The organism is Sinorhizobium arboris LMG 14919 (assembly GCF_000427465.1).
Taxonomy (GTDB): domain Bacteria; phylum Pseudomonadota; class Alphaproteobacteria; order Rhizobiales; family Rhizobiaceae; genus Sinorhizobium; species Sinorhizobium arboris.
On sequence record NZ_ATYB01000008.1, the window covers coordinates 458,119 to 514,338 of the forward strand.

A 56,220-nucleotide genomic window follows, 5' to 3' on the forward strand; every position below is an offset into this window, starting at 1 on the left:
CTCGAAGGCTCCGGCCTGACTCCAGAGACGATCATGGCTCACGCGACAGGTTTTCAATCATGACACAGAACACAGCAGCCAAAGCCGCCCTGGCTCGGGCTCTCAAGCAGTATGGCGGCATCTTCCTTTCGCTGGTGATGCTCTGCATCGTCTTTTCCTTCTTCAACCCGCGCTTCATGACGGTGGTCAACTTCATGAACATCCTGCAGCAGGTCGCCGTGGTCGCGATCGCGGCCTTCGGGATGACATGGGTGATCCTGCTCGGCGAGATCGATCTTTCCGTCGGCTCGATCATCGCGGTGGCAGGGATGGTCGGGGCGCAATGCTTTGCCTTCGGGATGGGTTTCATGCCGGCGATCGCGCTGACGCTCGCCGCCGGCGCCCTGATGGGAATGCTGAACGGGGTGCTGACGGCCAAGCTGCTCTTGCCGTCCTTCATCGTCACGGTCGCCACCATGGGCATCTATCGCGGCATGGTCAGCCTGCCCACCAATGGAGCGCCGGCCATGATCGACAACGAAACCTGGACGGCAATCGGCACCGAGAGCTTCCTGGGACTGCCGATCATCATCTGGGTCGTCGCCGTTCTCTTCGTCATCAATCAGATCGTGCTCAGCAAGACGAGCTTCGGCCGGCGCGCCTATCTGACCGGCGGCAACCGTGAGGCGGCCGTCTATTCCGGTATCAAGGTCGACAGGCTGAAGATCCTGATCTTCATGATCTCCGGCGTGATGGCGGCCATCAGCGGCGTTCTGCTTTCCTCCCGCCTGTTTTCCGCACAGACCAATGCGGGCATGAGCTACGAGCTTGACGCGATCGCCGCGGCCGTTCTCGGCGGCACCAGCCTTGCCGGCGGCGTCGGAACCATGGTCGGCACGCTGATCGGCGCGCTCATCATCGGCGTGATGAACAACGGCATGAACATGCTCTCCGTCCCCTATTTCTACCAGCTGATCGTCAAGGGCCTGGTGATCCTCGTCGCCGTCTGGCTCGACGTCCGCGCCAAGCAGGCAAAGCGCTGAACTCCGACACGAGTGACATCCACATGCACAAGATACTGACGATCGGCGAGATTCTCGTCGAGATCATCGCGACCGAGAAGGGTGACGGGTTTCGGCAGGCGACGCCGCTCATCGGCCCCTTCCCTTCAGGTGCACCGGCCATCTTCATCGACCAGGCCGGGAAGCTCGGCCAGCCATGCGCGATCATCTCCCGCGTCGGAGGAGACGACTTCGGCACGGTCAACCTCGAACGCCTCAAGGACGACGGCGTCGACATTTCCGGCATCGAGGTCGATCCGCTCGCCACGACCGGCAGCGCCTTCGTCCGCTACCGGCCCGATGGCAGCCGCGCTTTCGTCTTCAACATCCGCGACAGCGCCTGCGGCAAGATCATGCTCGACGAGCGCATGACCCGGTTCGTCGGCGAATGCAGCCACATTCATGTCATGGGCTCGTCGCTCTACGCGCCGAGCGTGGTCGAGAGCATTCTCGCAGCGATCGGAATCGTCAAGGCGGGCGGGGGCACCGTCTCCTTCGATCCGAATCTTCGTCCGGAGATCCTCAAAAGCCCCGGCATGCGCGAGGCGCTGCTTACGGTGCTCGCCGAGACCGATCTTTTCCTGCCGAGCGGAGACGAGCTCTTCCTCTTCACCGAAGCAAAAACGGAGGGTGAGGCGGTCGCCGAACTCCTCGCATCCGGCATCAAAGCCGTCGTCGTCAAACGCGGCGCCGCAGGCGCCAGCTATTTCGATGCGGCGACGTCCCTCTCCCAGCCCGGATTCCCGGTCGAGGAAATCGACCCGACCGGGGCTGGCGATTGCTTCGGCGCGACCTTCGTCGCCTTCTGGCTCAACGGCGCAAGCCCCCGCGAAGCGCTGGAATTCGCCGCCGCCTCCGGCGCACGCGCGGTCATGCGCTTCGGCCCCATGGAAGGCGCTTCGACGCGCGCGGAACTCGAAACCTTCATCAGCGAGCAAAAGGCCTGACCATGCATGAGAACTACCTGATCGACATCGCGCGGTGGAGCGAGCGTCCGGGTCCGCGCGGCATACCGTCGATCTGTTCGGCGCACCCGCTCGTGATCGAGGCCGCCATGCTGCGCGCGCAACGGGAGAAAACGCCGGTGCTGATCGAGGCGACATGCAACCAGGTCAATCAGGACGGCGGCTATACCGGCATGACGCCTGAGGATTTCACCCGCTTCGTGGGCGCGATCGCCGACCGGATCGAGTTCTCCCGGGAGAAAGTTCTGCTCGGCGGAGACCATCTCGGGCCCAATCCCTGGAAGCATCTGCCCGCCGACGAGGCAATGGCCAAGGCAGAGGCGATGATCACGGCCTACGCGAAAGCCGGATTCACCAAGCTGCATCTCGATACCAGCATGGGATGCGCCGGCGAACCGGCCGCCCTCCCCGACGCCACGACGGCAGCCCGGGCGGCGCGGCTGGCGGCTGTCGCCGAGGATGCCATTCGCGCCCGCAAGGGCGTTCTCCCGGTCTACATCATCGGCACCGAAGTCCCGGTTCCGGGCGGTGCGCTTGAAGAGATCGACACCCTCGAGGTGACTGCTCCCGAAGCTGCCCTCGAGACCGTGCGCGTCCATCGCGCTGCTTTCGAGGACGCTGGCGCAGCCGGCGCCTTCAGCCGCGTCGTGGGCGCGGTGGTTCAGCCGGGAGTCGAATTCGGCAACGAGAACGTCATTGCCTATGATCGTGCCAAGGCAGCAAAGCTGAGCGCCAGCTTGCGAGAACTTGGCGGAATGGTCTTCGAGGCCCATTCCACCGACTACCAGACGCGGGACGCGCTTTGCGAGCTCGTCGCCGACGGCTTCGCGATCCTGAAGGTCGGACCCGGTCTCACATTTGCGCTTCGCGAAGCCCTGTATGGCCTCGACCGAATCGCCGCCTTCCTCTTTCCCGATACACGCCGGCGGACGCTGGCGGAGGTCACGGAAGCCGTGATGCGCGAGGAACCGGCGAACTGGGGAAAATACTATCACGGCTCGGCGGACGAGCAGCGCCTCCAGCGGCACTTCTCCTATAGCGACCGCATACGCTACTACTGGCCGCACCCGAAGGTCGCTGCAGCCGTCGACGAACTCATGTCGTTGCTCGATGGTTTGACGATCCCGGAAACATTGATCAGCCAGTTTCTTGCCGGCAGTTACGCGCGCGTTCGCGACGGCGAAGTCGCGCCGCAGGCCAAAGCACTGGCACTTGCCGCGGTGGACGCGATTCTGCAGGATTATTTCGCGGCGTGCCGGCATCAGGTCAGGATGATTTAGGCCGAATCTGCCGGAATTGGCGAAGGTGACCGGTTCCAATCAGTTGAGACGCGGGGCGGGCGGAAAACCACACGCACTTTTCCTCATCCCGCTCTAGCGAAGACGCTGCAATCGGTGGATATTCCGAGAACAAAATCAACGAGCGGGGCACTTTGGCCGTGAACAGGCAGATCAAGACGATGGAAGATTTTTCGGAGTTCGTCGGCCTGTCGCGCCCCACCGTCTCCAAATACTTCAACGACCCGACATCGGTCCGGAAGAAGACGCGCGATGCCATCGAAGCGGCGATAAAGCAGTCGGGCTTTCGGCCGAACATCTTCGCTGTCAATTTGAACCGCCGCCGCACCAATATCCTCGGTGTCATCGTTCCCAACTCGACGGACCCGTTCTACATGGCGCTGACGCGCCGCATCGAGCACATCGCCGATCAGGCGGGGTTCCTTGCCTTCGTCCTTTCCTCGGACGGCAGACCCGAGATGGAGGAAAGGGCGATCGAAACCTTCAAGTCGATGAATGTCGCCGGCGCGATCATCGCGCCGCTCGGCGTACAGTCGCATCATCAGAAGCTGAGCGCGCTCGGACAAAGCATTCCGCTGATCTACGTCGACTCGCCGCTCGACGACAGTTCCTCCTTCGTCGGAACCGACAACCGGCAGAGCTTCAGACTGATGGTCGATTATCTCTGCCGCTCGGGCGGCGCTCCGTGCTATCTCGGCATGCCCCCGGTCAACAACAACGCCATGGCGCGCCAAGAGGCCTATCTCGACGCCATGCGGCAACTGAAAATGAAACCGGCAGTCGTCGAGACGACGGCCAATGCTTCCTGGGACTTCGAGAAGTTCGGCTTCGACGAAACGCGGCGCATCCTGTCCGAGGGCGGCTTTCCGACGCAAACCGTTCTTTGCGCCAACGACCGCGTCGCCTTCGGCGTCATTGCCGCCGCCTTTCAGTCGGGCCTAAAGGTCGGGCGCGATGCCGACAGCGATCTGAGGGTCGCCGGCCACGACGATCATCCCCTGTCCCGCTACACCTGTCCGCCACTGACGACGGTCGCGCAGAACTACAACGAAATCGGCAGGCTGGCGATCGAACTGCTCCTGTACAAGCTCGGCGAGGCTTCGGGTAACGGTGAAGCCTTTCGCGACGACGAACGCATTTTGCTGAGCGCCGAGATCATGTTGCGGGGTTCGGCTTAGAACTCACCTGAACTGTGCGCATGGCGCAAGCGCGAGCGCCGCAGAGCCGGTCCACAGGACACCCGCCAGGGACAGGACTGTCAGAAGGCGTCCCGCGCGGATCAGGAAGGGCTGGTCGTTTCCCCGGTCGGCACAGCGCAGCACTTGCGCGAGCTTTCCCGGAAACGCGTAGGCCAGCAGGAGTGCCCCGGCCGCGGCGAGTGTGGCCACGACGATGGATCCGGGAATGATGGTGGTCGTCCAAGGCCCTCCGGCGGCGCACGCCACGGCGTGGAAGGTGTAGACGGCAAGCAGATGTCCACCCCAAAGGATCGGTCCTGCCAGAAGAAAGAAAATTGCGCCGGCGACGGGTGGTTCGCGGACGGGATCGTTCATGGCGCACCTATCCGATCAGCCGCGGGAAACCGTGAAGCAGTCCGAGGCCCAACAGCGACTGGGCGACGGTGTAGTAATAGAGCAGCGCATAGCTGTCGTAGGTCACGCGCCGCACGGCATCCAGTTTCCCCGTGAGATGCCGCGCCACGGTGAACAGCCCCATGATCAGGAGGGCGAAGACGAGTTGAGCGAAGAGAACGACGCCGAGATAGACCATGGCCGCATAGGCGTTCTCATCGGGGCTCAAGCCGGTCGCCAAGTGTCCCCGAAGCTCGAGTGCGAACGCACCTGTCAGGCAGGCGAGCGAAAGAAGCAGAGCGAGCGACATCGCCACGCGCGACGCCGAGAACATCCGCAGCCTGCGGCTCACAAGCCATAGAATAGCCGAACCGGTGCAAAGCAGCGCCGCGGATCCGAAGGGCCAACGGAGCGGCGGCGGCTCGGGAGAGCCCTCCGGCGCCCAGACCTCCGGCGAGACGATCCAGAGGAACAGGTAGGAAAAGACATAGGCGAGATAGAGGGAGCCCGCCACGAACATCAGGACCACCATCGCCCACCAGGAATGCGATGTCGGGCCGCTCATATAGGTCGGCACGCGGACCCCCTTGGCAATTTCTATCGCGCCTTTCGACGGACCGGGATCGAGCCCCCAGGCCCAGACGAGGACGAAAGCGATGGCGAGGACTCCGCAGATGGTCGCAATCGCCACCATCTTGACCGTCAGCAACAGGAAGAACGCGGCCGTGAAGACGGCCGCAAGGAAAGGCGGCCAGCCGGGACCGGGCATCTGGACGACATATTGCGGACGTGCATGGATCGGCGAGGTCACGATCGTCTCTCTCCAGCCGGTCGGAGCGTTCGGAAGATAGTGATGGCCGTCGCGGACCTCGCGGGGAAGGCTCGGCCTGTCCCACAGAGGTTCGCGGCTGGTGATGTGGGGAATGCTTCGGGTGGAGTAGACGTCGTTCGGCAGCCATTCGAGCGTGCCCGCGCCCCAAGGGTTTTCGTGAGGCCCATTCCCGATGCGGAATTTCGCGGCGAGGTCCACCAGGAAGAGGAGAACGCCGGCGGTAAGCACATAGGTTCCAGCCGTCGAGATGAGGTTCAGCATGTCCCAGCCCATTTCGGCGGGATAGGTCCAGATGCGCCGCGGCATGCCCTTGAGGCCGGTCAGGTGCATTGGAAGAAAAGTGACGTTGAAGCCGATGAAGATCAGCCAGAAAACCCACCGGCCCACTTGCTCCGAGAGCATGCGGCGACTGAAGAGCGGCATCCAGTAATAAATCGCCGCAAACAGCGGAAATACGAATCCGCCGATCAGAACGTAATGGAAATGCGCAACGACGAAATAGGTATCGTGTACCTGATGATCGAAGGGCACCATGGCCACCATGACGCCGGTAAGTCCACCGAGCGTGAAGATGAACAGGAAACCGATAATGAACAGCGAGGCCGTCGTGATCCGGAAGCGCTCCCGCCCGGCGGCAATGGTCGCGATCCAGGAAAAGACCTGGATGCCCGAGGGAACGGCGACCGCCATGCTGGCGGCGGAGAAGAAGGCAAGGCTAAGCGCCGGGATGCCCGTGGTGAACATATGATGCACCCAAAGCCCGAAGCTGAAAAAGCCTGTGCCGATCAGGGCGACGACGATCAGGTGATAGCCGACGAGCGGCGTGCGGGCCATGGTAGGCACGATCATCGAGACGAGGCCCGCGGCCGGAAGGAAGATGATGTAGACTTCCGGATGCCCGAAGAACCAGAAGAGATGCTGCCAGAGCAGCGGATCGCCCCCGAGTGCTGCGGTAAAAAAGGGCCATCCGAACGCCCGTTCGATCTCCAGCATCATCGTCGCCAGGATCACCGCCGGGAAGGCGAACATGATCATGCTTGCGAAGATCAGCATCGTCCAGGCGAAGATCGGCATTTTGGCGAGCGACATGCCCGGCGGTCGTGTCCTCAGCGCGCCGACGACGATCTCGACTGCCCCGGCGATCGCGGAAATCTCGATGAAGCCGATGCCGAGCAGCCAGAAATCGGCGTTGTCGCCGGGCGAATATTCCATGAGCGTCAGCGGCGGATACATGAACCAGCCGCCTTTCGGCGCCAGGTCGTAGAAGATGGTCGAGAAGAAGACCAGGCCGCCAACCACATAGGCCCAGATCGCGAAGGCGCTGAGTCTCGGAAAGGGCAAGTCGCGCGCCGCAAGCATCTGCGGCAGCAGCATGACGCCCAGCGCCTCGACCGCAGGCACCGCGAAGAGGAACATCATCGTCGTGCCGTGGACGGTGAACATCTGATTGTAGAGGTCCTGGTCGATGAGACGGTTGTCGCCGATGGCGAGCTGCGTGCGCATGACGACGGCCAGCAGACCGGCCATGAGAAAAAACAGGAACGCGACGCCGATATAGAGAAGGCCGATCACCGTGTTGTTGACCGCTGTCACCAGCCGCCAACCGCGCGGCGTGGCCCAGATGCGTTCCAGTTCACGGACCTCTCCTTCGGGTCGTGGATCGGGATTCGGGAGTTCCATCATCCGCCTCCACCGCTTGGATCGCGCAGGAAATAGAGGACGACCAGCCCCGCCAGATAAACGCTGAGGACCGCAAAGGAGTCGTAACCCATCTTGAGGATCGTCCGGTCCCGCCGCTCGACCAGACCTATGAAGAAGATCGCCGTCACGGTGATCGCGATCAGCGCGGCAAAGGCCTCGAACCGTCCGACGCTGTTCATCACCGCATCGGCGCCTCCGGTGAGATCGACGACGAAAAGAAGGAAAATGTCGATGAGATTCGTGCCGAAAATATCCGACATCGCCATCGTGTACAGGCCCGCCCGCGTGGCGCTGAACACCGTGCTGACTTCCGGCAGCGATGTCGCGATCGCCACGAGCACCGCTCCGATGAAGCTCTGCCCGAGCCCGGTCGCTTCGGCGATCGCGTCTCCCGAACGCGAAAGCAGATAGCCTGCGACGATGATGACGGCGCCGCAGCCGGCAGTGGCCCAGCCTACCTCTCGCAGCGATTTCCTCTTGCTGTCCTCGGCCTCCTTCCGCGCCCGTTCTTCCTCTTTCTCGGGCGTGACCTCCTCGTCATTCGCAATCCAGGGCCTGTCACGCTGCGTCCGCGACAAGACCCACAGGCCGAAGACGGTCACGGCTGCAAGCAGCCACATCCACACGCCGGAGAACAGCACCGGCGTGTCGCCCACCACGATCGAGGCGGCGACGACCGAAAGGAGGAGGATTTTGAAGCCGCCCTGCAGCATGACGACCGGATCGGGAATGACAGATGTCAGTGCCTGGCGGCCGATCAGCATGTCGGCAAAGGCAAGGATCGCCACCTGCATCGCGATGCCGCCGAGTATACTGTTGACAGCGAGGCTGGCATCTCCGCTGAGCGACGAGGTTACGGCTACCGCCAGTTCCGGAAGAGACGTGATGCCGCCGAGAAGCACGACGCCGATGAAGGCCTGGCCTGCTCCTGTCTTCTCGCTGATTGCATTGGCATATCCCGTGATCCTGACGCCTGCAATCCAGACCGCTACGGCCGCCCCCGCGAAGATTGCGAGATTCAGCCAAAGTCCGAGACCGGCGAAGTCAAGCATGGGTCGTTACCTCAATTGGTCCAGATAGGCGGCAAGCTGCCGCAATTCGTCTTCGGTGAAGATTTCGTATGGCGGCATCAGATTCTCCGGCTTCACGTGCTGGCCGTCGCGGACCCAGCGGACGAAGGCCGCAACGTCGTTCTCGAGCGTCGCGGCGGCAAGCGAGTGCCGACTGCCCACATGCGTCAGATCGGGACCGATCGTGCCCCGGGCATCCGTACCGCGAACGCTATGGCATGCGGCACAGCCGGAGGAGAGGAAAAGCGCCTGCCCCGCAGCCTGATCCGGTTTCGCGGTCGAGGCGTCGCTGGCTTCGACTGCGAGCCAGGAGAAAAACTGGTCTTCGGGCATGGCGATCACGTAAAAGGACATGAAGGCATGCGGCCCGCCGCAATATTCCGCACATTGGCCGCGACTGATGCCGGCCTTGTTTGCCTGAAGTGTCAGCGTGTTCTTATGGCCGGGGATCATGTCGAGCTTGCCGGCAAGCCGCGGCACCCAGAAGCTGTGGATCACGTCCGCCGATGTCAGTTCCAGCTCCACCGGCCGGCCGACGGGCAGCCGGATTTCATTGGCGCTCTCGATGCGGCGTCCGGTTTCGTCCACGTAGGTCACCCGCCACCACCAGCGCTCGCCAACGACCTCGATGCGCAGCCCGCCCTTGGGTCGCACCGAAGTGGTGCCAGGCGCCATCAGGTAAAAGCCGTAGCTCAGCAGAATGCTGAGGGCGAGGATCGGGAAAACGAGGCCACCCCCGATGATCACCCTCTCGCCGGCGATCCGGGCGCGCCAGCGCTCGCCGCCGAACAGCGCAATCGCCGTGATGAGACAGACTCCGACGAGGATGGCGGTAGAGAAGAGGATCAACAGCCAACCGAGCGTTCCGATGCGTTCTGCCTCCGCACCGGAGGGATCGAGCGCGGACTGCAGCCCGGCGCAACCCTGCAGCGCTAGAGCGCTCGTCGGCGCGAAGGACCGGGCGAGCCTCATCGGTTCACCTCCGCTATCGGCGCCGGCGCGCTTCCGCGGGGCAGAGATGCCAGATAGGCGGCGACGTCTTCTATCTGACCTTCCTCCAGAGCTCCCGCGACTGCCGCCATGATCCTCCCATAGGGCGTCCCGATCCGCCCGCCGCGCTGCCAGAGCCGTATCTGCTCCTCGATGTACTCGGCATGCTGGCCGGCGAGCACCGGGAACTGCTGCGATTGACGCCCGGAATGGCAGCTCAGGCAGGCGGGCACGCCCTGTCGCGCTATGCCGCGATTGGCAATGGCTTCGCCGCGCCTGAGGCGCTCCGCGTCAGGTGCCGCGGCGGGCTTTTCCGCGCTCGGCCGAAGCGCGGAATAGCGCGCTGCCAGCTCTCGCATGGATCTTTCGTCCAGAGGGTCTGCCACCGGTTCCATGACACCGCTCGCGCGGTTCCCGTCTGCATATTCCTGCAGGCTGCGAAAGAGATAGGCTTCGGGCAGCCCCGCGAGCCTGGGGACACGGTCGCCGTTGGTGCCGGTGCCTTCGCGTTCATGGCAGCGCCCGCAGGCGGTCAGCGCGCCGCCGTTCACGGGTTCCTCACCCGGATTGGCCTGGCTGCGCGTGAGACCTGAGAGATCCGGATATTCGCCGGCGGTGAAGGGCAGGCTCGCGAGGAACGCAGTGACGGACCAGATCTCATCGTCGCGCCGCATATTCGTCCATGCCGGCATCCCGGTATATTTGAGGCCGTGTTTGACGATCCAGAAAATTTCCCTGGACGGGCGGTGCTTGCCGATTTCCATCAGATCCGGAGGCGGCGGCAGCATACCGCCGACGATCGGGTTTATCTCTTTGCCCGGGCGGTTGTGGCACGGCACGCAGCCAGCTTCGTAATGGGACGCCCCCAGCCGGATCATGCCGTCGTCAACGAGCGGCGGAGCGTCGATCATAAAGCTTCGGGTGGCGATTGATCTCTCGCGGATCAGCGTCAGGATCCAGGTCGTTATCCGCAAATGGTCCTTCGAGGCAGCGACATTATAGACGCCAGACCAGACGAACACGGCGCCAGCAGCCATCAGGAGGCAGGCGCCGAGCCCGACGATTTTCGCCACGGCCGTCCAGTGCAGGTTTTTCATGTCCACGCTTCTGCACCTGCTCTCGATTCGGGCGCTGCCTCGTCTTTCTCCAGTGCCAGGAGCCAGCGCGCGGCGATCACGACCCCGGCGAGAACATAGGTCACCGGACAGGCTGCCAGCATCATCAGCCCCGCGAGCTGCTGATCGGCCAGAGTTGTGTTCAGGGCTCCGGTCGCATGCGCCGTGTGGGATGTAGCGATATCGGGATAGAGCGCTCTGGGTGCAAAGACGAAGAGAACGGCGAGCAGGCAATAGAGCTTGCTGGTCATCAGAAGGGCAACGATCGATTGCCAGGAACGCTTGCCATGAAAGTGCAGGACCGCCCGCCAGAACAGGAATGCCGCCAGGAAAAGACTGGCATTCATCAGCAAATGAACCGAAGGAAATTCCAGTGCCCGGTTGAGGAGGGGCGGCGCATGCCAGGCCCAAAGAGCGGTGATCTGCGCAAAAGTGGCAAGCGCCAGCACCTGCCCGCCGACTGCCCGGCCCGCAGGCCCGATCCACGATATTCCCGATGCTGCCAGGGGCGCGACGATGTTCATCAGCACGATGTGCACTGCCATATGCGTCGCCAACGGCCCCATCACTCCCCCTAGTCCTCCGGGCGGCTGACCAAGGCCGCGACGGTCAGGTTTTCCGAAAGGCCGCCGGCGCACGCGGCCGGGGCACAACCGATCCATGCAAGGTCGAAACACGGCATCGAATTACTGTGTCGGCATGTGAAACTGTTTCGGGTGCTCCATGGTTCCAATCCGCTCCTCCTGGGGTTGCGAAGACCCGATCGAACCACCCGGCCGGGCCGCGGACGGAACAAATGGGCAGGCCCGAGGTTTCAACGGTCGGCCGAACAGGAGGCACCGATGAGCCTGAATTCCGCGTCGACTGCCACGACCGTCACCGCCCCGGTCCATTCGTTGCTCGTCCCGTTTCCAGTCGTCTGCTTTGCGCTCGCGCTTCTGACCGATATCGCCTTTTGGCAGACCGGACATATCATGTGGCAGAACTTCTCCGCCTGGCTGCTCTTTGCCGGTATCGTGGCCGGGGTGGTTGCGGGCCTCGCCGGCGTGGTCGAATTCCTGTTTCGAAGGGGGCGACGTGCGCAAGGAACGGTTTGGCTGCATGTCGCAGGCTACGTGCTCGTCTTCGGCCTCGCCTTCGTCAACAACCTCGTGCATGCCGCCGATGGCTGGACGGCTGTGGTACCCTACGGATTGATCCTTTCTGCGGCGACGGTGCTTCTGACGATCCTCTTCGCTTTGCTTGGCCGCGCCACCCTCTATCGCAGGCAAGTCGGAGTGAGCGATTATGAATAGCTCTGCCTTCTTCCGTGCAAAATACCTCGTCGGATCCGGCCTTCTTCTCCTGGCGCTCGCAGGTTGCGGCGATGACGGCGCGGACTTCGACGTTTCGCAGCAGATCGGGCCCGATCCGGTGTTGCCGGAGCCGACATCGGAGCTCCTGCCGGACCTGAAGGTCGCCGAGGTTGTGGGCTGGGAAAACGGGGCGTCTCCGCGTGTGCCCGACAATCTCGTCATCGCAGCCTACGCGACGGACCTTGCCAATCCGCGGACCGTCCACACGCTGCCGAACGGCGACATTCTCGTCGTGCAGTCGCGCGAGCCTTCGGGCAAGCCGATAGAGCGGCCGAAGGACATGATCCGAGGCTGGATCATGTCCATGGCCCATGGCGGTGGTGGAACCGAAAAGGAGAGCAATCTGATAACGCTGCTCCGCGACACCGATCGCGACGGCGAGGTGGACGAACGCCGCGACCTGCTGACCGGTCTCAATTCCCCCTTCGGGGTCGCGTGGCACGATGGGACGCTTTACGTGGCGGCGGCCGATGCAATCCTCGCCTACCCATACCAGCTCGGGCAGGCCGAGATCGCCGGCGAACCGCGGGTTCTGACACCGCTTCCAGGTGGCCCGATCAACCATCACTGGACCAAGGATCTGGCCCTCAGCCCCGACGGGCGCTATCTCTATGCCTCCGTCGGCTCCAACTCGAACGTGGCCGAGCGCGGGCTCGAGGCCGAGAAAGGCCGCGCTGCGATCTGGCAGGTCGACCGGGAATCGGGTGCCGCCCGCATCTTCGCATCCGGCCTGCGCAACCCGAACGGGCTGGTCTTCCATCCCGAGACCGGCGTGCTCTGGACGGTCGTCAACGAGCGTGACGAACTGGGGCCAAATCTCGTGCCCGACTACATGACTTCAGTGCAGGAAGGCGCCTTCTACGGCTGGCCGTGGAGCTATTACGGCACGCATGTGGATGAACGGGTCCACCCGCCGCGGCCGGACATGGTCGAGAAAGCGATCCCGCCGGACTACGCGCTTTCCAGCCACGTCGCCGCCCTGGGCCTGGTCTTCTCCAACGGCTCCGCCTTGCCGGAGCCCTTCGCCAACGGCGCCTTCATCGGCGAGCACGGCAGTTGGAACCGAAGCACCTTCAACGGTTACAAGGTCGTCTATGTGCCGTTCGAGAACGGCCTCCCGACCGGGAAGGCTCAGGACGTCGTGACCGGCTTCATCGAAGGCGACCAGGCACGCGGCCGGCCGGTTGGTGTGGCCATCGACGGGACCGGGGCGCTGCTTGTTGCCGATGACGCTGGAAATACCGTCTGGCGCATTGCAGGCGCAGACGGCAGGGTGACGCCGAGCCCCGTCGGTACGGACGGACAGAGGGATAGCGCGGTCACCAGCGATGCCGGCCCGCCAGCCGGTGAGACAGGAGGAACATCCGGAGGAGCCGCTCCTCCCGAAGCCGGCGCCACGCCTCCGGAGCCGCCGCAGACCGATGTCGCGCCGGCTACTCTGCCAAGGGCTACGGAACAGGGATCCCCCGAGCAACAGCAATAATCTGCGATCCTAATCCTCGGCGTCGCCGACCGTGTCGGCGACATAGGCATCGCGATTCCCGAGCTCCTTGGGCTGCCCTGTCGTTGAATCCCTCGCCGTCTGATGTTCCAGCTCGGCATTGAGTTCAGCACCGATGATGACGATCATGGTGGATATCCAGATCCAGAGCATGAAGCCGATCAGCGCGCCGAGTGCACCGTAGGTCGCATTGTAGTTCGCGAAATTGTCGATGTAGTACGAGAACGCCAGGGATGCGACGAGCCAGCAGATCGTGCTCAGGGCCGCGCCCCAGGTAAGCCACCTGAGTTTGGCTGGCTCCCGGCTTGGACCGTAGCGATAGATCAGGGTGATGCCCGCCGCTATTAGCAACAGCATCACGGGCCAGCGTACGAAACGGAGGAGACCTTCCAGTTCCAGGTGGAGAAAGGCCAGCACGGCCGGCAATACCGCGATGGCCGCGATGAGGACGGCGGTCAGGATCAAACCGGCCAGCGTGAAGCCGATGCTCAACAGCGTCAACCGGATGAAGCTGCGTTTTTCGGTCTCGTCGTAAGCGATATTCATCGCCTCGAAGAGGGCCCCCACGCCGTTGCGTGCGCTCCAGAGCGCAAAGAGCAGTCCAGCTATGAAGCCGAGGCTCAGGCTTGAGGTCTTCTGGGACGTCAGGGTTTCCAATTGCTCGGTCATCATCTGAAGCGACTGCGCCGGGAGAACGGCCGCGAACAACGTAGCCTGCTCTGCGATCGTGGCTGGATCGGAAACGAGACCGTAGATGGAAACGAGCGAGGCAAGCGCTGGAAACAGGGAGAGGAGCACATAAAAGGTGACACCGGCGGCAATGAGCGAAATCCTGTCCTCGCTAATCTGTGAAACCACGCGCCAGAAGACGTCACGCAAGCCCCTCGCGGGAATTTCGCCCGGGCTGTCGGCCGCGCGTCCCCTGCCTCCTTCTTGAGCCTGCTCATCGGTTCCCCTCTTTGCATCACCGGATTTCATCTGATTGTCCTCGCGCGTTCGAAAGTCCGCCGTGCCGTTGATCGGCCTTACCGGCGGCGGGCGATCGCAGGTGGCATTCGAACACGCTAAGCGATGCCTTGTTCCTTGCGATCTCCGCTATTCATTACGGCGCGAAACCCTTACTTCACGTCACAGCTTATTTTCTCATAAGAAATGCTCCATGCTCTCGTGGTGCGTTTTCCGAATCAAAAGAGCCATGTAATGAAACTTGCGACACTGCGCCTGACCACCATTCTATTGGTTGTGGCCACTTCGTTTCTTCCGGCAATCGCGGCAAATGGGCAGCACGGAAAGGAAGGGCGAGGTCAGGGCCAAAACATGAAGAATTTCGTCGAGGCCAATCCCGACTGCCTCGAGTTTGATGATCAATGCTCGGTTTGTTCGTTGACCGACGGAGTGGCCGAGTGCTCCACGCCGAAGACCGCATGTGTCAAGGGGGAGTACCGTTGCACCATGAGGTCGAAATAAAGTGGTTCCCACATTGCGGCCCACTTCCCGGGATTTCACGCGTTTGACGCCGGCCCGCCTGATCTCGGAATGATGCTTATGCCCCCGTCTGCCTCGAGAACGGCGAATTTGATCTGGTCGAGGCGAGCCAATCCCTGCTGCTCTCGGGCGGCGACAAGTATGTCCTCGAGATTGACCCTCGCTCGGCGGAGGGCCTGCTCGTCAACCTTGCCGTTCGCGATGAGCACGGTTGCCGTACCGTCGAGGAACAGAGCGATCTTCGGCGACCATTGTTTAACGTAGGAGAGAACGATGTCGACGCTGAAGAGCGTCAGGATGAGCAGGGTTGCATTGATGATCGAGAAATCGTCGCCCAGCAGTGCCTGCTGGGTCGTCTCTGCGATGATGAGCAGCAGTACGAAATCGAAAGTGGTCATCTGTGCGACGGTGCGCCGGCCGGAAAGCCGGAGCGCGATGAGGAGTATGAAATAGATCGTGATACCGCGAGCGACCGAGTCCATTCACGTATCTCCTAAGGCCAGACGATCGTTCGCACTGTCTGTGCCGGGTCGTCGTTCGTGCTAATTCGATAGGAGACGACACCCGGACGTTGCGAGCGAAGATGCAGCATAAGGGCCAGAGGGCGTCGCGAAGCGGAGCGGAACCGGTAGACCAAGCCGTCGTCCCCCCCTTCTGCGGCGATCGGCGGCGGATCGATATCCTCAACCTGAAAAGTCCTGAAGAACTCGGGTGACAGGGTCAGGCGGCGTTCTTGACCGCTTCCTGTCAATGAGGCTTTCAGCGTGTCGGAGGCTTCCCAGCGACTGAACCTTGCCACTTCCACGGACCCGCCGGCGAAGGTTACGGTTTGCCTTTCGAAAGGTCCTCCGGAGCCGGTGGCACCCAGGATGGCCGCCAAGAGCGTGAGCCCGAAAAAGATCCAGGCGATCCGCTCCGCCTTCCAGAAACTCTCCTGGAACCTGCGATGCTCTTCGATTTGCAATCCGTCCGGTCGAACTGGTGGTTGATCCAAAGCTCACCTCGCCCTTGAGCTTTGTAGAACCGCCGAGTGGGCCGAAAGGTTCCGTAGAAGCGATCTCACCCAACCCCAGATCGACCATGGACTAGGTATGTCTGGTCGTATGTCCCCTCATGGGTGGCGTTACATCGCTTTCATCAGTCTCGGTGTCGATGCCGATACGATGGTGATAGACGAGCTCTCCGCCCTTCCAACCCGTGTAGAGGAGCAGGAGAACGATCATGAGAGAAAGCAGCAAACCAAAGGGCCAGACGGCATCGGCGGCGCCGTTCTCGTAGCGCAGCCAAAAGCTGGCAATTGCGAGGAGCACGACGATGACGTTGCCGATCATGTGCCTCCAGGCGTCGTTGATGGCCCGGATGCGGGAGTTTCCGAGGAAATCCGTCAGTCCGGCAAGAGCGGCCAGTGCCGCCGTGACGATCGCTGCGCCCACCGACCACATCGATACGTCGGCCCAGAATGAATTCCCATTGGCGAGATATACGAGATCGGAAACGAACGCGGCGACCAGAAGCGCGATCGGAAAGGGAACGAGCATCGGATGAATCGGATGCCCGCCTATTTTCGCGCTGGCCGCCAGACCCAAAAGGTCACGATCCGCCATGACATGGTCCTCCAGCACCGCAAGCCCGATCTTTTGAACGCGCGAGTGGCCGTGATTGTTCCTTGCAGCGCGTGCAGCGGCTGATCAGTCAGCCGCCTTGCCGATCGTATCCGCCACGTAAGCACCGCGCTCTCCGATCGGAAGCGGTTCGCCTGTCGTCGAATCCACCGCCGTCTGGTGTTCGAGCTCGGCGTTGATGAGCGCGCCTATGATGAGGATCATCACCGAAATCCACACCCATGTCATGAGACCGGCGAGCGCGCCGAGAGCGCCGTATGTCGCGTTGTAGTTGGCGAAATGTTCCAGATAGTAGGAAAAGAGCCATGAGGCGGCCAACCAAAACAAGGTGCTGAACACCGCACCCCAGTTCAGCCACCGCAGTTTCGCCCGCTCCCGGCTTGGCCCGAAACGGTAGATGAGGACGGTCCCGAACGTGACGAGCATGAGCATGACCGGCCACCTCGCCGTTCTGGTCGCGAGTTCGACCCGACTATCGACCCATACATAGGCCAGCACCGCCGGCACGATACCGACCGCCACGATCAGCGCGACCGCAAACAGCAGGGCCGCGAAGGTGAACGCGATGCACAGGAGGGTTCTCGACAGAAAGCCTCTTTTTTCCCTTTCCCCATAGGCGACATTCATGGCGTCGAACAGGGCGGCAATGCCGTTGGCTGCCAACCACAGGGAGATCGACAGGCTTACGAAAAAGCCGATGCCCAGGGTGGAGGGCTTTTGCGTCGTCAGGGTCTCCAGCTGGTCCATGATCAATCCGTAGGAGTCCTCCGGCAGAAGCACCTGCAGAATACCGATATGCGTGCCGATTTCGGAAGGGTCCGCGACCAGCCCGTAGATCGAGACGAGGGCACCCATCGCGGGAAAGAGCGACAGGAGAAGGTAGAAGCTCACCCCCGCGGCTATCAGCACGACACGCTCTTCGGCAATTTCGGAGAGGACGCGCCAGAAGACATCCCGCATACCTTTCGCAGGGATTTCTCCCGGCGTGGCGGCACCGCGCCCCCTGCCCGGCTCAACGGCATCCAGTTTTTCGGGAAGTTCGGCTTCGTTCGCACCCATGACTTTACGCTCGCCGGATGACGGGACGGGGCCTGCCCTCGTCGCATGCATAAGCAACGCCGGGGAAAATAGCTTGTTCCGGGGCGTTCGGCGGCGACAGAGGCGAGGCGGCCGGCTCAGATGCGGCGCGGTTGCCCGCTTTCCGCAGCGCCGAGAATCGCATCGATAAGCCGGTGGACCTTCAGCGCCTCGTGCCCATTGACGCGCGGCTCGCCGAAACCTTCGATGGCATCGAGGAAGTCGGCAAGCACGGCGCGGTGATGGTAATGGGGGAAGGCCATCGGATCGGCGCCGGCGCCACCCGCGGCTTCGTCTTCGATTGAAAGTTCCGTCCCGTCGTGGAAGGAAACGGCAAGACGCCGCCCGTCCAGACGCGCCATGCCCCTTGTTCCGATAATGTCTATCTCGTCCGGATAGCCGGGATAGGCACAGGTGGTGGCGCTCACAGTGCCTATCGCGCCGCCGGCGAAGCGAATCGCCGCCATCGCCAAGTCTTCGGTTTCCATGCGATGGATCTCGCTCGTCGTCGCATAGGCGCTTACCTCTTCGGGAAGGCCCGCGAGGGAAACCAGAAGATCGAGCGTGTGTATGGCCTGGGTGAGAAGCACGCCGCCCCCGTCGCGAGCCCGTGTTCCGCGACCCGGCTGGTCGTAATAGCTCTGCGGCCGCCAGTTGTGGAGCCGGGCCGAAGCGCTGACGATCTCACCGAGACGGCCCTCATCGATGAGTTTCGCGAGTTCCTGGCTGACCGTGCGAAAGCGGTGCTGAAGCACGATGCCGAGTTTTATGCCGGCGCGCTCCGCCGCCTTCACCAGTGCTTCCGATCGCTCCTGCGTAATCTCCAGCGGCTTTTCGAGGAGCACATGCTTACCCGATTCAGCCGCCTGCAGGACCAGGTCGAGATGGGTATTGGGCGGCGTTAATATGAGGACGGCCCCGATCGACGGATCGCCGAAGATCGTCTCGGCGGAGTCGCAAGTTGGAAAACCGTAGGACTCGGAAAAGGCATTCCGTCTCGCGGGCGTGGGACTGAATGCGGCAACGACCTCAACTCTCTCCTTGAGGTCCAGCAGACCCTGGGCATGCGGCGCAGCCGCCATGCCGAGCCCGATCACGCCGATGCGCGTCTTTTCCATCCCGTCACTCCCCCGGTCAAAGTTCCTCCAGACCTCTACCTACATCCTGCTTCGATGCACGGCAAGAAAGTCATCATACAACTTCATGAAGTTTGTATGTTGACAATATAATTTACAAGCCGTAGCCATAGAGCACCTGTTGGAGGAGCGGGAGAGCAATGAAGGGACTGATCGATCCAGATCTGTTGTTTCCGGGCGAAGAGCGCGCACGTGCGATGACGCGCAGGCTTTATGCCGAAGTGCGTGATCTGCCGATCGTCAGTCCGCATGGGCACACCGAGCCACGCTGGTACGCGCTGAACGAAGCCTTTCCCGACCCCGCGCAGCTACTCATCGTACCCGATCATTACGTGTTCCGCATGCTGTTCAGCCAGGGCATCAGGCTGGAAGAGCTCGGCGTTCCGACGCTCGACGGCTCGCCGGTCGAGACGGATGGCCGCGCTATCTGGCGGCGTTTCTGCGAGAACTATCATCTCTTCCGCGGCACGCCGACACGGCTTTGGTTCGACTATACGCTTTCCGAGCTTTTCGGCATCGACGAGCTGCCCTGTGCCGCCAATTCGGAACGGCTCTACGACCACGTAGCCGAGCACCTGTCGCGCCCGGATTATCGGCCCCGCGCGCTCTATGAGCGGTTCAATATCGAGGTGATCTCCACGACCGACAGTGCTCTGGACGACTTGAGTTGGCACGCGAAGATTCGCGAAAGCGGCTGGAAGGGACGAGTCGTCCCGGCCTACCGGCCCGACGCGGTGGTCGATCCCGATTTCCAAGGCTTCGCGACCAATCTCGACAAGTTCGGTGCTATCGCAGGCTGCGACACCGCAACCTGGGCCGGTTATCTGGATGCGCATCGCGCCCGCCGCGCCTATTTCAAGAGTTTCGGTGCAACCTCGACGGATCACGGCCATGCGACCGCAGACACGGCCAATCTCCCGCGGGCAGAGGCGGCGGCACTCTTCGACAAGGTGCGCCTGGGCAAGGCGAATGCCGACGAGCGGCGCCTGTTCCGGGCGCAGATGCTGACCGAAATGGCGAAGATGAGCCTGGACGACGGGCTCGTCATGCAGATCCATCCCGGCTCCTTCCGCAATCACTCGCCTGCCATTCTGGCAAAGTTCGGTCGCGACAAGGGTTTCGATATTCCGACGCGCACGGACTATGTGACCGCCCTCAAGCCGTTGCTCGACGCGGTCGGGCTCGAGCGCGATCTGACGGTCATCCTATTCACGCTGGACGAGACGAGCTATGCGCGCGAACTTGCGCCGCTTGCAGGCGTCTACCCGGCGCTGAAGCTCGGGCCCGCTTGGTGGTTCCACGACAGCGCGGAGGGCATGCGCCGGTTCCGTGAGATGACTACCGAGACGGCAGGCTTCTACAACACCGTCGGTTTCAACGACGACACAAGGGCGTTTCCGTCCATTCCCGCGCGCCACGACATAGCGCGCCGGGTTGACTGCGCGTTTCTCGCGCGTCTGGTCGCGGAGCATCGCCTGAGGGAGGATGAGGCGTACGAGCTTGCGCGGGACCTTGCCTATGGTCTCGTGAAGGAGGCGTACAGGCTCTAGGAATTCACATCATGCCAAAACGGGAGGAAAAGCATGAAAATTCTGGTCAAACTGGCGGCGGGTCTTTTGGTCGCCGCTTCATTCATCGGCAATGCAGCCAATGCCCAGACGGTACTGCGCTCGTCCGACACGCATCCGGACGGCTATCCGACGGTCGAGGCGGTCAAGTATTTCGGTGAGCTGGTCAAGGAGCGTACGGCCGGCCGCTACTCCGTCGAGGTCTACCATTCCGCGCAGCTCGGTGAGGAAAAGGACACGATCGAGCAGGTACGTTCCGGCGTCATTGAGCTGAACCGGGTGTCTATGGCCCCGTTCAACGGAACGGTGAAGGAGTCGATCGTTCCGGCGCTGCCTTACCTCTTCCGTTCGGAAGAGCACATGCACAAGGTGATGGACGGCGCGATCGGCGACCAGATCAAGACGGCCTTCGAAGGCGCCGGGGTCGTGGTCCTTGCCTTCTACGACGCGGGCGCGCGTTCCTTCTACAACAAACAGAAGGCGATCAATTCGGTTGCCGACATGAAGGGCCTGAAGTTCCGCGTCATCCAGTCGGACATCTTTGTCGACATGGTGGCCGCGCTCGGTGCCAACGCTACGCCGATGCCCTACGGCGAAGTCTATTCGGGCATCGAGACGGGCGTTATCGACGGCGCTGAGAACAACTTTCCAAGCTACGACACCGCCAAGCATTTCGAAGTAGCAAAGAACTATTCGCTCGACGAACACACCATCCTTCCGGAGGTATTCGTCATGAACAAGGCAGTCTTCGACAAGCTCACGCCGGAAGACCAGGAAATCTTCAGGCAGGCCGCGAAGGACAGCGTCGCCAAGCAGCGCGAGCTTTGGGCTGCCAAGGTCGCGGAGTCGCGTGCGAAGGTCGAAGCGGCCGGCGCAAAGATCACCACGCCGGACAAACAGGGTTTCATCGACGCGATGAAGCCGGTCTACGAAAAGCACGTCACCGATGAGGTGCTGAAGAAGATGGTCGAGGACGTTCGCGCGGTGCAGTGACGAGCCAGACGGGCAGGCCCGCAGCGTCTTTCGCCTCACGGCAAAGGCCGCTGTAGCCGCCTGCCCGTCCTTTCGATGGGAATAAAGCCTTGTCTAACGGATTGGCAAAATTAGGCCGGGGTCTCTCCTGGCTGGGCACGCTCTCGCTCTGGCTGGCCGGTACAGGCCTCGTAGCGATGACGGGCATCGTCGCGTGGCAGGTTTTCTGCCGCTACGTGCTCAACGACTCGCCGAGCTGGACCGAACCCGGCGCCGTCATGCTGATGAGCTGGTTCATCTTTCTTGGCGCTGCCGTCGGCGTGCGCGAAAACTACCATCTCGGCTTCGACGTGCTGCTCTACGTGGTACCGAAAACCGGCAAGAAGTGGCTGCGTATGATCTCAGATCTCGTCGCGTTCGCTTTCGGGTTCGGCATGATCTGGTACGGGGCCCAGCTTATCGCTCTGACATGGAACACGACGCTTCCCTCCCTGCAGGTCTCCGGTGGCTGGAGCTACGTCCCGCTTGCCGCAGGCGGTGTCCTCATTTGCTTGTTCGCGCTGGAGCGCATCGTCCTGCGCCTTGCTGGCGAGCCGATCGATGATGTTCTCGACGAAATGCCGCCGGCGGAGGCTGCAGCCGAACTCGAAACAGCGGAAATAAAGGCCTGACGCGATGGACATGATAATCCTCTTCGGCGTATTCGCGGCTCTGATGCTGATCGGCACGCCGATCGCCTTCTGCCTCGGCGTCGCCTCGTTTGCGACCGTCGTCTACCTCGGCCTGCCGCCGCTGGTGATCTTTCAGCGGCTCAACTCCGGCATGAGCGTGTTTTCGCTGCTCGCCATCCCCTTCTTCATCTATGCCGGCGACCTGATGGTGCGTGGCGGCATCGCCCAGAAGATCGTGGCCTTCGCGGCCTCGCTGGTCGGACACATCCGCGGCGGGCTCGGACAGGTCAACATCGTTACAGCAACTCTGTTCGGCGGTATTTCCGGCTCCGCCGTGGCGGAAGCGGCAGCGGTCGGCGGGCTCATGATTCCGCAGATGAAGGAGCGCGGCTACGGCACCGATTACGCCGTCAACGTCACCTCAATGGCGGCGCTGATCGCGCTCCTGTTGCCGCCCTCTCACAACATGATCATCTATTCGATTTCCGCAGGCGGGAAGATCTCGATCGCAGATCTCTTCACCGCCGGCATCATTCCGGGCCTTCTCTATGCGGCCGTACTGATGGTAACGGCCTATTTCGTCGCGCGCCGCCGCGGCTATCCGACGGAAGTCTTTCCCGGCTTTGCCAGGGTCGGCCGGTATCTGCTGATCTCGCTCCCCGGCCTCCTGCTCATCGGCATCATTTTCGGCGGTGTCCGCTCGGGCGTATTCACCGCGACCGAGAGCTCCTGCGTCGCCGTGCTCTACGCGCTGGCAGTGACCGTGTTCGTCTATCGTCAGATGACGTGGCAGGATTTCGTACATGCCACCTTCGGCGCCGTCCGCACGACGGCGATGGTGTTGCTCATCATCGGCATGGCGGCCGCCTTCTCCTGGTTGATGGCCTTTCTCAGGGTGCCTACGGCGCTGATCGACTGGATGAACACGATCTCGGACAACCCCATTATCGTGCTCCTGTTGCTCAACGTCCTGATGCTGTTCCTCGGCACCTTCATGGACATGGGGCCGACCATCATCATCAGCACCCCGATCTTCCTGCCGGTGGCTATGGCCTATGGCGTCGATCCGGTGCATTTCGGGGTGATCATGATCCTGAACTTCGGTATCGGCCTCAACACGCCGCCGGTGGGTGCCGTGCAATTCGTGTCCTGCGCCGTCGGCCGCATTTCCGTCTGGGAGGCCATGCGCAGCGTCTGGCCCTTCTATTTCGCGGGATTGATCGTCCTTGGACTCGTCACCTATGTTCCGGCCCTTTCGCTGTGGCTGCCGGCCGTCTTCAAAGGGTGACATGCCTGATGGATATTCTGACCGAACGCAAACCGAAACTTTCCGAGCGCGTCGCGAACGCAATCAGGGAGCAGGTTCTGAAAGGCGAAATACAGCCCGGCCAGAAGCTGCCGACGGAAAGCCGGATGAGCGAGTTCTTCGGGGTCAGCCGCACGGTCGTGCGCGAGGCGATTGCAACCCTCGCCGCGGACGGCCTCGTGGAGCCGCGGCAGGGTGCCGGCGTCTTCGTGAAGGACCACCCGACGCTTGCCTTCGGTTCGATCAGCCTCGACGTCGGCAACAAGATCTCCCATGCGCTCAACGTCATCGAGGTGCGCATGGGACTGGAGATCGAGAGCGCGGGTCTTGCGGCGCTTCGGCGCAATAGCGCCCAGGAGGCCCAGATCCAGGAAGCCTTTTTCGAATTCGATCGCCTGCTCGACCGCGGCGAGGCGACGGGAAAGAGCGATTTTGCCTTCCACCGGGCAATCGCGGCTGCGACCAACAATCCCTATTACGTGGAGGTTCTCGATGCGCTGGGCCACAGGGCTATCCCCTGCGACGTCACCTCCCCCTGGGGGACCGAAAGCGTGGTTTCGCGTGAATATCAGGAAAGCCTCCAACGCGAGCATCTCGCCATCCTGAAAGCGATTTCCGAAAGCGATCCGGAAGCAGCCCGCGCCGCCATGCGCGCCCACCTTGCCGCCAGCCAGGATCGCTACCGCGTCCGGCTGAGCGGACAGCAGGCCGCCTGGGGGGCGGCCAAGCGCAACGTCTGACTGCCCTATCTCCAGAGGTTTGTCTGTTCCGCTAGAACGGCGAAGCACTCTGACATTTTAAAACTACGCACATCCCGACGGAAACCAACACCTTTCCTGGACGTGCACCAATTCGAGGAGTGAGCCGATGACCGCAGGCCATATCGACTACACCATTCGCTTCGCCGTCGACCCGGCAGCCGCCGCGCGCATGGATACCGATGCGTTGCGTGCGAATTTCCACATCGGTGATCTGTTCCGGCCGGGACGGATATCGCTCACCTACAGCCATTACGATCGTATGATCGTGGGCGGAGCGATGCCGGTCGACACACCCTTGGCCCTCGAGACCATCCGCCCAACAGGCACGGCGCGCTTTCTCGAGCGGCGCGAGCTCATCGCCGTCAACATCGGCGGTCCGGGACGCATCGAAATGAAGGGCGAAAGCTTCCGGCTCGAGCCGCGTGACATGGCCTATGCCGGCATGGGCGAGGAGGTCACGTTTTCCTCCGAAGACCCCGCCGCGCCCGCCAAATTCTACCTGCTCAGCGCGCCGGCTCACCAGGCGCTGCCAAAGCGCCATATCCGCATCGGCGACGCCAAACGGCTCGACCTCGGCAGTGCGGCCACTTCGAACGAACGTTCGATCTTCCAGTTCATCCACCCCGAAGGCGTGAAGACCTGCCAGTTGGTCGTCGGCATGACGCAGCTTGCCCCAGGTTCGGTCTGGAACACCATGCCGTGCCACGTGCACGACCGGCGAATGGAGGCCTATCTCTATTTCGACCTCGATGACAGCGCGCGCGTCCTGCACCTCATGGGCGAACCGAACGAAACCCGGCACATCGTGATGGCCAGGGAGGAGGCCGTGCTTTCTCCGCCCTGGTCGATCCATTCGGGCTGCGGAACCGCGAACTACGCGTTCATCTGGGCGATGGCCGGCGACAACGTCGACTATACCGATGTGGAGATGGTGCCTATGGAGACGCTCCGATGAGCGTGCCGTCACGCTTCAGCCTTGCCGGCCGCCGTATCGTCGTCACCGGTGCCAATACCGGCATCGGGCAGGGCATCGCGGTTTCGATCGCCCGGGCGGGCGGCACGGTCATCGGCGTAGGCCGCTCCGCAATGGACGAGACCGAAAAGAAGGTGACCGAGGCCGGCGGCGCTTTCATTCCGGCCGGTGCCGATCTTTCGGATCGCGAAGCAATCCGCTCCCTCATCGACGGCTTGTGGGATGAGCACGGCCCGCTGCAGGGCCTGGTCAACAATGCCGGAATCATCCGTCGCGCCGATGCCGTGGAATTCACCGAGTCCGACTGGGATGATGTCATCGACGTCAATCTGCGTTCGCTGTTCTTCCTCAGTCAGGCCTTCGGTCGCCGGATTATTGCCGAGGAAAGCCGCGGCAAAATCGTCAACATCGCTTCGCTGCTGTCATTTCAGGGCGGCATCCGCGTCGCTTCCTATACCGCGTCCAAACACGGAGCCCTCGGCATCACCCGATTGCTGGCATGCGAATGGGCTGACAAGGGCATCAATGTGAATGCTGTGGCCCCCGGCTACATCATTACCAACAACACGGAAGCTCTGCGCGCCGACGAAAAACGCAGCGCCTCCATTCTCGAGCGCATACCGGCGGGGCGCTGGGGAACGCCGGACGATATCGGCGATGCGGCGGTGTTCCTGCTTGCACCGGCCTCCGACTACATGCATGGCGCCGTCGTTCCCGTCGACGGCGGTTGGCTCGCCAGATAGGAGAAGATGATGGACACGAAACTTTTCGCCCGCGGCAATGAAGGCGAATGGGTAGATCTTGGTCAGGGCAATCGCCGGCGGGTGGCCCTGCATACGGACGAACTGATGCTGGTCGAATTCGCCTTCGAGAAAGGCGGTGTCGGCGCGCTCCACTCGCACCCGCATGTGCAGGCGAGTTACATTGCAGAGGGAAAGTTCGAAGTCACGGTCGGCGAGCACACGCAGGTTCTTGCCGCCGGCGACAGTTTCATCGCTCCGTCGGGCGTGGTCCATGGCGTCAAGGCGCTGGAGGCCGGCCGGCTCATCGACAGCTTCACGCCGCACCGCGCCGATTTCCTGAAATAGAGCACGTCAGGAGCACTGTGTAGCGGTTTTCCCTGCGGAAGTGCCTGGCTCGCATCGTTGGTGCCCGTCGCAGCCCGCCTGCGGCGTGCGTCCGCCGCTTCCGACGTCGGCTTCATCCATCGCGCGAGGCGGCCGGTGACGGTCCTCGGCGTCGATGCACCCGGCGCCGGCCATGCCGAATTGCACGACACAATGGTAATTGGTGATTACTACGACGTGATCCCCATCACTCACAAACACGACACCGAAGGTCTGGTGATGGGCTCGACACCGACCCTGAAGGGATCCGCAGCACGCTTTCGCCGGAACTCAAAGCGCAACCCTCGCCAGACCCGGCAGGACTTTGTCCAGGGTCAGCGGGAACTCGCGAACCCTTACCCCGGTGGCGTTGTAGACCGCGTTGGCGATCGCCGCGCCGGCACCGCAAACGCCGAGCTCTCCGAGGCCCTTTGCGCCGAAAGGGTTGGCCTTGTCATCGTTTTCCTCGATGAACACGACATCGAGGTCGGGAACGTCGCTATTGACCGGAAGGTGGTACTCGGCAAGGTCATGATTGACGAAACATCCGTAGCGCCGGTCGAGGACGGTTTCCTCCATCAAGGCTGCGCCGAGACCCCAGGTCATACCTCCGAGAACCTGTGAACGGGCCGTCTTCGCATTGAGAATGCGTCCGGCGCCGATCACTGCGAGCATGCGCCTCGCGCGGATCTCTCCCGTGTCGCAGTCGACGCTGACCTCGGCGAAATGCGCGCCATACGAATGCTGCGAGAATGCGCGGTAGCTCTCGGTACTCGCACCGGCCTCGACCGAACCCGTGGCGTCGAGCCCTTCGGGCGCGACGCGCCGCATAAATTCCGGCAACGCTTCCGCCCTGTCGCCGAAGCGGACCGCTCCTTCGACCATCGTGACTTCGGCAGCCCCGGAATTCTGAGCCGGTGCCCCCGGTTGCGTGCGCGCCACCGTCACGATCTTCTGTCTTAGCGCTTCGCACGCCCGCAAGAGGGCCGTCCCGGCGCTTGCCGCTCCCCAGGAACCGCCGGAGCCCGCCGTCAGGGGAAAGCGGCTGTCCCCAAGCTCGATCGTAACCGCCGCAAGCGGAACGCCCAAGGCATCCGCGGCAATCTGCGTCAGGATGGTGTAGGTCCCCGTACCGATATCGGTCATGTCGAGGCGAGCGGTCACTCGTCCCTCCGCGTCGATCCGGACCCAGGCCGCGGCCGCTCCGATGTAGTTTGGGCGGATCGCGGCCGCCATGCCGAGGCCAACCAGCTTGCGGCCTTCGCGCAGACTGCCCGGTTCCGAATTGCGCCGTCCCCAACTGAAGCGCCGTGCCCCCTCCTGCATGCATGCCACCAGGTTGCGCGTGGAAAACGGCACCTCGCGTTCCGGATCGAGATCGGGCTCGTTGCGGATCCTGAGCTCGATCGGATCAAGACCCAGCCGCTCGGCCAGCTCGTCCATGGCGCATTCCAGCGCGAGCATGCCTGGCGCCTCGCCCGGAGATCGCATCCACTCGCCTCTGTTGAGGTCTACCGGAACGAGCCGGTGGCGGGTCAGGCGACCGGGTGCGGCGTAGAGCGAACGGGCGAAAACCGCCGTCTGCTCGCAGAATTCCTCAACTCGAGAGGTCGCCGACCAGACATCGTGTCCGAGAGCCAGCAGTTTCCCGTCGGCGCTTGCGCCCAATCGAACGTTCTGGAGCATTTCCGCTCGGTGCCCCGCATTGGCGAACATTTGCTGGCGCGTTAGGGCCACCTTGACGGGCCTTTCGAGCATGCGCGCGGCCAAAGCGGCGAGCACCGAATCGGCATGGACGATCAGTTTGGAGCCGAAACCACCACCGATGTAACGGCTGATCACGCGCACGCGCTCGAACGGAATGCCGAGCGTGGCAGCGAGACCGGCACGAAAGTTCGAGAGGGTCTGCGCCGAGGTATGGATCGTCACGTCGTCACCCTGCCAGATCGCCAGTGTCGCATGGGGCTCCATCGGATTGTGGTGCTGGTAGGGCGTACGGTAGGTCACGTCGATCCTTAACGCCGCCTCCGCAAGGGCCGCATCGAAATCGCCCATTGCGCTATCCGTATCAAAGCCTGCATTGGTCCGCTGCGGTGCGTAGGCCGCTCCGCGGCGTTCGGCCAGGCCGAAGTCGCCGGCTGCTTCTTCGTAGCGAACCTTGATGAGGGCGGCAGCGGCGCGTGCGGCCTCGAAGGTCTCGCCGACCACAAGGGCGATGGGCTCGTCATAGTGGCGAACGCGGTCGTCGCGGAGCACCGGTCGCGCACGGGTGAAAACCTCGCGCGCGGCCGGCGTGACGGCGGGACCAAATTCCGGTTGGGGCGGTGCATTCAGATGCGTCATCACGTAAAGGACGCCCGGCGTTCGCTCTGCCAGGCCCGTTTCGATTTCCAGAATGCGGCCTTTGGCGATGCCCGCACCCAGCACAAAGCCGAAAACCGGAGGCGGGCCCTCCGCAACTTCGTAGGCATAGGTAGCGGTGCCCGTAACTTTGGTCGGTCCGTCGACGCGATCGACGGGCTTGCCGATGAGGCTGCCGCCACTGCTTGTGGTATTTCGCTGCGCCTTATCCGTCATAGTTTCCACCAGTCTGCTCGCGTCACGCTTGTTCGGCCGCGGAGGCGAGCGTGTAACGCACCGTCCGCTTGCCCAGGGGAATCTTGAAGTCGTTGCCGCCATATCCGACGGCTCCCGCCAGGGCGGCTTCCGCGGCGTCCGTCAGGACATGGTCCGACAGTGCCGCACCGGCGAGCCTGCTCTCCGTTTCCAGTGCCCGCCAGGGTTTCGGCGCGACGCCGCCCAAGGCGAGACGAGCGCTTCGCACCCGATTGCCGGAAACCTCGACGATCGCTGCAACGGAAACGAGGGCGAACGCGTAGGAGGCACGGTCGCGCACCTTGCGATATACCTGCCGGCCCGCAGGCGGTGGCGGCAGAGTGACGCCGGTAATCATTTCGCCGTGGGCAAGCACGGTCTCCTGGTGGGGCGTCGTGCCAGGCAGCCGGTAGAGATCTCCGATCGGGATCGAGCGCGTTTCACCTCCCGGTGAGACGGTTTCGACCGTCGCGTCGAGCGCCGCCATGGCGACAGCCATGTCGGATGGATGCACGGCAATGCACGCCTGGCTCGTTCCGATGACCGCATGCATCCGGTTGAAGCCCCTGAGCGCGGCGCAACCGGCCCCCGGTTCTCGTTTGTTGCAAGGCATGTTGCGGTCGTAGAAATAGGGGCATCGTGTACGTTGGAGAAGATTGCCGCCTGTCGAAGCCTTGTTTCGTATCTGGCCGGAGGCGCCCGCCAGCAGCGCCTGAGACAGAGCCGGGTAGCGTGACCTGACTGTCGGATCGGCGGCAAGAACGCTATTACGGACCTGAGCACCGATATGCAATCCGCCCTCGTCGGTCGGCTCGATGCGGTCGAGCGCCAGACGACCGATGTCAACGAGATGCTCCGGGCGCTCGATACCCAGCTTCATCAGGTCCAGGAGATTGGTGCCCCCGGCGATGAAACGTGCCGCCGGTCTGCCCGCCACGGCCGCAACGGCCGTTTCCACTGTGTCGGCCCGTTGATAGGAGAAGGGTTGCATGCTTCATGACCTCTCTGCCGCATCGCGAATGGCGGCTACGATGTTGGGATAAGCGGCGCAACGGCAGAGATTGCCGCTCATCCGCTCGCGGATTTCGGCATCCGTGAGCTTTGCGGGAGCGGCCGCAACATCAGCGCTTGCGTGGCTCGGCCAACCTTCCCTGACCTCCCGCAGCATTCCGACTGCAGAGCATATCTGTCCGGGGGTGCAATAGCCGCACTGAAAACCATCGTGTTCGATGAATGCCGCTTGCATCGGGTGAAGTTCGTCCTCACCTGCAAGTCCCTCGATCGTGGTGATCTCATCGCCCTCATGCATCGCGGCGAGCGTCAGACAGGCATTGATCCGGCGTCCATTCACAAGCACGGTGCAGGCTCCGCATTGACCATGGTCGCAACCCTTTTTCGAACCGGTGAGACCGAGATGGTTGCGCAAGGTGTCGAGCAGCGTGGTCCGCGGATCCACCTCCACCGCAATATCATTGGAATTGATGTTGAGCAGCACCGGCAGCGTGGGCGTCGGGCTTGCTGACGGCGCAGCAGCAGCACCAGTTGCAGGGGAAAGCCCGACAGGCAGGCCGGCGATGAGGATGAGGGCCGTGGCTGCACCGCCCTCCAGCACCGCTCTTCGCGTCGGTCCATTGTCCTTTTGCGTATCGTCCATGAGTCATCTCCGGATTCGACTGCGAGGTGAATGCACGCCGCCTGGAACGCACCGGGTGGCGCGCATCGACACGAGACAACATGGCCGCCCGCGCGTGCCATTTCTTTCAGGAAATCGGCGGGATTGTCAGGATTCCGGAATAACCTTTGACCGATAAGCGTGCGGAGTGACGCCTCGCAGGCGCTTGAAGGTCGTGGTGAAGTGGCTCTGGCTCGAGAAGCCGCAGGTCAAGGCGATCGCGCTCAGCGCGGCGTCGGTCTCGCACAGGAGCGCCTCCGAACGCCGGATGCGTTCCTCGAGCACATAGGCGTAAGGCGCGAAGCCGGTGGTGATTTTGAAGCGGCGCGCAAAAGAATCCGAGGCGACACCGGCGACATCGGCCAAATCGCCGAGGGAAATGTCGCCATCGAGATGTGCGTCGATATAGTCGCGGACCCGTTTGACCACGCGGCTGCCAAGGGAACCATGGCGGGGAGCCGGGACGGGCTCATCGGCGAAGCCCCGTATCCGCAAAGTGATGAGTGCGATCAGATGTTCCATATAGGCCAGATCGGGGATATGGCCGCTGGATATCTCGCTGCTCAGCGATTTCAACAGCGCGCTGATCACGCTGTCGCTCTTGTTTACCAGGACCGGTAATTCCTTCAGGTGATCACTGGTGGGAGAGACGGACCGCGGATCGATCCACAGGGCGGAATAGGTAAGATCGACGTCACGATAGGCACCGAGGCGTTCCACCCCCGCGGGCACGAACGTTATCGCACCAGATCGGTCCCGCCCCTCATAAACCACCTTCCCATCGGATCGGATGGAGGTCTGCGAGGTGGCGCCTTCCTCCGTCAGAACGAGTAGGTGATGCGGCGCCGTCCAGCGAAGTTCGGCTTCCTGGCAGGCCCACCGCCGACGATCGAAAAGGACCGAGGAACCTGCCCAGGAAGCTGTGGTGGGCTGCGTCAACTGCTCTCCGGCAGCCCGAATCCGCCCACTACCGAGAAGCGGCCTGAAAGACATGTCCTATCGTCCTGTGTTCCACCGAACAAAAACCGCGCCGGCGCGCACGAGGCATTGCCATGCCCCCCACGGTTCTCACCTTTTCGCCTGCACGAACTCTCCGGCATCCGCGCCGATTGCGCCACCAAACCATGTTCAAAGTGTCGTGTAGTGGCCACGCCAATAGCCAGCCAACGGGAACTGTCGGGGGCAATTCCTCGCATGGTGCGCCGGCTTACGTCAGGCTGTCGCAACGTCTTTCGGTTGAGATGCGTTATCTTTTGACAAGTCTGGCCCACTGGACCCAAACTGTCGCAAACGGGCGAAGAAAACGCGATGGCGAAGAGTGTTTCCGTACGTGAGGAAAAGGATGCTCCAGACCGCCTACTGACGCCGCGGCGTTCGCGGACATTGGCAATCCTTGTCGCTCTCGCCGTCGGATTGGTGATCTGCTATTTCCTCGCCGTACCCTTCCTGCCCGCTCTCACATGGGCGCTCGTACTCACTGTGATGTTCCGGCCGCTGCATCGTCGGATCGAAAAACGCTTCCGCTACCCGGAAGCCTCGGCCGCGGCGACCGTGGCGATTGCCCTGTTCGTCGTGGCTGTTCCGCTCACCTTCATGGCGGAGCGGCTGGTGAACGAAGCTGCCAAAGGTGCACAGATCGTCGAGGAAGCCGTGAGGTCGGGCACATGGCGCGATGCGCTCGCCAACTATCCACGCCTTGCGCCGGTCGTCGTCTGGATCGAAACGCAACTCGATCTGGCCGGGATCGCGGGCAGCGCAACCAGTTGGCTCACCAACTTCAGCGCTTCATTCGTACGCGGTTCCGTTGCTCAGATCGTCGACGCTATCCTGACATTCTATTTTCTGTTCTATTTCCTGCGTGACGGCGAGCAGGCGCTGGGCGCGCTGAAGGAATATTCGCCTTTCAGCTCGCAGGAGATGAACCAGCTGTTCATGCGGGTAAACGAAACGGTGCATGCCATTGTATTCGGCACGGTGGCCGTTGCGGTGATACAGGGCGCGATGGGCGGCCTGATGTTCTGGCTCCTCGGTCTGCCGGCGCCGGTTGTCTGGGGCCTTGCCATGGGTTTGCTCGCCATCGTACCGGTGCTCGGCGCCTTCATCATCTGGCTTCCGGCGGCGCTGTCGCTGGCCTTGAGCGGCGACTGGGGAAAGGCGCTTATACTCGTCGCCTGGGGCGCGGGAGTTGTGGCGACCATAGACAACCTACTATATCCCATCTTCGTGGGAGACCGGCTGAAGCTCCACACGCTGACGGCGTTCATGAGCATGGTCGGCGGCATCATCGTATTCGGCGCGGCCGGGCTGGTGATCGGGCCGGTGGCCTTCACCGTGACGCTGCTGCTGCTGGATATCTGGCGCCAACACAACAGGAATCCGTAGGCCACTGCAATTCGGGCCGGGCCGGCCTGAATCCGTCACGGCGACAGGGAGGGCCCGACCGATGAGCCGGACCCTTCGTCAGCACTGCCGTCAGGCAAGGATCACTACGATCTCCAGCGACGACGGTTCCACAATGACGATTCGGCCATCCGCCAGGACGAAGAACAGGTAACCTTCGTATTCCGGTACGATTTTCACGATCCGGACCGGAAGCGGTTGCAGCTTGACTTTGACTGTCTCCGGTACCGTCACTCCGACGGATACATCGAAGTCGATGTCGACAGGCTCGACGTTCTCCTCCTTGATGATCTGTGTGATTTCCGTCTTCTGTTCTACAGTCACGTCGACGTTTCCGGACGAGCCGGAAGTCTGGCCCTGCTCGGTCGACTGGGATTCGCCTTGTCCGGGCTGATCGGATCCGCCTTGTGAAGATTGCTGCTCCGAGTCCTGCTGCTGGTTCTGCGTGTCGGTTCCCTGTTCCTGGGTTTGCGAGCCGCCCTGGTCCTGCTGCGTGCCAGTTTCGCCTTGCTGGTCCTGCTGCTGGTCAGGCTGCTGCTGTTGCTGGTCCTGTTGGTCCTGCTGCTCGCCGGCACCGCCTTGATCGGCCGGCTGCTGCTGATCGGCGGGCTGCTGCTGGTCCTGGCCAGTCTCACCCTCCTGCTGTGTCGCACCTCCTTGGGCGTCAGGCTGATCCTGTTGCGCGCCGCCTTGTGGACATTCCGTCCCAGCCGGGCATTCGCTGGATTGGCCCTGAGCCGGCTGTTCCGTCTGCGAAAAGACCGGGGAGGACGCAACCCCGAGACTTAAAGCGATCGCGCTCCTGATAAGGATACCCTTCATCGGATGTTCTCCATTCGAACGTCCCTTCCGCAAGCCAACCGCGGATTGCCAGGATTGTTCCGCGTCAACCCACTTGTGCGGAGGATCGAGAGCTTTTCCGCTTGTGTCGAAATTCCGGACGGTCTGCGCACCTTTCCTGGGATTGGTCTAGCTCGTGATTCCGCCCGCCCCAGTCCCGCCGGAGCGCACGGGTCCTTCGAACAATCCCAGATCGTCGCGGGTGAAGGCCGCAAGCCACCATGCGGCCGGATCACCTCGCGGTTCGTAGACCAGCCTGTCCGGGCTGTCGATCCGACGCATCGCCTCGTGGTCGATTACGCCGGATCGCACCGCTTCGGCGGCTCGTCCACGATCGCCTTCGAAGGCATCGTCGACGAGTTCCTGCGTCAGCATGATCCCTTTGCGGGGGCGACCGAGATCCTCATCGCGGGTCAGCACGACCACGGCGACGCCGAGCTCGTCAGCCACGTCCTGATCGGTCAATATCTCGAACATTGCCATTGAACCCTCCATCGATGTCCCGGCGGCGGCGAAGCAACCGCAAAGGCGGCCTTGCTACCCGTCGTCAGGGATGTGCGAATCGACGCCAAGGGTTTGAAGATTGTTGCGAACCTCCAGGACTCCGGGAACAGCCTCAACGATCGCCCCGAGCCGCCGCGCCATCGCCAGGGTTTCGACGGCTCCTTCCAGGGTTACGATGCCCTTTTCGGCGCGCACCTCGATGCTGTTGGCCTCCGCTTCGCCGCTTGCGCTGAGCCTATCCGTGATTGCCGCTTCCAGTTCGTCGCTGTCGATGCGGTCCGGCGGGAGGGGACGACCACCGTCGGCGGAATTTTCCTCAAGGCCGTCCGCACCGGCTTCATCCACGATGTAGCCCTTTCCGCGTTCCTCGTCGAAATTCGCACCGGTGGTGCCATAGCTTCTGTTTTCGGGGCTGCGCGAGCTACTGCCGCTACCATCCGAGTAGGGCCATCCCTCGCGAAGATTGCGCTCCTCATAATCGCGGTAGTCCTCATCGCGCGAGAGCGCCTTTTCCTTGCGGGGCACTTTCATTGCGATCTCCTTTTCGTTTTGCAGGACTCAAACAAAACCGACGGACTTTTGTTCAATCTGGTTTTCCGGTGACGGCCCCATAGGCGCACGCGGTCACCGGCGAAACCTGCCCGGTTTTCGGTCGTTCCGCCGCGCTTGAAACATTCCGTCGTAAGGATGAGGCAAAGAGAACGCTCCGGCGCGGGTCCGGGGGCAACGTCCCGAAGCTTGTCCGAGGCTTTGCGCCGAGCAGGTATACGCCCAAGGCTCGTCGATTTAGGCGACAAGCCCATGATGCGAGGCTGTCAGGGTGCAGACGAATTCAGCACGCTTCCAGAAAAATGCGTAACGTCTTTCCGCCGGAAGTGCGTAGCTTCAGGTTAGACTCCGGTGTCACTCCCGGGCCGGGCCCGAGGCGCTCCTTTATCGTTTCTTCGCGGTGCTCCGCCGCGAGCCTGCGCCACGCGCCGGGGTGTTGGCCCTGCCCGCTCCCTCGCTTCCGATGCTCCCGGCGCCCCTGCCCGGCCCGCTCCCGGGCTGCACTCCGCCCGGCTGCAGGTCCGATGCCAGGCCGGAATGGCCCTCAGCATCGATTTCCCGAGCGGCTTCGTGCCAGTGCCGCTCATGGTCCCCGTCACGTCTTCCGTCGTTCTCCCACAGTTCGTAAGCGCGTGCGCGGATGCGCTTGTCCCGTTCATCGTCGGTGGTCATGGAATGGGCCTCCTGAGCAAAACGCGGGTCATGTGGATCTGCCTGCTTCAGACTCCGGTCACAAGCATAGGCGGATAGTTGCGGCGGCGGAAGTCAAGATCGACCATCGGTCGCGCGACACGGCAGATGCCTGTTCGGCCGGCGTTCTCATCGCCTTCCGCTCAAGGGGAACAATCGGCGCTCGCGGAGATTGGGTGCGGAGACCCCAAGAAAGCCTTCTGTCCATCGATGGCTAACAGCATGAGGAGGTTCGTGATGAGCACGACCGGACTCGACGTCTTCGACAAGACGCTGCAACTCACCAATACCTGGCTGGACGAGATCATGGCCGAACTCGGTCCCGATCGGCAGGTCGCATGGCATGCGCTGAACGCCGTGTTGCGCACTCTGCGAGATCGCCTGCCGATTGACACCTCTGTCCATCTTGCATCGCAGCTCCCCCTTCTGCTGCGTGGCAGCTATTACGAGCAATGGCAGCCCGCGCGTCAGACGAATGAGGCTCGCTCGCTGGATGAATTCCTTCAGCAGGTAGGTGCCAAGCTCCAAAACATCCGCCCGGTCAACGCGCGCGACGCGACTCAGGTCGTCTTCCACGTCCTTTCGCGACACGTCGATCGGGGGCAATTGGAAAAGGTGCGGGCCTCGCTGACGGACGACGTCCGCCAACTCTGGCCCGAGAGCGCTTTGAACGAAGCTCCGAGCCGAGGCCCTGGCGGAGGAATCTCGGCGCGCGGCGCGGCGTAAATCTGCAGCAGTCCTTCGGGCCGAGACAGCTGGATTCACCTTCTTCATCGTTCGAAAGAACAATGGAGTCAGTGCGAATCGAAGTTCGATCGAAGCCCGCCTTGGCGGGCTTCGATCGGAATCCTGGCGATTACCAGTCCCACGTCTGGCGACCGTACCAGTCGTCTATATCGCGTCTTACCCGATCCTTTTCGATTCCGTAACGCTCCTGAATCTTTCCCTCGAGCTGCTCGCGGTTTCCGGAGATCTGATCGAGGTCATCGTCGGTGAGCTTGCCCCATTGCTCCTTGACCTTTCCTTTGACCTGCTTCCAGTTGCCTTCCACACGATTCCAGTCCATGAGTAGTCCTCCTGGTTCAAATGCATTGAAGATGGAACTCGCGAAAACGCATTTGGTTCATCGAAACGATAGATGATTGTGCCCTCCAAGGGCCGTTTGCCGTGATGCGTCGCCATAGACGCAGAGTTGTGTTACCCAGGGAACTCGACCATTACGGGCTTCTCTGCTTCTATCATGCAAGGACTGTTTCCAATCAATTCAGGCGGGCGGAAGATGGTTTACGATCGGGATAAAAGGCGCATGCGTCGCAGTCACGTGCTCCGGTTTTTCGCGTCGCTCGCTCTGCCCGCCCTCCTGCTCGGCTCCGCCATCGCGGCGGTGGAGTGGGCAACGCCCGATCAGCCGCCGCATGCGGACGCTCAAGACGAGGCGCGCCGGTAAAGCCCTGGCGAGCGACCCGAGAGCGCATCTGCGGCACCACTGCGCCGCGCGGCTGTCGGCGCACAAAGCCCGACATGCAGGAGGGAACATCTCCCAGCTTCGTGTGTTGAACGCTCCTGAACAGGAGCGAACATGAAGAAGCACGTCAAGGAGATCGTTTCCGCGCTGAAGCGCCGGCACGCCGTGCTGTTTGTCGGGGCAGGCGTTTCGATGAGCGTCGGATTGCCTTCCTGGAAAACGCTGGTCGATCACATCCTGAATGAACTGCATCTCGACGAATCGGTGATGCGTGATCCCGACATCTCTTACCAGACGATCGCCGAATGCTATCGCCTTGAACATGGAGATATCGCCTCTCTGTGCGAATGGATGCGGCACAACTGGCGCGTCTCACCCGAGCGCATCGGACGGTCGGAGTTGCACCGCTTGATCGTCGAGCTCGACTTTCCGGTAATCTATACGACCAACTACGACAGCAATCTGGAAATCGCCTACCAGGTCTACGGCCAACGCTACGCGAAGATCAGCCATGTCCGTGACATCGCCTCCGCGCCCGCGGGGGTCACCCGGATCATCAAGTATCACGGCGACTTCGACGATGACGACACGCTCATCCTGACCGAAACCGATTATTTCAACCGCCTTTCCTTCGACTCTCCGCTGGACGTCCGCTTTCGCAGCGACGCACTCGAGGCGACCGTGCTGTTTATCGGCTACAGCATGTCGGACCTGAACATCCGTCTGCTTCTCCACCGCATCTGGAGCACCTGGCAGAGGTCCGGACACGAAAAGGACCGGCCGCCTTCCTACGTCTTCATGTACCGGCCGAATCCCGTGCAGAAGGCGGTGCTCAGAAACTGGGGCGTGACCGTTCTTGCCGGCGAAGGCGCCGATCCGCAGCAAGCGCTTCTTACCTTCATCCGAGATCTTCGCGCCGAACTCGGTAGCTAAATACAACAGGCTGATCGCACCAGATCGTGTTGGTCCAGACATTCAGCTCGCCTATTGTTGGGCCCATGCACGTCGCAAGCTAGTGGAGATCACCCGCACCGGCTCAGCACCCATTGCCGAGGACGGCGTCAAGCGCATCGGCGACCTGTACCGGATCGAGGCCGAACTGCGCGACCTCTATCCTGATACTCGCCTGGCTGGACGGCAGGAACGATCAACGCCGCTCGTTGCCGACATGCATACCTGGCTCGTCCATCACCGTGCCCGTGTTGCGGCAAAGTCCCCACTCGGCGAAGCCTTGGCCTACATTGCCAAATACTGGGATGGTCTGAAGCTCTTCCTGACCGACGGCCGCATCGAGATCGATAACAACAGTGTCGAGCGGACCATCCGGCCGATTGCCCTCAATCGTAAGAACGCACTGTTTGCTGGCCATGATGCTGATGCAGAGAACTGGGGGACCATCGCATCGCTCATCGAAACGTGCAAACTCAATGCTGTCGATCCGCAGGCTACCTGACTGCCACTCTCACCGCCATTGTCAACGGCCACAAGCAGAACCGGATCGATGAGTTACTGCCCTGGGAATGCCGAGGTACGCTAATCTCGCGGGAGTCTGTTGCGCGAAGAGATGCCGCGAACGTTCATCAGGTTCGCTGCAACGCCACATGCATGCCCAGCCCAACAAGGATGGTGCCACCCAGTCGCTGAACCAACCTTTGTGTTCGGCTCGACTGCTTAACCCTCTCCATGATCAGCCCTGCGAGCAACACGCAAACAATATCGGCGAAGGTGAATATGGTGTTCACGATTGCGCCCAAAATAGCGAGCTGTACCCACAGAGGCAGGCTCGCATTGGCATCAACGAACTGCGGAAGGAATGCTAGAAAGAAGATGGCGGTCTTCGGATTCAACACCTCAACAGCCACGCTCTCAACGAATGCCTTGCGTGCCGACTGCGGCAAGGCGGGAATCGACGCTTCCGTGCCAGCTTCGTTAGTCCGGAACAATGAGATACCAAGCCAGATGAGATAGAGTGCGCCGACGAGCTTCACTATCGTGTAAGCCACCGGGACTGCGTTAAAGAGCGCGGACAATCCTGCGGCGGCGGCAATGACATGCACATATGCCCCGATATTTATGCCAAAAACTGCCATCAAACCTGCGCGTCGACCGCCTGCCATCGTGCGTGCTGCAGCGTAAAGCATCGCTGGCCCTGGTATGAAGGCGAACAGCGCTGTGGTGACTGCAAATGCGAGCAGGACTTCAATCGTCGGCATCCAAAAATATCCCTATGCGGCCTAGCGGTCGAACACTAGAGACTTTTACGGCTTTCGCAATGAGTAGACTGCGGTGGGCTTGTGTCATTCCACGCCCTGCCAGCCACACTCCACCCGACGGTTCAAGATGGGGATGGGACACCGCTTGCTCTAGACGGAAAACCGCCGCGTGCCTTTAGCGGAATTGTTTTGCTGCCGAGTTCGGCGCGAAGACCTCGGATGAAGCTGAGAAGCGCTTGCTGCGGATCGGCGCCTTCGCCGGCGAGAACGGTCACGCCCCAGTTTCTGAGCACCGCCTTAGCAATTCCGCTAAAGGCACGCGGCGGTTTTCCGTCTAGAGCGTTTGATTGAAAGTGCTCCGGACAAGCCGCTTCACGGCGCACTCCACCGAATGCTCCCAGACGGGCATCGCCCGGCCGAAGGCCTGGGCCAGTTTGGCGCTGGACAGCGAGGAGTTGGCCGGACGGCGCGCGGGCGCGGGAAATGCCCCCGTCGTGATGTCGCGCACTTGCGCAAAGGGTCCGCCCTCTGCACGGCTCACCGAAAGAGCATGCCGCGCGAAATCGGCCCGGCACGTAAGGCCCGTACCGGCCAGGTGGTAGAGACCAAAAGCGGCGTCCATATCGGGTCGCTTCAGCTGCGCGGAAATATCGAGGATCCCATCGGCAAGGTCGATCGCCGACGACGGATTTCCCCACTGGTCCGCAACGACCGCGATTTCCTCACGCTCCTCGGCGAGCCTCAGGATGGTCTTGACGAAGTTCTTCCCGAAGGGACTGTAGAGCCAGCCGGTGCGCAGTATGAGGTGGCGGGGATTCGCCGCGGCAACGGCCCTTTCTCCGGCGAGCTTGGAGGCGCCGTAGACGCTAAGCGGAGCCGGTGTATCGGCCTCTGCATAGCTCCCCTGTTTGGTCCCGTCGAAGACATAATCGGTCGAAATATGGATGATCGGCACTCCGAGGCGCGCGGTCGCCTCAGCGACCGCGCCAGCCCCAGATGCATTGACTGCGAAAGCCGTCTCCGGCTCGCCTTCTGCCTGGTCCACGGCCGTATAGGCTGCCGCCGATACGACGAGGTCCGGCCGGCATCGCTCGATGGCCGGCAGGATCGTTGCCCGCTCTGCCAGATCGAGATGAGGCCGCCCGGTTGTGACGACTTCCACGTCCGGCAGCTCACGGGCCCGTTCGACGAGACTGAGGGCCAACTGGCCCCCGCAGCCCGTGACGACAATTCTCACGCGACGCTCCGCCGCTGCTCGCCCATGCGGTTGCCGGAATAGCGCTCGCGCCGGATCGGCTCCCACCACCACCTGTTTGCGAGGAACCAGTCGACCGTCTCGCTCAAGCCCGCCTCGAAGCTCCGCTTCGGCCTCCAGCCAAGCTCACGCTCGACTTTCGAAGGGTCGATCGCATAGCGCCGGTCGTGACCGGGCCGGTCAGGGACCAGAGTAATGAGATCCCGATAGCTGTCACCGCCCTGTCGCGGCAATCGGATGTCGAGCAGATCGCAGATGCTCTCCATGACCGACAGATTGTTGCGCTCGGCACGGGCGCCGATATTGTAGCTTTCCCCCGGCCGGCCCTGACTCATGACCAGCTCCAACGCGCTTGCGTGATCGTCGACATGGAGCCAGTCGCGGACATTCGCGCCCGAACCATAAAGCGGCAACGGCTTCTCCTCGATCGCGTTGATGATCGTCAGCGGGATAAGCTTCTCGGGGAAATGGAAGGGGCCGTAATTATTTGAGCAATTCGAAACCACCACCGGCAGACCGTAGGTGTGGTGCCACGCGCGTGCGAAATGATCCGCCGCCGCTTTGGAAGCCGCATAGGGGGACGAGGGTGCGTAGCGCGTCTCCTCGGAAAAGGTCCCGCGGTTGAACGGAAGATCGCCGAAAACCTCGTCGGTCGAAACATGGTGAAATCGGAAGCGTTCGTGCTGTTCGGGATTAAGCCCGGACCAGTAGGCCAGTGCTGCATTAAGCAGTCTGACCGTGCCGAGGACGTTGGTTTCCATAAAGAGGTCGGGAGCCTCGATCGAGCGGTCGACATGGCTCTCGGCAGCAAGATGCATGATCGCGTCGACACGCTCCCGCCGCATGATCTGCAGCAGAACCTGTTCGTCGCGGATATCGGCCCGGTAGAATGCATAACGCGGATTGCCTTCCACCGCCTGCAACGACGCAAGACTGCCGGCATAGGTCAGCTTGTCGACATTGACCACGCGCTCGGCCCCCCTTTGGATCAGGTGCCGGCAAACCGCCGAGCCGATGAAACCCGCGCCACCCGTTACCAAAACTCGCATGGCTACTCCCCTCATGCGGTGAACTCGAAAAGACTGGATTCGTTGAGCAATGGTGCGCCCCTGTCCTTCGCGGACAGTTGCAAGCGGTCGGCGGCCATCGGCCAGCCTATTCCGATCTCAGGGTCGTCGAAGCGGATCGCGCGCTCGTGTTCCGCGCTGTAATGCTCGCTCACCTTGTAGAGAACTTCCGTTTCCGACTCGAGGGTGACGAGCCCATGGGCGAAGCCGACGGGCACCAGGATCTGATTCCATTTTTCCGCCGACAGTTCGAGACCGACCCATTTAGCGAAGCTCGGCGAGCCTTTGCGGATATCGACCACGACATCGAACACCCGGCCTCGGACGACGCGGACGAGCTTCGCCTGGGCCTTGGGCGGAAGCTGATAGTGCAGGCCGCGCAGTGTGCCTGCGGCGGCCGAATAGGAATGGTTGTCCTGTACGAAGGTCAGTGCCACGCCGTGGGCGCCGAGCACTTCCGCGTTGTAGGTTTCCGAAAAGAAGCCCCGCTCGTCGCCGAACTTGCGCGGGACGATCTCAAGCACGCCATCGAGCCCCAAGGGCCGCACATCAAGCATCGGCAAGCTCCTTGATGCGCCGCCGCAGATAGATCGCATAGTCGTTTTTTCCGAGCAGGTCGGCACGCTCGAGCACTTGGTCCGCCGAGACGTAGCCGAGCTCGAAGGCGATCTCCTCGGGGCACATGATCTTGACGCCCTGCCGGTGCTCGATCGTGCGCACGAAAGAAGCGGCGTCGTGCAGGCTGTCATGCGTCCCCGTATCGAGCCAGGCATAGCCTCGCCCCAGACGGCAGACGTGGAGGTCGCCGCGCTCCAGATAGGCCCGGTTGACGTCGGTGATTTCCAACTCGCCGCGTGCTGAAGGTTTGATCGAAGAAGCGATGTCAAGCACGTTGTTTTCATAGAAATAAAGACCGGTGACGGCCCAGCTCGATCTCGCCCGTTCCGGTTTCTCCTCGATCGCCTCCGCCCGCCCGGTCTTTCCATCGAAACTGACGACGCCGTAGCGCTCGGGATCGTCCACTCTATAGGCGAAAATCGTGGCACCGCTCGGCCGGGCCGCGGCCTCGCTGCACAGCTCCGGCAGACCGGCGCCGTAGAAGATGTTGTCACCAAGGATAAGGGCCACGGCACTGCTGCCGATGAAGTCCCGGCCGATGATGAAAGCCTCGGCCAGCCCGTTCGGCTCCGGCTGCTCGGCATAGGAGATGGCCAGGCCGAACTGACTGCCGTCGCCAAGCAACTCCTCGAAAAGCGGCCGGTCCCTGGGCATGGTGATCACCAGTATCTCGCGAATGCCGGCCAGCATGAGCATGCCGAGTGGGTAATAGATCATCGGCTTGTCATGGACGGGGAGCAATTGTTTCGAAACCGAGATCGTCACCGGGTAGAGCCTGGTTCCCCGGCCGCCCGCAAGGATGATGCCCTTCATGCGCTCCCTCCGGTCGAAGCCATCATCGCGCTTGCGCTCCTGCACGATCGGCCGCTCCGATTGCCGCGGCGCCGGCGGGACTGAGCTTGTCACAGCGCCAGAGGCTATAGGACGGCTCGGTATCCCAGTCGTAATAATAGGCAGCCTTGAGGCGCCCGGCCTCGCCCAGCTCATCGAAGGCCGCGCGCATGGCGCCGATCGCTTCCCCCCGCGACCGGTCGTCGAGGGGGCAGGAGCGCGCCAGGTTGGCGATGCCCCATTCCGTGACCCAGCACGACTTTCCGGATGCGGCGGTCTGGCAGAAGTCGAGGAGACTTCTTACCCGCGCGGCGATGGCTGGCGCGGCTTTCCGTCCGGGATAGATGTGGATGCCATAGGCATCGACCAGTCCGTCGATGCCGCGTTCACGAAGAAGCGCGACAAATTCGCGAGGATCGAGCCTTTCCATCCCGCGCCTGTCGGCCTCCGCGGCGCTCATATCCGAAAGGCCGGCGGAAATGACGGCTGCGTCGCGGCTGTGCACGGTCTGGCGCACCTCCGATCGGCTGATCTCGAGCGCCCCGACGTAGTTGTCGAGGCCGCGCTCGAAGCGGGTCCGATCACGAAGCTCGGCAATGCTGCGCGGCGTCCGGGCGCCCGGCTCCGGATAGACGGCCAGATCGCCGTTGTAGCCGGCATAGTTTATCTCGTTTCCGGGCTCGATCGCCTCCAGACGAATGCCCAGAGCATCAATGCGCTGCAGCGCTTCGTGCAGTTCCTTGCGGTACCGGGGGAGATCCAGTTCCGATAGTCGGTGGACATCCCAGATGCGGCCGTGGCCCGTTCTCGGAACTGCGCTCCGCGGATAGTAACTTTTGTTGCCCAGCTGAATCTCGAGAAGGATGCGCAAACCCAGCCGGTGGGCGATCGCCAATGCCTCGATGCTCTTGTCCACCGGACGCGAAAGGGAAAGGCGGACATCGGTCGCCCCGCTTGCGGCGATGTCCGTCAGCACCTTCTCCTGCTCGCTCCGGGACAGCCAGGCGAGATTCATCCGATTGACCCCAATTCGCACCGCCGACGGCGCATCCGCATAAGCGGGAGCGGAAAGGACCAGCAACGCGGCAAGGAGCAGCGTTCCCGGCCCCGGCCTTCGGCGTCTGGAGCAGTTCGACTTTCCTCCGGGTCGCAGAAACGCTCCAACCGTTTGTTTCGCAGCAATTCCGGAGGGAACACCGCTCCGCATCGTTGCTGGGGTCGCCCTAGAGCCCGACATGTGCAAGGGCATTGCGGAAGTTGGCTTCACACGCCGAGTACCGGTCGATGACGGCCTGGGAGTCGATCTTGGAAAGGAAGCTCTGAAGATAGGCTTTCCTGTCCGGCTCCCGGTTCCAGACCGCCGCCTCCATATAGGGAAAGCCGATGAATTCCAGCATTTCCCGCATCCGGTCGTCGACCGCGATCATGAGTGACGGCACGCCGGCCTGCATGCCGATGATGCAGCCGTGAAAGCGACGGCCGAAGCAGAGATCGCGCGTGGAGACCCAGCTTCGCCACTGGTTGGTGTCGAAAAACACGAGGAGTTCGTGCTTGCGCTGCCATTTTTCCGAATGCTTGTAGGCGGTCTGGCCGGTGATGCGCCCGCTGGCGCGGTCGTAGACCGGCAAGTCGTCATCGACGGGGAGGGAAAGATTGTAGGCGACCACCTCGTCCTGGACGACATAGCTCGCCACGCTCTCCGGTTTCAGCAGCGCGTGGGCGTCGACGATCGTGTCGGCGACGCTCCCGAGATAGCCTCCGAAGGCGATCTTCTGGGAGGAGGCGAGATCCGGATTGGCGAGAGCGGTGAGCGAGCGTTTCATCTCTGCCGGTGCGAAGAAGAGCGACGGGCAGCCTGTCGGCTTGACGAACTTCATGCCCTGCTCCCTCAGGAACTCGGCCGTAAAATAGCCGCGGGTGAGGAAGAAGCTTTCCTTTTTCCTCAGCACCTCCAGGAATTTGAGCGTGCCGGCCGGCAGGTTTTCCTTCAGGCCTTCCCTCCGCTGGATGCCGATCCCCAGGATAACGACCGGCATCTTCAATTTCTCGAACACCTCCGCCTCGAGGTCGGCCGAGTAGCCGGGGCGCAGGAGATTGGCCGAGGCAAAGACGCAGATGTCGAATTCCTCGTTTAGGCGCTCATAGACGTCGTCGGAGTTCCGGCTGTTCACGAGATGCCAGAAGGGCAGATAGGTGACGTCATGCCCGCGCAGCGCATGGGCCGCGCCTTCGCCGATCAGGTAGTTGCCGGTATTGGCGATCTTCCTGACCTGGTCGATCAGCTCCTTCTTGGTTCTGACCTCGTCGAAATAGGGCCTATGGCGGACCTCCGCACCGGACACGCCCGCGACGGTTCGCTGCAGATAGGACGGGATTCCCGTAAGCAAGATACGCATCGATACACCTGAGATTAGAGCCAGCAAATGCCCATGAAATTATTGCCCGATCCCGATCTCCCTAAGGGCCGAGCGGAAGGTGCGCTCGCGATCGGAATATCTGTCGACCAGCTCGGACGCATTGAGACCGGACAGGTGGTCGGCAACGAACTCGGCCCGGTTTTCCGCTTTGTCGACCTCGGCGGCGTCGATCGCCGGCAGACCCGTGTAACCGAGCATCTCGCGCATCCGGTCGTCCACCGCCACCATGAGGCTCGGCACGGCTGCCTGCATGGCGATGATCGAGCCGTGGAAACGCCGGCCGAAATTGAAGTCCATCGAAGAGGCCCAGGCGCGCCACTGGTTGGTGTCGAAAAAGGTCCGAACGTCGAAGGGCGCTTTCAGCCTTTCGGTGCCCGGATAGTTCAGTTCGCCGAGCATGGCCCCGGAGGCGCAGTCGTAGACGCGCCCGTCGCCATTCGGTTCCACATTCATGTCGAAGTGGAGGAATTCGTCCTGGACGACATATTGGGGACGCGAGCCCTCGGGCGCCAGCGCCGCTGCGTCGACGATGCAATCGTGGTTGGCACCGAGATAGCCGGAAAAGATGGTCCGCGCCTTGCCGACCGGCACATTGGGTAACTTCTTCAGCGATGCGCGCATATTGTGCGGCATCAGATAGATGGAGGGGCAGCCGGTCGGTTGAACGTAAGAGAACCCTTGGTCCTTGAGGAAGCCCGCCGTCTCGAATCCACGCGTCAGGAAATAGTGCTCGCGCTCCTTCAGGACGTCCAGAAGCCGCTTCGTGCCCTCGGGAAGGCTGTTTTCGAGGTCTCTCCGGTTCTGCAGGCCGATGCCGAGCATGACGATCGGCATCTTCAGCTTGCCCAGCACTTCCGCTTCGGCATCCGCAGAAAGGCCCTTGCGCAGAAGGTTCGCGCAGGTGAAGACGCAGATGTCGAAATTGGCGTTGAACTCGTCGAGCCCGACGCCGTTCTGACTGCAATTATAGAGGTGCCAGAACGGTACCTGCTTGGCATGCGGCGCAATCGCGCGCAACGCCCCCTCGCCGATCAGGTAATTTCCCGTATTGCTGATATTACGAAGCTCCTGAAGAAACTCCTCCTTCGTCTCGGGCTGTTTCTGCCGCTCCGAATAGGAGACGGATAATCCCTGGGCACCGTTAGCGAGGCGCGTGTAATGACCAGGAATTCCCGTCACGAGGATTCGTGGACGCATGCAATCGACCCTTCTTCTTGAAACCGGCGGGGCCTCAGCCCACGGCCGCTACTCCGGGATTGGATGCCTCGCGCCCGCGGATGACCGTGGCGCGCGAAAGCGATGAATTGTTCACAGAGCGGTCGCACCAGCCGAGGAACTCGGAAAAGGAGGACGACCATGATCGGCGAGCCGCCGTTCTGAGGCATCCCTCCATGAGCGGCGCGAGCAGTTGACGGTTATGGGCGACCTCCTCGATCGCCTTCGCCATATCCCGCACGACCTGGGGATCGGCAGCGGCATCGATCAGAATGCCGTCCTCGCCATCGGTTATCAGCTCGTCGACGGCACCGACCGCGGTCGCGATCGGGACGCAGCCAAGTTGCTGCGCCTCGGCGATCATCAAGGGCGCACCCTCCCAGCGCGACGGCATCAGGAGGACATCGGCCCAGCCGAGTGCCTTGATCAGATCCTTGCTCGCAAAGACTGGCGGGCGCACCTCGACTCCGAGATCCCTCAGACGATCCGTCCAGGATATGGCAGCATCCGCGAGGATTTCCCCGCCGATCGCCCGGGCATCGAAGGGCACGCGCGAGGCCCGCAATTCGGCGAACGCCGCGGCCAGGCGATCGATCCCCTTCTGTTGATCGAGCCGGCCCATGTAGAGCACCCGGAGCCGGTCGTCCCGGCGTTCGATCCGCCTGATCGAGAGCACCTCCGAAAGGACCTTGGGCGGCACGGAAAAGCTCGCGCCATTCGGAACGGCAAAGATCTTTTCATGGGGAACGCCGAAGCTGTGCAGGTAGATCTTGAGCTGCTCCGAGCAGGTGAGGAATGCGTCATAGCAATGCTCGTGGGCGATCGCGGCGAAGGGCTGGCCGGCAGGCCTTTTGAAGGCGGTATTGTCGACGACGTGGAGGTAGCAGGCCGTGCGCGTCCCTTCCGAGCGCAATCGCGCGATGAGCGGGTGCACCGCCATGACGTGATTGTTGATAACGAGGTCGAAGCCGGAAAGCTGGCCTTTGAGCGCGGCCCAATCCACGTCGTGGCCCTCGGCAATGAAATCCTGCCCGACGAACGAGCCGGAGCCGCCCCAGGCAGGAATGCCTCCATCCCAGAAGTGAATATAGTCAAAGCTCTGGTCGAACTCGTCGATCACGTCCATCCGGGATGTGCCGAGCACGAAGAGATGGGTCTCGTAGCCCGCGGCCTTCAGCTCGCGCGAGGCCGCATATACGACTTTCTCGGCGCCGCCGAAGGATGCGTTCGGAACGAGAAGCGCAGCGGTTTTCTTCGTCCCATCGCCATGCCCGAGCGGCAGGACCGGTGAGCCGCCGATCTCGTGGCGAAGCGCCTTGTGAAGGTCGGAATAGGGAACGAGCCGTGCCGGGCGCCAGGTCCAGCGTTTGCCGGCGGTTCGCCGCAACGGGCTTGTCGCAATGGCATTGACGCAGTTGATCATCACCTGCTGGGGCGTAATGAGTGAACGGCGCGGCAGGCTTCTCGGAAAGGGGAAGCGCACCTTTAGAATTGCCGATGTCGGCCATACCTGCTGATTGCCGATGGAGGCGAACCAGTCCAGAGCCTTGTTATGGATGACGTCGCGCACGAGCGAAGTGGAAAGAAAGATCAGGTCGGCTGGCGCGAGATGCTGGGCGCCCGCCTCCAGGAAAACCGGCTCGATCTTGCGCTGCGCCGCATCGTTGCCGAGCTGAACGAAGACGACATTGGCCTTTTCGCTCAAGCGCTCCAGATGGGACAGCACGTTCGGCAGCATCCGGGATCGCAGCAGCAGGTCGAGCGTTGCGCCGCTTCCAGCGATCAGGTAGGGCGGAAAATGCACGTTGTCCGGCTCGCCGATGCTCGCCCAGAAGGCCGGAATGATGTCGTCGAGGCGGAGCCGCTTCGGTGGTTTGGTCGGGTCCGTAAAGAAGGAAATGGCGGCATCTTCCGTCCGCGCAAAGAGGTAACGCGGGCAGTCCTCGTGCTCGAAATCGACGAGCATGGGGCGCTGGAAAAGCGCTCGGTGGCGCTTTCTAAGAAAGCTCACCGAGGCAGCACGGTCGCGATTCGCTTCCTTGAAGCGGCTTTCTGCCCTTAGCCGGTATTCGAAGGTCGTATCGTGGCATGGCGCGCCGACGAAGCCGTGCTCGATGCAGGACAGCCAGAATTCCCAATCTTCGAAGCCGTTCTGCCTGTCGTCGTTGAAGCGAACCCCCGCCCGGAATACGTCGAGCGAGATCATGGATCCGGTATCGCAGATATTGTCGGTGATGCAGTGCAGGAGCCGCGAATAGCGATTTCCGTAATGGGCCCGCCAGCTGACCGAGAAAGTGTCGATATTGGTGTAGATCCAGCCGCAGCCGCTGGAGCGCAACTGCCGGTAGAGAGTCTCGATGGTTCCGGCCAGCACCCGATTGTCGGCATCGAGGAAATAGACGGCCTCGGCTTCCGGCATGTTCGCAAGCACGTAATCGATGGCGCGGTTGCGCGCCCCGCCCGGCCCTGCATTTGCTCCGAAAAGCACATGCACCGCCGGCTGGGCCGCCGCATAGAGCAGCAATTGGTCGAATGTCTCCTGTCGCGGATCACCATCGACGGAAACCACCACTGCCACCCGGCACTCGGTAATCCTGGAGGCGAGCACGGACTCGATCGCTTCCAGGACGAGGGCTGCATGGCCGTAGAGCGGCATCGCCACAACGATCAGGTCCGAGTTTTCCTTACTGCCGGACATTGGACGCCCCTGCGGACTGCTTTACCAACCGGAAGTCGGAGACTTTGAGCCACGAAAAATCGACCGTATCCGTCACCGCACGGCTCAGGATCATGAGATCCATCGGCTCGCGCACGGGCTTGTCCAGTTGAAAGTTGACATTGACCGCCTGTTCGGCAGTAACCTCGCGCCAGCCGCTGAAGAAGGCCGAGGGCTTGGCAGCGCCCTTGCGGGCAAGTTCCGCGACCTCCGAGCGCGCATTGGAGTTCGCCGGAGCGAGCAGGAAACTCACCGCCGCGGGTGCGCCCTTCGGGTGATCGATGATCGCGCTCGCGGAGAAGGAGATGGTGCCGGGTTCCACCGCACGGCCGATCGTCCCGGCGGAGATTCCGCTCGGCAGCGGATGGCAGACGACGGCGTTCTCGTGTTCGAGGAAACGTACGGTCTGGAATTCGGGAACGACGGGCGTGACGGACACGTCGACGATCTGGCTCAACAGCTCGGCCGCCAAGCGATAGTCCTCGATGAAATGACCTTCGAGCAAGGCGGTCGGAGCGATCATGTTCGGCATGCGCGTCGGCTTGACGCCGGGCAGACCCGTAAAGACCCGGAAGGCCAAGGGCCGGAGGTCGAGATCGGGGTGCGGAGTTTCCGAGCGGGCGGTATAGCGCTCGCTCGCAATCGGATAGCCGAGCGAGAGCCCTACGGTCTCCGTACCGGTCGTAGAGATCCTGAGCCGCAGCGTTCTCGCCGCGCCGCCGCAGGCGCGCGGCAGGGCGAAGAAGTTCCAGTCGGCGGCGAGCTGCGCATAGGGCACCGTCCACTCGGCCACCCCCTCGCCGTTTTCGACATAACCCAGCATGACGACCAGCTCGCCGGCGTCCCTCGGCACGGAATGGAAATGCAGCGCGACCCCCGCCACCCCAAGACTGGAGACCGGCAGAAGCTGTTCCACGCAGCCCGTTGCGAGGAGCTGCCCGATGCCCTCGTCCTTCGGGTCGGCATAGGGATCGTGAGCGAATATCTCCGCGACCGGCTCCCAGTTGCGCGCCTGAAAGGCATCTTCGAGCGCACGGTAATTCTCGAGCAGCGTTTCCCGCTCGCGTCGCAGAATGGCGAGCTCGGCGGTGATCGAGGCGGTGAAGCGGGAGAGCCGCCCTACTCCGCCCTCCACCAGCGACCGAACGAGCGCCAGGCTCTCCGCCCTGCCGGCCGCGTCGATCCGCTGAATCGGTATTTCGGGGATCGTGCCAAGTGCCTGGATCGACGCAAGCCCCTCTTTCAAATCGCTCTCCCCCTGATCCGAAAATGCAAGTGCGATCAGAGGAAAAGCATTCTGCAGCGGAAACCGCGACCCCGCATCCGGCTCCAGAAAATGGACCAGGTGCTCGATGCCGCTCCCTTCGACATCGTCCCGGTCCCGACCGGATGCCACGACCAGCCTTCGCTTCGCCGGCGACTGCCTCACGTTAGAAGACATCAACTCTTGCACGCAGAAACCCCAGAATAAATCGATTTATCCAGAAGATGTAACCTGAGAGTTCGGAAATATTCGCGCCCCAGAACCTCATATAAGGGGACCATATCGATGGATTCCGCAGTGCACAACAATAGATTCTTGGGGTTTTGCCGGCTATTTATACTTCAAAAATTGAAGCAATATTCAGACAAACTGCAAATCTTTCGCTAGCGCAGCATTTTTTCCGGTGACATTTCCGATCAGCGTCAACTGTCGCGCGAGGCAGTCGTCCAGCCGGAACCTTTGCTCGACCGTTCTGCGTGAGGCTGCGCGCAGCCCCCGAAAGTCGCCCGGACGCTTCAATACGTCGAGAATCGCCTCGGCGAGCGCTTCGGTTTCAAAGAACGGGACAAGAAGGCCGTTACGGCCCGAGCGGATGATTTCCCGAACGGGTGCAGTATCCGATCCGATGACAAGAGCGCCGCAGGCCATTGCCTCCAGCACCGACCAGGAAAGCACGAATGGATATGTGAGGTAGAGATGCGCCGCGGAGATCTGAAAGAGCTGGCGCAGCACGGAATGCGGCACGACGCCCGGAAAAATGAGTCTCTCGCGCGGAACGTCCAGAGACGCAAGCAGATGGTCTTTCCACGATCCTCCGCCGGGGGGCGGCGCCCCGTAACTCACACCGTCGCCTCCGACGAATACGAAGAGTGCATCCGGGTGCCGCCGGATGACCTTCGCTGCAGCCTCCAACGCCTGGGGAAACCCCCGATAGGGCTCGAGGTCGCGTGCGACGAAAGTGATAACCGGATCCCCGGCTTTGAGTACGCGCCCGTCCGGCAGCTTCAACGAAGCCGCAGGGTCGGGGCGAAGGCGGCGGCTGTCGACCCCCTCATGACAAACGGCGATACGCTGCTGCACATCTGTCGGATAAAGGCCCTTCTGCCAATTGGTCGGACTGATGCCGCCGTCCATCGCCTCGAGCGACAGGAGCTGCGCGATGTTGCGGAGACGTAAGCGTTTGCGCGTCTCCAAATCGGGGCGATCATCCGGCGCAAAGCCGACATCCGCCCCTTCCGGCCGATAGAAGAACTCGCAATAGCCGAGTGCCGGCACGTGCGGCAGGACATCTTTCACGAACATCATGCTGCCCCAGCCAATATGACCGAGAACGACGTCGGGCGCTTGACCAAGACGCGCCATGGCCTCGAAGGTCTCCGCAACTCTGTGGCCGATCCGCACATGATGGTCGGGAACGCCAAGATGGCGTGCAACGTGCGGATTCGGCTGCGGACCGGGTTCCGCCCGATGCCGGACGACCCGCACGGAAGCTATGCGCTGATCAACGGACTCCGTTACGAGGGTTACCTCGTTCCCCGCCTCAGCCAGATGCCTTGCCAGGGCTGCGAACTGGCCGAACCCACGGCGGTGTACGAATGCTACATGCATGCTCATAAGCCAATTGCCAAGGAGAGGTCGGAGCACTTTCAAGAAAAGCGCGTGACGGTCTTCCGTTCGAAAGTGCTTGCTTTCAAAAGGTTGGAGGAAGCGCGCCCGGCTGGACGCGCCCGGGACAATCAGATGCCGAATCGGGCGGCATTACCCCAAACGAGTTCGAGACGATGCAAGGTCTGGAACGCTGTCTCCAGATTTCGCCGGTCCTGTTCGCCATGACTGAGGGCACGTTCATAGCCTTTCGCCGCTTCACGCAGACCGACGCAGAGCCGCCTGCCTTTTTCCGACAGCCTGATGCGGGCCGACCGCTTGTCGCGCTGTGAGGCGATCCGGTCGATATAGTCGCCGTCGGCAAGCTGTTTGAGATAATAGGAGATGTTCGATCCCACATAATGACCGCGGTCCAGAAGCTCCCCCACGGAAAGCTCGGCATCGCCGATGGCCAGAAGAACCATCGCCTGCGCCGGACCAATGTCGTCGACGCCGAGCTTGGTCAGCTCCGTGCGCAACAGGCCGGAAAACCGCCGGCTTGCGCGCTCCATGACCCGGGCCAGCTCGAAATAGGTGACGAGCGAACCTTCTCCGTCCTGATCGCCTTCAGGGGTATCGAGGCCTTTCCGCAGCGTTTCATTCGCGGGAAGGACTGCAACAGTGTTTCCAAAGTCTGCAAACGGATAGAGTATCCTCTGGTTCATCCCTCTCTCCATTGGGAACGTACTTCCAATTCCGGAAATTTACTTCAAAACTCGAAGTAAATTCATGACACCCCTGCCCCGAAAATTGCTCTCGCTCTTGAGCACGCGATCTTTATTGTGTCACACTTATCGCAACAATACTGTGATTTGAGTGAATTTGGACGAGATTGCCCCATGAGACCCGCGAATGCGCTATCCGGAAGAACGCCACATGCGTGATACTGTTCGAAATCAGTTGATTAGCAAGGCCTCCACCCGGCCGGCACCGTCCCAAAACGGTACGATCGCCCCGAAGCTGCTCGTCCTGCGGGCGCGGCGGGTGTTCGTCGTGACGCTTCTTTATGCAGCTCTGCTCAGCGCCTGCATCAACCTCCTGCAGCTCACCATGCCGCTGTATATGATGCAGGTGCATGACAGAGTGTTGAACAGCCAGAGCATGGACACGCTCGTCATGCTGACGATTCTCGCTCTCGGAGCGCTGGTCGTCCTGGGTGTGCTCGACTACATCCGCGCCCTCACTTTCCAGGCCATGGGCAGCGCCGTCGTCCGCTGGCTGAACCTGCCGGTTCTGACCGCCGCCGTCCAGGCGTCGGCCGATCAGGGACTTGCGCGGGCGACGCAGTCGCTGCGCGACCTCACCGAGCTACGCGGCTTCCTCACTTCGTCGGCGGTTAGCGCCCCCCTCGATGCAGCCTGGTCGCCCATTTTTCTCGGCGTTCTTTTTCTCCTGCATCCCCTCTTCGGATTGATCGGTGCGGTTTCCGTCGTCGTGCTCGTCTGCTGCGGGCTTCTCAACGACCTGCTGACGCGCCAGCTCATGAAAGAGGCAAGCCAGGCTAATATTGAGGCAGTCTCGAAAATAGGTGCGACATTACGTCACGCCGAGGCAATCGAAGCGATGGGAATGCTGCCGGCGCTCTCGCAAAAGTGGCGCTCAGCTCAGTTGCACGCGCTAAGCGTGCTGGAGGCCAGCGGAATCAGAAGCCGGGCGATGGCGTCGATCACCCGATCGCTGCGCTTTGCCATCCAGGTGGCGTCGCTGGGAACCGGCGCCCTCCTCGTAATGAGACAGGAAATCTCACCGGGCGCGATGATGGCCACGACCATTCTGGTCGGCCGCCTTCTGCTGCCGTTCGATTCCGTCATCGAGAACTGGCGGCAATGGGTGCTGGCTATTGCAAGCTGGCGCCGGGTCGAAGCGGCGCTGAAGGAGGATCTCGCGGTTCGTCAGACCATGCCGACGCCGCGCTCCGAAGGGGATCTGGTGATCGACAAGCTCGTCTACGCGGCACCCGGCATAGACGTACCCATCATCAAGGGCGTCAGTTTCTCACTCTCGCCCGGCGAAGTGCTGGGTATTGTCGGCCCATCCGCCGCGGGAAAATCCACGCTGGCGCGGCTTCTGGTCGGCATTCTGAAGCCCACTGCCGGCGGCGTCTTCCTGGACGGCAACAACGTGTATCTCTGGGAGCGCAGCTCCTTTGGCCAGGTGGCGGGCTACCTGCCGCAGTCGGTTTCTCTCCTCGAAGGGACCATCCGCGAGAATATCGCCCGTATGGCCGAAAGCGACCCGTATAAGGTGCTCGAGGCTGCGCGACTGGCCGAAGTCCACGACATGATCGGGCGGCTGCCGCTCGGTTATGACACGCCGGTCGGCGAAGGACAGCTGACCCTTTCCGGCGGGCAACGGCAGCGCATTGCCCTCGCGCGCTGCCTTTATGGCCGTCCGCGCCTGATCGTCCTCGATGAACCCAATGCCAATCTCGATGCCATCGGCGAGCGTGCACTTATCCGCGCGATCGATGCGGCGCGCGACGACGGGGCGATTGTCGTCCTGATCGCGCACCGGCCCGCCATCATGCAGGTGGCCGATAAACTGCTCGTGCTCGAAGGCGGGCGCGTAAACCAGTTCGGCCCGCGAACGGATGTAGTGGCGTCGATGATGCCTGGCGAAACACGACGCGAAGGTACTGCCTCATGAAAAACGAAACGATCCTGCCGGCTCGCCTCGATCTCAAGGCGCCCGTCAAGACTGAAAGCCCGGAGCAACGCCTGCCGATGACCGCGCCGGCACGCGTGCCTGCGGCAATGACGGAGCCAGACCTCCTGGAGGACAACACGCGTTCGCCGATCCGGCGTCTCGTCGTGGCCGGACTGACAACGATCCTGGTCGCATTCGGCGGCTTCTTCGGCTGGGCCTTTTCGACGGAGCTCAGCAGTGCCTCGGTCACCAGCGGTACGATCGTCGTCGATTCCAAGCGCAAGACGGTCAGTCACTTCGAAGGCGGCGTGCTCAGCCGCATCCTGGTTCAGGAGGGAGACCACGTCGCACCCGGCCAGCCGCTGATGAAGCTCGAGGACACCCGTGCCCGCTCCGACCTGCAGGCGCTGCAGAGTCGCCGTCTTGGCCTGATTGCAAAACTGGCCCGGCTGCGGGCCGAACGAGCCGGCATGCAGTCGGTCGCCTTTCCGGCCGATCTTTTCTCTGCGGGCGATGCGGCCGCGGATGCGGTAACGGCCGAAACCGCATTTTTCGAGAAGCGGAGCGAGGCCAAGAATGGGCGGATCGCAATCCAGCGCAAGACCATCGAGGAACATTCGGAAAGGGCCAAATCGCTCGTGGCCCAACTTCGGGCGACCGACCGGCAGATCGAGTTGATGAACGAGCAGCGGACGGCTATAGCGACCCTCGTCGACAAGGCCTTCGCTCAGCGCTCGAAGCTCATCGAAATCGACGCGCGCCTCAGCGAACTCGCCGCGACCCGTGGCGAACTCGCCGGCGACAAGGCCCAGGCGGAAAAAGCAATGGCCGGCGCCGAGCTTGCGCTCACTGGGATCGAATCAGACTTCCAGTCGGAGATCGCCGGAGAGATCACCACGGCGCGCCTCGAGCTCGCGGAAGTCGAGCAGCGGATTACCTCCGCCGAGGACGTGCTGCGCCGCCTCGAGATCCGAGCGCCCCAGGCAGGCATCGTCGCCAATATTCAACTGCGCACGCCAGGCAGCGCCGTCACCCCCGGGCAGCCGCTCCTCGACATCGTTCCGGAAGACGAACCGCTGCTCGTGGAGATGCATGTCAGCACGCGCGACATCGACAGCATAGCGATCGGCTCAAGCACACAGATACGCCTGACGGCCTACAGCCAGCGCTCGCATCTGCCTTTGAACGGCAAGGTCACCTATATCGCGGCCGACCAATCCGTGGATGAGAAGTCGAACGTCGCCTATTTCGTCGCGCGGGCGGAGGTCGAGCCAGAATCGCTTGCCGCCAATCCGGACATCCGGCTCTATCCCGGCATGCCCGCCGAGGTGTTGATCGTGCACAAACCACGTTCGGCGATCGATTACCTTGTTTCTCCCGTCTCGGACAGTTTCAACCGCGCGTTTCGAGAAGATTGACGGAAGGATGGAGGATGTCGCCACCGTTTCAAATTTACTTTAAATTTTGAATCTCTTTGCTGGCAATTCTATAAGAATTACTCCTA

At 62.1% G+C, this 56,220-nt stretch carries 54 protein-coding genes and 2 pseudogenes (1 of these 56 only partly in view); 23 read left to right on the forward strand and 33 right to left on the reverse strand.

Going from position 1 to position 56,220, the window contains the following annotated elements:
- The 5 genes from SINAR_RS0102815 to SINAR_RS0102835 form a co-directional block, all read left to right on the forward strand.
- Positions 1–63 carry the final stretch of a sugar ABC transporter ATP-binding protein gene (locus SINAR_RS0102815; RefSeq protein ID WP_027997636.1) on the forward strand. Its footprint begins 1,449 nt before the window's first position, so the window shows 63 of its 1,512 coding nt (coding positions 1,450–1,512); its start codon lies beyond the left edge, outside the window; the stop codon is at positions 61–63.
- Positions 60–1,022 (forward strand): ABC transporter permease, encoded by a 963-nt coding sequence (locus SINAR_RS0102820; RefSeq protein WP_027997637.1) that lies wholly within the window; start codon positions 60–62, stop codon positions 1,020–1,022. Before SINAR_RS0102815 ends, SINAR_RS0102820 begins: the two co-directional genes overlap by 4 nt.
- Before the next feature lie 23 nt (positions 1,023–1,045).
- A complete protein-coding gene (locus tag SINAR_RS0102825) occupies positions 1,046–1,987 on the forward strand; it encodes a tagatose kinase (RefSeq protein ID WP_027997638.1) in 942 nt (313 codons plus the stop codon).
- Between the two features lie 2 nt (positions 1,988–1,989).
- The gene (locus SINAR_RS0102830) at positions 1,990–3,285 is read left to right on the forward strand and encodes a D-tagatose-bisphosphate aldolase, class II, non-catalytic subunit (protein WP_027997639.1); all 1,296 of its coding nucleotides are present in this window, start codon (positions 1,990–1,992) and stop codon (positions 3,283–3,285) included.
- A 179-nt stretch (positions 3,286–3,464) separates the two neighbouring features.
- On the forward strand, positions 3,465–4,481 hold the full coding sequence (locus SINAR_RS0102835; RefSeq protein WP_033057083.1) for a LacI family DNA-binding transcriptional regulator: 1,017 nt from the start codon (positions 3,465–3,467) through the stop codon (positions 4,479–4,481).
- Between the two features lie 3 nt (positions 4,482–4,484).
- Here SINAR_RS0102835 and SINAR_RS0102840 read toward each other — a convergent pair whose 3' ends face one another.
- From SINAR_RS0102840 to SINAR_RS0102865, 6 genes are read right to left on the reverse strand one after another with little or no spacing between them, the layout of a single operon-like run.
- Positions 4,485–4,856: a hypothetical protein gene (locus tag SINAR_RS0102840; protein WP_027997641.1), complete on the reverse strand. Its 372-nt coding sequence runs from the start codon at positions 4,854–4,856 to the stop codon at positions 4,485–4,487.
- A gap of 7 nt (positions 4,857–4,863) precedes the next feature.
- A complete protein-coding gene (ctaD, locus tag SINAR_RS0102845) occupies positions 4,864–7,386 on the reverse strand; it encodes a cytochrome c oxidase subunit I (protein WP_027997642.1) in 2,523 nt (840 codons plus the stop codon).
- The gene (locus tag SINAR_RS0102850) at positions 7,386–8,459 is read right to left on the reverse strand and encodes a sodium:calcium antiporter (protein WP_027997643.1); all 1,074 of its coding nucleotides are present in this window, start codon (positions 8,457–8,459) and stop codon (positions 7,386–7,388) included. The genes ctaD and SINAR_RS0102850 overlap by 1 nt, the downstream gene beginning before the upstream one ends.
- A gap of 6 nt (positions 8,460–8,465) precedes the next feature.
- The gene (locus SINAR_RS0102855) at positions 8,466–9,449 is read right to left on the reverse strand and encodes a cytochrome c oxidase subunit II (protein ID WP_027997644.1); all 984 of its coding nucleotides are present in this window, start codon (positions 9,447–9,449) and stop codon (positions 8,466–8,468) included.
- A complete protein-coding gene (locus SINAR_RS0102860) occupies positions 9,446–10,570 on the reverse strand; it encodes a c-type cytochrome (protein WP_027997645.1) in 1,125 nt (374 codons plus the stop codon). Before SINAR_RS0102860 ends, SINAR_RS0102855 begins: the two co-directional genes overlap by 4 nt.
- The gene (locus SINAR_RS0102865) at positions 10,561–11,148 is read right to left on the reverse strand and encodes a cytochrome c oxidase assembly protein (protein ID WP_027997646.1); all 588 of its coding nucleotides are present in this window, start codon (positions 11,146–11,148) and stop codon (positions 10,561–10,563) included. The genes SINAR_RS0102860 and SINAR_RS0102865 overlap by 10 nt, the downstream gene beginning before the upstream one ends.
- Before the next feature lie 276 nt (positions 11,149–11,424).
- Here SINAR_RS0102865 and SINAR_RS0102875 point away from each other — a divergent pair, with 276 nt between their 5' ends.
- A complete protein-coding gene (locus SINAR_RS0102875) occupies positions 11,425–11,877 on the forward strand; it encodes a DUF2231 domain-containing protein (protein ID WP_027997647.1) in 453 nt (150 codons plus the stop codon).
- On the forward strand, positions 11,870–13,420 hold the full coding sequence (locus SINAR_RS0102880) for a PQQ-dependent sugar dehydrogenase (protein WP_027997648.1): 1,551 nt from the start codon (positions 11,870–11,872) through the stop codon (positions 13,418–13,420). The genes SINAR_RS0102875 and SINAR_RS0102880 overlap by 8 nt, the downstream gene beginning before the upstream one ends.
- Before the next feature lie 9 nt (positions 13,421–13,429).
- Here SINAR_RS0102880 and SINAR_RS0102885 read toward each other — a convergent pair whose 3' ends face one another.
- Entirely contained in the window at positions 13,430–14,416 is a 987-nt protein-coding gene (locus tag SINAR_RS0102885) for a YihY/virulence factor BrkB family protein (RefSeq protein ID WP_027997649.1), read from the reverse strand.
- 222 nt (positions 14,417–14,638) lie between these two features.
- Between SINAR_RS0102885 and SINAR_RS0102890 the strand changes: the two genes are divergently transcribed.
- Positions 14,639–14,905: a hypothetical protein gene (locus SINAR_RS0102890; RefSeq protein WP_027997650.1), complete on the forward strand. Its 267-nt coding sequence runs from the start codon at positions 14,639–14,641 to the stop codon at positions 14,903–14,905.
- A 35-nt stretch (positions 14,906–14,940) separates the two neighbouring features.
- Here the strand turns inward: SINAR_RS0102890 and SINAR_RS0102895 are convergent, their stop codons facing one another.
- The 4 genes from SINAR_RS0102895 to SINAR_RS0102915 all read right to left on the reverse strand — a co-directional run bounded on the left by SINAR_RS0102895 (position 14,941) and on the right by SINAR_RS0102915 (position 18,740).
- Positions 14,941–15,405, reverse strand: a complete 465-nt coding sequence (locus tag SINAR_RS0102895; RefSeq protein ID WP_027997651.1) for a DUF421 domain-containing protein — start codon at positions 15,403–15,405, stop codon at positions 14,941–14,943.
- Positions 15,406–16,008: 603 nt separating this feature from the next.
- Positions 16,009–16,527: a DUF2231 domain-containing protein gene (locus SINAR_RS0102905; RefSeq protein WP_027997653.1), complete on the reverse strand. Its 519-nt coding sequence runs from the start codon at positions 16,525–16,527 to the stop codon at positions 16,009–16,011.
- An 84-nt stretch (positions 16,528–16,611) separates the two neighbouring features.
- Positions 16,612–17,604: a YihY/virulence factor BrkB family protein gene (locus tag SINAR_RS0102910; protein WP_027997654.1), complete on the reverse strand. Its 993-nt coding sequence runs from the start codon at positions 17,602–17,604 to the stop codon at positions 16,612–16,614.
- A 116-nt stretch (positions 17,605–17,720) separates the two neighbouring features.
- Entirely contained in the window at positions 17,721–18,740 is a 1,020-nt protein-coding gene (locus tag SINAR_RS0102915) for a Gfo/Idh/MocA family protein (protein ID WP_027997655.1), read from the reverse strand.
- Positions 18,741–18,898: 158 nt separating this feature from the next.
- On the opposite strand from SINAR_RS0102915, the gene uxaC reads away from it, so the two are divergent.
- The 8 genes from uxaC (at position 18,899) to SINAR_RS0102955 (ending at position 26,097) form a co-directional block, all read left to right on the forward strand.
- Positions 18,899–20,308 carry a glucuronate isomerase gene (gene uxaC, locus SINAR_RS0102920; RefSeq protein ID WP_027997656.1) on the forward strand — a complete coding sequence of 470 codons (1,410 nt, stop codon included), beginning with the start codon at positions 18,899–18,901 and terminating at the stop codon, positions 20,306–20,308.
- A gap of 33 nt (positions 20,309–20,341) precedes the next feature.
- The gene (locus tag SINAR_RS0102925; protein ID WP_027997657.1) at positions 20,342–21,319 is read left to right on the forward strand and encodes a TRAP transporter substrate-binding protein; all 978 of its coding nucleotides are present in this window, start codon (positions 20,342–20,344) and stop codon (positions 21,317–21,319) included.
- Positions 21,320–21,408: 89 nt separating this feature from the next.
- A complete protein-coding gene (locus SINAR_RS0102930) occupies positions 21,409–21,969 on the forward strand; it encodes a TRAP transporter small permease (RefSeq protein WP_027997658.1) in 561 nt (186 codons plus the stop codon).
- 4 nt (positions 21,970–21,973) lie between these two features.
- Entirely contained in the window at positions 21,974–23,257 is a 1,284-nt protein-coding gene (locus SINAR_RS0102935; RefSeq protein WP_027997659.1) for a TRAP transporter large permease, read from the forward strand.
- 8 nt (positions 23,258–23,265) lie between these two features.
- Entirely contained in the window at positions 23,266–24,015 is a 750-nt protein-coding gene (locus SINAR_RS0102940; protein ID WP_027997660.1) for a FadR/GntR family transcriptional regulator, read from the forward strand.
- Between the two features lie 127 nt (positions 24,016–24,142).
- Positions 24,143–24,991, forward strand: a complete 849-nt coding sequence (gene kduI, locus SINAR_RS0102945; protein ID WP_027997661.1) for a 5-dehydro-4-deoxy-D-glucuronate isomerase — start codon at positions 24,143–24,145, stop codon at positions 24,989–24,991.
- Positions 24,988–25,752 carry a 2-dehydro-3-deoxy-D-gluconate 5-dehydrogenase KduD gene (kduD, locus tag SINAR_RS0102950; protein ID WP_027997662.1) on the forward strand — a complete coding sequence of 255 codons (765 nt, stop codon included), beginning with the start codon at positions 24,988–24,990 and terminating at the stop codon, positions 25,750–25,752. Before kduI ends, kduD begins: the two co-directional genes overlap by 4 nt.
- Positions 25,753–25,758: 6 nt before the next feature.
- Complete coding sequence (locus SINAR_RS0102955; RefSeq protein WP_027997663.1) at positions 25,759–26,097, forward strand: cupin domain-containing protein; 339 nt, start codon at positions 25,759–25,761, stop codon at positions 26,095–26,097.
- A gap of 309 nt (positions 26,098–26,406) precedes the next feature.
- Here the strand turns inward: SINAR_RS0102955 and SINAR_RS0102960 are convergent, their stop codons facing one another.
- The 4 genes from SINAR_RS0102960 to SINAR_RS0102975 form a co-directional block, all read right to left on the reverse strand.
- Positions 26,407–28,692: a xanthine dehydrogenase family protein molybdopterin-binding subunit gene (locus SINAR_RS0102960; RefSeq protein ID WP_027997664.1), complete on the reverse strand. Its 2,286-nt coding sequence runs from the start codon at positions 28,690–28,692 to the stop codon at positions 26,407–26,409.
- Between the two features lie 22 nt (positions 28,693–28,714).
- Positions 28,715–29,701 (reverse strand): FAD binding domain-containing protein, encoded by a 987-nt coding sequence (locus SINAR_RS0102965; protein WP_027997665.1) that lies wholly within the window; start codon positions 29,699–29,701, stop codon positions 28,715–28,717.
- Between the two features lie 3 nt (positions 29,702–29,704).
- A complete protein-coding gene (locus SINAR_RS0102970) occupies positions 29,705–30,364 on the reverse strand; it encodes a 2Fe-2S iron-sulfur cluster-binding protein (protein WP_027997666.1) in 660 nt (219 codons plus the stop codon).
- 126 nt (positions 30,365–30,490) lie between these two features.
- Positions 30,491–31,375, reverse strand: a complete 885-nt coding sequence (locus SINAR_RS0102975; RefSeq protein ID WP_027997667.1) for a helix-turn-helix domain-containing protein — start codon at positions 31,373–31,375, stop codon at positions 30,491–30,493.
- Positions 31,376–31,690: 315 nt separating this feature from the next.
- On the opposite strand from SINAR_RS0102975, the gene SINAR_RS0102980 reads away from it, so the two are divergent.
- On the forward strand, positions 31,691–32,764 hold the full coding sequence (locus tag SINAR_RS0102980; protein ID WP_027997668.1) for an AI-2E family transporter: 1,074 nt from the start codon (positions 31,691–31,693) through the stop codon (positions 32,762–32,764).
- A gap of 90 nt (positions 32,765–32,854) precedes the next feature.
- Here SINAR_RS0102980 and SINAR_RS0102985 read toward each other — a convergent pair whose 3' ends face one another.
- From SINAR_RS0102985 to SINAR_RS0103000, 4 genes are all read right to left on the reverse strand, one after another.
- Positions 32,855–33,604: a DUF1236 domain-containing protein gene (locus tag SINAR_RS0102985; protein WP_027997669.1), complete on the reverse strand. Its 750-nt coding sequence runs from the start codon at positions 33,602–33,604 to the stop codon at positions 32,855–32,857.
- A gap of 147 nt (positions 33,605–33,751) precedes the next feature.
- Positions 33,752–34,105: a hypothetical protein gene (locus SINAR_RS0102990; protein WP_027997670.1), complete on the reverse strand. Its 354-nt coding sequence runs from the start codon at positions 34,103–34,105 to the stop codon at positions 33,752–33,754.
- A 54-nt stretch (positions 34,106–34,159) separates the two neighbouring features.
- A complete protein-coding gene (locus SINAR_RS0102995; RefSeq protein ID WP_027997671.1) occupies positions 34,160–34,657 on the reverse strand; it encodes a BON domain-containing protein in 498 nt (165 codons plus the stop codon).
- Positions 34,658–35,059: 402 nt separating this feature from the next.
- Positions 35,060–35,347, reverse strand: a complete 288-nt coding sequence (locus SINAR_RS0103000) for a DUF2934 domain-containing protein (RefSeq protein ID WP_027997672.1) — start codon at positions 35,345–35,347, stop codon at positions 35,060–35,062.
- Between the two features lie 255 nt (positions 35,348–35,602).
- On the opposite strand from SINAR_RS0103000, the gene SINAR_RS01000000132995 reads away from it, so the two are divergent.
- Positions 35,603–36,091 carry a DUF2267 domain-containing protein gene (locus SINAR_RS01000000132995; RefSeq protein ID WP_084616962.1) on the forward strand — a complete coding sequence of 163 codons (489 nt, stop codon included), beginning with the start codon at positions 35,603–35,605 and terminating at the stop codon, positions 36,089–36,091.
- 130 nt (positions 36,092–36,221) lie between these two features.
- Here SINAR_RS01000000132995 and SINAR_RS0103010 read toward each other — a convergent pair whose 3' ends face one another.
- Positions 36,222–36,431 carry a CsbD family protein gene (locus tag SINAR_RS0103010; protein ID WP_027997673.1) on the reverse strand — a complete coding sequence of 70 codons (210 nt, stop codon included), beginning with the start codon at positions 36,429–36,431 and terminating at the stop codon, positions 36,222–36,224.
- A gap of 240 nt (positions 36,432–36,671) precedes the next feature.
- On the opposite strand from SINAR_RS0103010, the gene SINAR_RS01000000133000 reads away from it, so the two are divergent.
- The 3 genes and pseudogenes from SINAR_RS01000000133000 to tnpC form a co-directional block, all read left to right on the forward strand.
- A complete protein-coding gene (locus SINAR_RS01000000133000; protein WP_167333575.1) occupies positions 36,672–36,812 on the forward strand; it encodes a hypothetical protein in 141 nt (46 codons plus the stop codon).
- 132 nt (positions 36,813–36,944) lie between these two features.
- On the forward strand, positions 36,945–37,763 hold the full coding sequence (locus SINAR_RS0103020) for an SIR2 family NAD-dependent protein deacylase (protein ID WP_027997674.1): 819 nt from the start codon (positions 36,945–36,947) through the stop codon (positions 37,761–37,763).
- Positions 37,759–38,348 (forward strand): annotated as a pseudogene (tnpC, locus tag SINAR_RS01000000133005) (IS66 family transposase); the annotation flags it as partial. The gene SINAR_RS0103020 and the pseudogene tnpC, both read left to right, overlap by 5 nt.
- A 62-nt stretch (positions 38,349–38,410) precedes the next feature.
- On the opposite strand, the gene SINAR_RS0103030 reads toward tnpC, so the two are convergent.
- From SINAR_RS0103030 to SINAR_RS0103085, 13 genes and pseudogenes are all read right to left on the reverse strand, one after another.
- Entirely contained in the window at positions 38,411–39,043 is a 633-nt protein-coding gene (locus SINAR_RS0103030) for a LysE family translocator (protein ID WP_027997676.1), read from the reverse strand.
- Between the two features lie 194 nt (positions 39,044–39,237).
- A pseudogene (locus SINAR_RS1000000138630) lies at positions 39,238–39,348 on the reverse strand (Sir2 family NAD-dependent protein deacetylase); the annotation flags it as partial.
- A 29-nt stretch (positions 39,349–39,377) separates the two neighbouring features.
- Entirely contained in the window at positions 39,378–40,280 is a 903-nt protein-coding gene (gene rfbD, locus SINAR_RS0103035; RefSeq protein WP_027997677.1) for a dTDP-4-dehydrorhamnose reductase, read from the reverse strand.
- A complete protein-coding gene (gene rfbB / locus SINAR_RS0103040) occupies positions 40,277–41,347 on the reverse strand; it encodes a dTDP-glucose 4,6-dehydratase (RefSeq protein WP_027997678.1) in 1,071 nt (356 codons plus the stop codon). Before rfbB ends, rfbD begins: the two co-directional genes overlap by 4 nt.
- An 11-nt stretch (positions 41,348–41,358) precedes the next feature.
- Positions 41,359–41,922, reverse strand: coding sequence for a dTDP-4-dehydrorhamnose 3,5-epimerase (gene rfbC, locus SINAR_RS0103045; protein ID WP_027997679.1), 564 nt, complete (start codon positions 41,920–41,922; stop codon positions 41,359–41,361).
- The gene (rfbA, locus tag SINAR_RS0103050) at positions 41,915–42,796 is read right to left on the reverse strand and encodes a glucose-1-phosphate thymidylyltransferase RfbA (RefSeq protein WP_027997680.1); all 882 of its coding nucleotides are present in this window, start codon (positions 42,794–42,796) and stop codon (positions 41,915–41,917) included. The genes rfbC and rfbA overlap by 8 nt, the downstream gene beginning before the upstream one ends.
- Before the next feature lie 22 nt (positions 42,797–42,818).
- Positions 42,819–43,910 (reverse strand): hypothetical protein, encoded by a 1,092-nt coding sequence (locus SINAR_RS0103055; RefSeq protein ID WP_027997681.1) that lies wholly within the window; start codon positions 43,908–43,910, stop codon positions 42,819–42,821.
- 127 nt (positions 43,911–44,037) lie between these two features.
- A complete protein-coding gene (locus tag SINAR_RS0103060; protein WP_027997682.1) occupies positions 44,038–45,210 on the reverse strand; it encodes a polysaccharide pyruvyl transferase family protein in 1,173 nt (390 codons plus the stop codon).
- Positions 45,211–45,249: 39 nt separating this feature from the next.
- Positions 45,250–46,428, reverse strand: a complete 1,179-nt coding sequence (locus tag SINAR_RS0103065; RefSeq protein WP_027997683.1) for a polysaccharide pyruvyl transferase family protein — start codon at positions 46,426–46,428, stop codon at positions 45,250–45,252.
- Positions 46,429–46,462: 34 nt separating this feature from the next.
- Positions 46,463–49,144, reverse strand: a complete 2,682-nt coding sequence (locus SINAR_RS0103070; protein WP_027997684.1) for a glycosyltransferase — start codon at positions 49,142–49,144, stop codon at positions 46,463–46,465.
- Positions 49,131–50,603 carry a DUF6212 domain-containing protein gene (locus SINAR_RS0103075; protein WP_027997685.1) on the reverse strand — a complete coding sequence of 491 codons (1,473 nt, stop codon included), beginning with the start codon at positions 50,601–50,603 and terminating at the stop codon, positions 49,131–49,133. Before SINAR_RS0103075 ends, SINAR_RS0103070 begins: the two co-directional genes overlap by 14 nt.
- A gap of 183 nt (positions 50,604–50,786) precedes the next feature.
- Positions 50,787–52,040, reverse strand: a complete 1,254-nt coding sequence (locus SINAR_RS0103080; RefSeq protein WP_027997686.1) for a glycosyltransferase family 4 protein — start codon at positions 52,038–52,040, stop codon at positions 50,787–50,789.
- 122 nt (positions 52,041–52,162) lie between these two features.
- The gene (locus SINAR_RS0103085) at positions 52,163–52,735 is read right to left on the reverse strand and encodes a MarR family transcriptional regulator (protein WP_027997687.1); all 573 of its coding nucleotides are present in this window, start codon (positions 52,733–52,735) and stop codon (positions 52,163–52,165) included.
- 211 nt (positions 52,736–52,946) lie between these two features.
- Between SINAR_RS0103085 and SINAR_RS0103090 the strand changes: the two genes are divergently transcribed.
- Positions 52,947–54,716 carry a type I secretion system permease/ATPase gene (locus SINAR_RS0103090; RefSeq protein ID WP_027997688.1) on the forward strand — a complete coding sequence of 590 codons (1,770 nt, stop codon included), beginning with the start codon at positions 52,947–52,949 and terminating at the stop codon, positions 54,714–54,716.
- Entirely contained in the window at positions 54,713–56,134 is a 1,422-nt protein-coding gene (locus tag SINAR_RS0103095) for an HlyD family type I secretion periplasmic adaptor subunit (RefSeq protein WP_027997689.1), read from the forward strand. Before SINAR_RS0103090 ends, SINAR_RS0103095 begins: the two co-directional genes overlap by 4 nt.
- Positions 56,135–56,220: the final 86 nt, after the last annotated feature.

Bases quoted from the DNA above. Each gene is read 5' to 3' on its own strand.
- SINAR_RS0103080 (WP_027997686.1), bottom strand. From the start codon at position 52,040: ATGAGCATGCATGTAGCATTCGTACACCGCCGTGGGTTCGGCCAGTTC.
- SINAR_RS0102830 (WP_027997639.1), top strand. From the start codon at position 1,990: ATGCATGAGAACTACCTGATCGACATCGCGCGGTGGAGCGAGCGTCCG.
- SINAR_RS0102855 (WP_027997644.1), bottom strand. From the start codon at position 9,449: ATGAGGCTCGCCCGGTCCTTCGCGCCGACGAGCGCTCTAGCGCTGCAG.
- SINAR_RS0102905 (WP_027997653.1), bottom strand. From the start codon at position 16,527: ATGGCGGATCGTGACCTTTTGGGTCTGGCGGCCAGCGCGAAAATAGGC.
- SINAR_RS0103030 (WP_027997676.1), bottom strand. From the start codon at position 39,043: ATGCCGACGATTGAAGTCCTGCTCGCATTTGCAGTCACCACAGCGCTG.
- SINAR_RS0103020 (WP_027997674.1), top strand. From the start codon at position 36,945: ATGAAGAAGCACGTCAAGGAGATCGTTTCCGCGCTGAAGCGCCGGCAC.
- SINAR_RS0102895 (WP_027997651.1), bottom strand. From the start codon at position 15,405: ATGGACTCGGTCGCTCGCGGTATCACGATCTATTTCATACTCCTCATC.
- SINAR_RS0103060 (WP_027997682.1), bottom strand. From the start codon at position 45,210: ATGCGTATCTTGCTTACGGGAATCCCGTCCTATCTGCAGCGAACCGTC.
- SINAR_RS0103070 (WP_027997684.1), bottom strand. From the start codon at position 49,144: ATGTCCGGCAGTAAGGAAAACTCGGACCTGATCGTTGTGGCGATGCCG.
- SINAR_RS0103075 (WP_027997685.1), bottom strand. From the start codon at position 50,603: ATGTCTTCTAACGTGAGGCAGTCGCCGGCGAAGCGAAGGCTGGTCGTG.
- SINAR_RS0102865 (WP_027997646.1), bottom strand. From the start codon at position 11,148: ATGGGGCCGTTGGCGACGCATATGGCAGTGCACATCGTGCTGATGAAC.
- SINAR_RS0102910 (WP_027997654.1), bottom strand. From the start codon at position 17,604: ATGGGTGCGAACGAAGCCGAACTTCCCGAAAAACTGGATGCCGTTGAG.
- SINAR_RS0102835 (WP_033057083.1), top strand. From the start codon at position 3,465: ATGGAAGATTTTTCGGAGTTCGTCGGCCTGTCGCGCCCCACCGTCTCC.
- SINAR_RS01000000133000 (WP_167333575.1), top strand. From the start codon at position 36,672: ATGCGTCGCAGTCACGTGCTCCGGTTTTTCGCGTCGCTCGCTCTGCCC.
- kduI (WP_027997661.1), top strand. From the start codon at position 24,143: ATGACCGCAGGCCATATCGACTACACCATTCGCTTCGCCGTCGACCCG.
- SINAR_RS0102965 (WP_027997665.1), bottom strand. From the start codon at position 29,701: ATGCAACCCTTCTCCTATCAACGGGCCGACACAGTGGAAACGGCCGTT.
- SINAR_RS0103090 (WP_027997688.1), top strand. From the start codon at position 52,947: ATGCGTGATACTGTTCGAAATCAGTTGATTAGCAAGGCCTCCACCCGG.
- rfbB (WP_027997678.1), bottom strand. From the start codon at position 41,347: ATGCGAGTTTTGGTAACGGGTGGCGCGGGTTTCATCGGCTCGGCGGTT.
- SINAR_RS0102820 (WP_027997637.1), top strand. From the start codon at position 60: ATGACACAGAACACAGCAGCCAAAGCCGCCCTGGCTCGGGCTCTCAAG.
- rfbC (WP_027997679.1), bottom strand. From the start codon at position 41,922: ATGCTTGATGTGCGGCCCTTGGGGCTCGATGGCGTGCTTGAGATCGTC.
- ctaD (WP_027997642.1), bottom strand. From the start codon at position 7,386: ATGGAACTCCCGAATCCCGATCCACGACCCGAAGGAGAGGTCCGTGAA.
- SINAR_RS0102925 (WP_027997657.1), top strand. From the start codon at position 20,342: ATGAAAATTCTGGTCAAACTGGCGGCGGGTCTTTTGGTCGCCGCTTCA.
- SINAR_RS0103065 (WP_027997683.1), bottom strand. From the start codon at position 46,428: ATGCGTCCACGAATCCTCGTGACGGGAATTCCTGGTCATTACACGCGC.
- uxaC (WP_027997656.1), top strand. From the start codon at position 18,899: ATGAAGGGACTGATCGATCCAGATCTGTTGTTTCCGGGCGAAGAGCGC.
- SINAR_RS0102990 (WP_027997670.1), bottom strand. From the start codon at position 34,105: ATGGCAATGTTCGAGATATTGACCGATCAGGACGTGGCTGACGAGCTC.
- SINAR_RS0102995 (WP_027997671.1), bottom strand. From the start codon at position 34,657: ATGAAAGTGCCCCGCAAGGAAAAGGCGCTCTCGCGCGATGAGGACTAC.
- SINAR_RS0102955 (WP_027997663.1), top strand. From the start codon at position 25,759: ATGATGGACACGAAACTTTTCGCCCGCGGCAATGAAGGCGAATGGGTA.
- SINAR_RS0102975 (WP_027997667.1), bottom strand. From the start codon at position 31,375: ATGTCTTTCAGGCCGCTTCTCGGTAGTGGGCGGATTCGGGCTGCCGGA.
- SINAR_RS0103000 (WP_027997672.1), bottom strand. From the start codon at position 35,347: ATGACCACCGACGATGAACGGGACAAGCGCATCCGCGCACGCGCTTAC.
- SINAR_RS0102915 (WP_027997655.1), bottom strand. From the start codon at position 18,740: ATGGAAAAGACGCGCATCGGCGTGATCGGGCTCGGCATGGCGGCTGCG.
- SINAR_RS0102850 (WP_027997643.1), bottom strand. From the start codon at position 8,459: ATGCTTGACTTCGCCGGTCTCGGACTTTGGCTGAATCTCGCAATCTTC.
- SINAR_RS0102940 (WP_027997660.1), top strand. From the start codon at position 23,266: ATGGATATTCTGACCGAACGCAAACCGAAACTTTCCGAGCGCGTCGCG.
- SINAR_RS0103010 (WP_027997673.1), bottom strand. From the start codon at position 36,431: ATGGACTGGAATCGTGTGGAAGGCAACTGGAAGCAGGTCAAAGGAAAG.
- SINAR_RS0102880 (WP_027997648.1), top strand. From the start codon at position 11,870: ATGAATAGCTCTGCCTTCTTCCGTGCAAAATACCTCGTCGGATCCGGC.
- SINAR_RS0102960 (WP_027997664.1), bottom strand. From the start codon at position 28,692: ATGACGGATAAGGCGCAGCGAAATACCACAAGCAGTGGCGGCAGCCTC.
- SINAR_RS0102825 (WP_027997638.1), top strand. From the start codon at position 1,046: ATGCACAAGATACTGACGATCGGCGAGATTCTCGTCGAGATCATCGCG.
- SINAR_RS0102985 (WP_027997669.1), bottom strand. From the start codon at position 33,604: ATGAAGGGTATCCTTATCAGGAGCGCGATCGCTTTAAGTCTCGGGGTT.
- SINAR_RS0102935 (WP_027997659.1), top strand. From the start codon at position 21,974: ATGGACATGATAATCCTCTTCGGCGTATTCGCGGCTCTGATGCTGATC.
- SINAR_RS0102970 (WP_027997666.1), bottom strand. From the start codon at position 30,364: ATGGACGATACGCAAAAGGACAATGGACCGACGCGAAGAGCGGTGCTG.
- SINAR_RS0102875 (WP_027997647.1), top strand. From the start codon at position 11,425: ATGAGCCTGAATTCCGCGTCGACTGCCACGACCGTCACCGCCCCGGTC.
- kduD (WP_027997662.1), top strand. From the start codon at position 24,988: ATGAGCGTGCCGTCACGCTTCAGCCTTGCCGGCCGCCGTATCGTCGTC.
- SINAR_RS0102885 (WP_027997649.1), bottom strand. From the start codon at position 14,416: ATGAAATCCGGTGATGCAAAGAGGGGAACCGATGAGCAGGCTCAAGAA.
- SINAR_RS01000000132995 (WP_084616962.1), top strand. From the start codon at position 35,603: ATGAGCACGACCGGACTCGACGTCTTCGACAAGACGCTGCAACTCACC.
- SINAR_RS0102890 (WP_027997650.1), top strand. From the start codon at position 14,639: ATGAAACTTGCGACACTGCGCCTGACCACCATTCTATTGGTTGTGGCC.
- rfbA (WP_027997680.1), bottom strand. From the start codon at position 42,796: ATGAAGGGCATCATCCTTGCGGGCGGCCGGGGAACCAGGCTCTACCCG.
- SINAR_RS0103085 (WP_027997687.1), bottom strand. From the start codon at position 52,735: ATGAACCAGAGGATACTCTATCCGTTTGCAGACTTTGGAAACACTGTT.
- SINAR_RS0102840 (WP_027997641.1), bottom strand. From the start codon at position 4,856: ATGAACGATCCCGTCCGCGAACCACCCGTCGCCGGCGCAATTTTCTTT.
- SINAR_RS0103095 (WP_027997689.1), top strand. From the start codon at position 54,713: ATGAAAAACGAAACGATCCTGCCGGCTCGCCTCGATCTCAAGGCGCCC.
- SINAR_RS0102980 (WP_027997668.1), top strand. From the start codon at position 31,691: ATGGCGAAGAGTGTTTCCGTACGTGAGGAAAAGGATGCTCCAGACCGC.